Consider the following 57,671-nt stretch of genomic DNA (forward strand, 5'->3'; position numbering starts at 1 on the left):
ACCGCCTGCGCCTGTGCTCGAAAACGCCAGAATGTACTGGCTGTGGGCGATAATTGCAACAGCGATTGTTGTGCTTTGCCGTTTTTATTGCTTTTCATCAATCACCGGGATTCGCCACATAAAAATCAGCAAACAGCCGAGGATCACCAATAACAGAATCCGCACCCACGTCATATGTACGAACCAAAGTGAAATCGCAAAAGTCAGTAAAATAATGAATATCGCCCGAGGCTTTGCACCGCGTGGCATCGCATGATATTTCTGCCAGAAGCGTAGATAGCTGCCAAACCATGAGCGGTACAGCAACCAGGCGTGGAAGCGCGGGGAAGAACGGGCAAAGCACCAGGCCGCCAGCAGGATAAACGGCGTCGTCGGTAATACCGGTAATACCACGCCCAGCGTACCCAGCACTACCGCCAGCCAGCCAATGATGATTAAAATGATTCGTTGCATATTGAGTGTTGTCAGCTTACAGAGTGGCTACTTTAGCATAACAATTATCATTTTCATTGAGGTCTTATCGTGAAAACCGCCCTGCTGCTGGAAAAACTGGAAGGACAGCTCGCCACGCTGCGCCAGCGTTGTGCCCCGGTGGCGCAGTTCGCCACGCTAAGCGCCCGTTTTGACAGGCACCTTTTTCAGACCCGTGCAACAACGTTACAGGCGTACCTGAAAGAAGCGGGAGATAATTTGTCCGCGCTTCGCCATGCGGTTGAGCAACAGCAACTGCCGCAAGTCGCCTGGCTGGCAGAACATCTGGCGGCACAACTGGAAGCCATCGCGCGTGAAGCCGCAGCCTGGTCGCTACGCGAGTGGGATAGCGCACCACCCAAAATAGCCCGCTGGCAGCGTAAACGTATTCAGCATCAGGAGTTTGAACGACGGCTACGTGAAATGGTTGCCGAACGTAAAGCCCGTCTGGTGCGGGCGACCGATCTCGTGGAACAGCAGACGCTACATCGTGAAGTGGAAGCCTATGAAGCGCGCCTGGCGCGTTGCCGTCATGCGTTGGAAAAAATCGAAAACAGGTTAGCGCGTTTAACCCGCTAACAATGGAGAATGTATGTCACTGGAAAATGCCCCTGACGATGTCAAACTGGCCGTCGATTTAATTGTGCTACTGGAAGAAAATCAAATCCCTGCCAGTACCGTGCTGCGCGCGCTGGATATTGTAAAGCGTGATTATGAAAAGAAATTAACGCGCGATGATGAGGCGCAAAGTGATAAATAAATGGGGCCGCTAAATGTCCCCTAAGATTGCGGGCAAACGCAAAACTGCCTGATGCGCTACGCTTATCAGACCTACACCGCTCCTGCAATATATTGAATTTTCGCGGTTTCGTAGGCCGGATAAGGCGGTCACGCCGCATCCGGCATGAACAACGCGCACTTTGTCAGCAATCTCGGGGGCAACTAAATGCCGCCCCTTTCGTTATTATCCTACCGCTGGCGTCGGATCGTCACCTTTGTAGTCACGTTTCACTTCCGTCACTTCATCGCCCTTCTCGTTATGCAAATGCACTTCAAGCTGGTTAAAGGCAATGTTGATGTCGTTTTCACGGCATAACTGATCGATAGTACGGTTCAGTTCATCGACGGTGCGGCTACGGTCGCGCAGTTCACGAACATACAAGCGCAGTTCGTGATCCAGCGTGCTGGCGCCAAATGCAGTAAAGAAGACTTCTGGCATTGGCTCGTGCATCACCCTTGGATGCTCAGTCGCTGCCTGGAGCAGAACTCTGCGGACTTTTTCCAGATCGGAACCATAGGCCACGCCCAGGCGGATCACCAGACGCGTGGTGGTGTCAGTCAATGACCAGTTGATCAGACGCTCGGTAACAAACGCTTTGTTCGGGATGATCACTTCTTTGCGATCGAAATCGGTAATCGTTGTCGCACGAATACGGATCTTACTGACCGTCCCAGAGTAGGTACCAATGGTTACCGTATCGCCAATGCGCACCGGACGTTCGAACAGGATGATCAAACCGGAGACGAAGTTACCGAAGATCTCCTGTAAGCCAAAACCAAGACCTACGGATAATGCTGCTGCCAGCCACTGGAGTTTATCCCACGAGACGCCCAGCGATCCGAACACCGTCATCGCACCAACGGCAATGATGATGTAGTTAAGGATAGTAGTGATGGCATACGATGCCCCCTGGCGCATGTTCAGGCGCGACAGCACCAGCACTTCCAGCAAACCAGGCAGGTTGCGAATCAACGCCCAGGCCACCATTGAGGCGATAATCGCAAACAACAGACTGCCCATGGTGACGTTTTTCACCACCGCTGCGCCAGCTTCATTGCCGTTGTAATGCCAGAGCGTGATGCTGTCGAGATAGCTGAACACGGTGATCAAATCGGACCAAATTGCCCAGAACATGACACCGAACAGCGCAAACATCAGCAACATGGTAATACGCAGCGTCTGCTGGTTAACCTGCTCCAGCGCGATGGTGGGTTCTTCCGGCGGTTCGGCACCTTCAGCGCCCTCTTTCACCAGATTCTGCCGACGCGCCAGCGCACGACGCCAGGCGATACGTCGCGCCGCTACGCTTAAACCGCGCAACACCGTCTGGTAGAGCAAGTTCCAGATGATCACCAGATAAACGGTTTCAATCCAACGCCCGGAGAGGCGCAGCGTGGTGTAGAAATAGCCCGTTGCAGTCAGCACCATCAGCGCAATCGGGATAATCGACAGCACAGTAATGGTGACCAGTCGCATGGTGTGCGACTCTTTATCACGCCAGCTTTCGCGGCACATCGGCCACACCAGGAAGGCAATCAGCAGCAGGTTGAAGAAAATCATCGCCTGCCCCAGCACATCATCCATCAGATGCAGCGGGGAGAGTTCTGCCACCACAGACCAGAAATGGATCGGCAGCAACGCGAGGCTGATGCGGACAATTTGCCGACGCCAGTGGCTGGTCTGCTGTTCCGGCATACCAAAGTGACGCACGGCAACACCGTTTTTCTCCAGCACTTTCCAGCACAGGCCAAACACCAGCCAGAAAATCGCCAGTTTTTTGCTGAACGACCACAATAACTCGCTGATATTGAGCTGCATAGTCAGCAGAATCAGGCCGACAGCGAGAATAATCAGGCACACCGGCAGTGCGCGGATCAGGTCAATAAGAATCGCTTTTGGCGTATTGAGCTGGCTATCGTTACGCAGGGAACCTACCGCCGAAGCCAGTTTTTGTTGATATGCTTTCAGCCAGCCTAAACGCCAGTGAATCAGCCCGGCAATCAACAGCAGCGGCAAACCGGCAAGGAAAGCGATAAATACGGCGGGCCAGGCTTTTTCCCAGTTCACCGTAATTTTCATCGATTTAAACTCATCTTTAAGGGTTTGCGGGAACGCTTTGATCCAGTCCCAGTCCATTGGACGGTTACTGTTCACCCAAAAAATTTGCTGAGTCAGGATGGATTTCAGGTTTTTCGATACGCTCATTAACTGCTGCTGGTTGATTTGCAGGTTAATGGCCATCATCAGCTGGTTACCCAACTGTTTGTTAAGCTGATCCAGCAATTCGCGACGCATATCAACCACTTGCAATAACGCATCGTGAACTTCGCTATTGACTTCGTTGGCGTGACCTTCTTCCAGCTTGCTGACGAACGCATCGCTCTGGAACAGCGCGTCACGTTGCTGGTTGACTTCAAACTGTTCGAGACGCAAGTCCGCGATGCGGTTGGTCATATTTTCCAGTTCATCCGCCGAGGGCAGCGTTTGTTGTTGCTGATAAAGAATGCGTGAAAGCAGCAGACTGCCTTTCAGGACAGAAATCTGCTCTTTGATGTTACGTTCCGATTGCAGCGCCCGCTCCAGCCAATTTTTGACTTTGATGTTTTGCTGCATCAGGACATTACCGTTTTCGGTAGCGGTAATCAGACGCTGGCTTAATTGCTGGTTTATTTCCAGCTCCTGCTTCACCAGCGGATTAGCCTGAATACGCGCAGCTTCATCCGGGGTAACGGCTTCCTGCGCCGTTTTTTCGGTTAATGTCAGGCGCTTGCTGTTCACCGCCTCCTGCAACAGTTGTAGCTGATGTTCAAGTCGCGTACTGTTCGCCGTCACGTAATCACGCTGCTTTTGCAGGGTGTCCTGTAAGACAGTGTTCCCTTCCAGGCTTTTACGCTGTTGGTCAATCTCGGCATTCAGCAAAGCCTGCTGTGCCTGCATTAACACTTTCTGGCTGGGACGTAAGGCGGCTTCGCCGACCTCGGTTCCATCCAGGCGGCTGCGAATTTGTTGCAATTGCTGCGAGGCGGTATACATCGCATTTTGCACGCGTTCAGGCTGCGTCTGTAACGAAACTAACTGGCTGTTATAAGAAGCCAGATCATTTTGTGCATTCTGCAAATCGTCCAACGCCTGGGAGACGCGTAACTCCAACTGACGCAACGATAGCGTACTCAGAATTTTGCGGGTTTCTTCGTCGTTATCCACATCGTTGAGCGCAGTTAACGCTGCGGTCGCCTGGCGCATTTTCTCTGGCGCTTCGGCAACTTTTTGCCGTAATTGCACCGTTTCGTCTTTTACGCGATCGATTTTCTCGAGGGTGGCTAATGTGTCAGTAATATCTTGCTGCACCAGCTTGTCCTGGGCAGAAAGATCTTTTTGTTTATTAAGTGAGTCAAGTTGTGCCTGCAGGTCTGCTTTCGTCGGTAGATCACCATTCGATGACGCCCGCGCAAACGCCGTGTTCTGGCATAACAAGACAAGAACAAAAGCAATAAATGCTGAAAAAACAAAATGCCGTGATCGTTTGTAATACTGGAACATAGTCATGATGAATGAAGGTTTCTGAACCTGAAGAACGACCTGAACTAGTCGGGTGGCTAGAATATCACGGTGTAGAGAACCAGAATAGCAACAGCGAAAATGTCCAGGATAAATCCTGGAGTCTGATTCAGGATTTTTCGTTGGCGGCGGGAGTACGAAGGGTCGGGCAAAGAAGATACATTTCCAACAAGATGGCTACGTAATCGCGGGCTTCTTTTTTTAGATCAAAAGATTGCGGTGCAAACAGCCAGTTTTCCATCAGGCCGGAAATATAACCGCGCATAATTATCGCCGCACGGCGCGTCATTAAATTGGTTGGTAATAATTTCTTTTCAATACAATGTCTTAACGTTTGCTCTATACGTTCATAACTTTCCAGACAGAGATTTCGTTGTGCCTGTTGGACAACCGCCATTTCTCCGACAAACTCGCATTTGTGGAAAATAATCTCCATCAATAATCGACGCCGTTCTTCTGTCACCGTCGATTCAAGCACATGAATTAGTATTTCTCTTAAAACTGAGAGTGGATCGTCAGGGAATTTTGCCTGATACTCAAGCTCTAGTTCACCAATATTGGACTCTGACAGCTCCCAGATCTCACTGAACAAATCCGACTTGTCTTTAAAATGCCAGTAGATTGCACCGCGCGTAACGCCTGCCGCTTTTGCAATCTCTCCCAGTGAGGTGGATGATACCCCCTGCTGTGAGAAAAGACGTAGCGCCACATCGAGGATGTGTTGACGCGTTTCTTGCGCTTCTTGTTTGGTTTTTCGTGCCATATGTTAGTGAATTTACAGGCGTTAGATTTACATACATTTATGAATGTATGTACCATAGCACGACGATAATATAAACGCAGCAATGGGTTTATCGACTTTTGACCATTGACCAATTTGAAATCGGACACTCGAGGTTTACATATGAACAAAAACAGAGGGTTTACGCCTCTGGCGATCGTTCTGATGCTCTCAGGCAGCTTAGCGCTTACAGGATGTGACGACAAACAGGCCCAACAAGGTGGCCAGCAGATGCCCGCCGTTGGGGTAGTAACAGTCAAAACTGAACCTCTGCAGATCACAACCGAGCTTCCGGGCCGCACCAGTGCTTTCCGGATCGCAGAAGTTCGTCCTCAAGTTAGCGGGATTATCCTGAAGCGTAATTTCAAAGAGGGTAGCGACATCGAAGCAGGCGTCTCTCTTTATCAGATTGATCCTGCTACCTACCAGGCGGCGTACGACAGTGCAAAAGGCGATCTGGCGAAAGCGCAGGCAGCAGCCAATATCGCGCAACTGACTGTTAATCGTTACCAGAAACTGCTGGGTACTCAGTACATCAGTAAGCAAGAGTACGATCAGGCGCTGGCTGATGCGCAACAGGCAAATGCTGCTGTCACTGCGGCAAAAGCGGCTGTTGAAACCGCGCGGATCAATCTGGCTTACACCAAAGTCACCTCTCCGATTACTGGCCGTATTGGTAAATCGAACGTGACGGAAGGCGCCCTGGTGCAAAACGGTCAGGCGACTGCGCTGGCAACCGTGCAGCAACTTGATCCTATCTATGTGGATGTTACCCAGTCCAGCAACGACTTCCTGCGTCTGAAACAGGAACTGGCAAATGGCACGCTGAAGCAAGAGAACGGCAAGGCCAAAGTCTCGCTGATCACCAGCGACGGCATTAAGTTCCCGCAGGACGGTACGCTGGAGTTCTCTGACGTGACTGTCGATCAGACCACCGGTTCTATCACTTTACGCGCTATCTTCCCGAACCCGGATCACACTCTGCTGCCGGGCATGTTCGTACGCGCTCGTCTGGAAGAAGGGCTTAATCCTAACGCCATTTTAGTTCCGCAACAGGGTGTAACTCGTACACCACGCGGTGAGGCTACCGTTCTGGTGGTTGGCGCAGATGACAAAGTGGAAACCCGCCCAATCGTCGCAAGCCAGGCTATTGGCGATAAGTGGCTGGTGACAGAAGGTCTGAAAGCAGGCGATCGCGTAGTAATAAGTGGGCTGCAGAAAGTGCGTCCTGGTGTCCAGGTAAAAGCACAAGAAGTTACCGCTGATAATAACCAGCAAGCCGCAAGCGGTGCTCAGCCTGAACAGTCCAAGTCTTAACTTAAACAGGAGCCGTTAAGACATGCCTAATTTCTTTATCGATCGCCCGATTTTTGCGTGGGTGATCGCCATCATTATCATGTTGGCAGGGGGGCTGGCGATCCTCAAACTGCCGGTGGCGCAATATCCTACGATTGCACCGCCGGCGGTCACGATCTCCGCCTCCTACCCCGGCGCTGATGCGAAAACAGTGCAGGACACGGTGACACAGGTTATCGAACAGAATATGAACGGTATCGATAACCTGATGTATATGTCCTCTAACAGTGACTCCACAGGTACTGTGCAGATCACCCTGACCTTTGAGTCTGGTACTGATGCGGATATCGCGCAGGTTCAGGTGCAGAACAAACTGCAGCTGGCGATGCCGTTGCTGCCGCAAGAAGTACAGCAGCAAGGGGTGAGCGTTGAGAAATCTTCCAGTAGCTTCCTGATGGTTGTCGGCGTTATCAACACTGACGGCACCATGACGCAGGAAGATATCTCTGACTACGTAGCGGCAAATATGAAAGATGCCATTAGCCGTACGTCGGGCGTTGGTGACGTTCAGCTGTTCGGTTCACAGTACGCGATGCGTATCTGGATGAACCCGAATGAGTTGAACAAATACCAGCTAACGCCGGTTGATGTCATTACCGCTATCAAAGCACAGAACGCCCAGGTCGCAGCCGGTCAGCTCGGCGGTACACCGCCGGTGAAAGGCCAGCAGCTTAACGCCTCTATTATTGCTCAGACGCGTCTGACCTCTACTGAAGAGTTCGGCAAAATTCTGCTGAAAGTGAATCAGGATGGTTCCCGCGTGCTGCTGCGTGATGTGGCGAAGATTGAGCTGGGTGGTGAGAACTACGACATCATCGCGGAATTTAACGGACAACCGGCTTCTGGTCTGGGTATCAAGCTGGCAACCGGTGCGAACGCGCTGGAAACTGCTGCGGCAATCCGTGCTGAACTGGCGAAGATGGAGCCATTCTTCCCGTCAGGTCTGAAAATCGTTTATCCGTACGACACGACGCCGTTCGTGAAAATCTCTATTCACGAAGTGGTTAAAACGCTGGTCGAAGCGATCATCCTCGTGTTCCTGGTTATGTATCTGTTCCTGCAGAACTTCCGCGCGACGTTGATTCCGACCATTGCCGTACCGGTGGTATTGCTGGGGACCTTTGCCGTCCTTGCCGCCTTTGGCTTCTCGATAAACACGCTAACGATGTTCGGGATGGTGCTCGCCATCGGCCTGTTGGTGGATGACGCCATCGTCGTGGTAGAAAACGTTGAGCGTGTGATGGCGGAAGAAGGTCTGCCGCCGAAAGAAGCCACACGTAAGTCGATGGGGCAGATTCAGGGCGCACTGGTGGGTATCGCGATGGTGCTGTCGGCGGTATTTATCCCGATGGCCTTCTTCGGCGGCTCTACTGGTGCAATCTATCGTCAGTTCTCCATTACCATTGTTTCGGCAATGGCGCTGTCAGTGCTGGTGGCGTTGATCCTGACTCCGGCACTTTGTGCCACTATGCTGAAACCTATCGCTAAAGGCGATCACGGCGAAGGCAAAAAAGGCTTCTTCGGCTGGTTTAACCGCATGTTCGAGAAGAGCACGCACCACTACACCGACAGCGTAGGCGGCATTCTGCGCAGTACGGGGCGTTATCTGGTGCTGTATCTGATCATTGTGGTCGGCATGGCTTATCTGTTTGTACGTCTGCCAAGTTCCTTCTTGCCAGATGAAGACCAGGGTGTATTTATGACCATGGTCCAACTGCCAGCGGGTGCGACGCAGGAACGTACGCAGAAAGTGCTCAATGAGGTGACGGATTACTATCTGACCAAAGAGAAGAACAACGTTGAGTCGGTATTCGCCGTTAACGGCTTCGGCTTTGCGGGACGTGGTCAGAACACTGGTATTGCGTTCGTTTCGTTGAAGGACTGGGCTGACCGTCCGGGTGATGAAAACAAAGTTGAAGCGATTACCATGCGTGCGACGCGCGCCTTCTCGCAAATTAAAGATGCGATGGTCTTCGCCTTTAACCTGCCTGCGATTGTGGAACTGGGTACGGCAACCGGCTTCGACTTTGAGCTGATTGACCAGGCTGGCCTCGGTCACGAAAAACTGACTCAAGCGCGTAACCAGCTGCTGGGCGAAGCGGCGAAACATCCTGATCTGTTGACCAGCGTGCGTCCGAACGGTCTGGAAGATACTCCGCAGTTCAAGATTGATATCGACCAGGAGAAAGCTCAGGCTCTGGGTGTTTCTATTAACGATATTAACACTACCCTGGGCGCTGCATGGGGCGGCAGCTACGTGAACGACTTTATCGACCGCGGTCGTGTGAAGAAAGTTTACGTCATGTCAGAAGCAAAATACCGCATGCTGCCGGAAGATATCGGTAACTGGTATGTGCGTGCTGCTGATGGCCAGATGGTGCCGTTCTCGGCATTCTCCTCTTCGCGTTGGGAGTACGGTTCGCCGCGTCTGGAACGTTACAACGGCCTGCCATCCATGGAGATCTTAGGCCAGGCGGCACCAGGTAAGAGTACCGGTGAAGCAATGGCGCTGATGGAACAACTGGCGAGCAAACTGCCTACCGGTGTTGGCTACGACTGGACGGGGATGTCCTATCAGGAACGTCTCTCCGGCAACCAGGCGCCGTCGCTGTATGCGATTTCGTTGATTGTCGTGTTCCTGTGTCTGGCGGCATTGTACGAGAGCTGGTCGATTCCGTTCTCCGTTATGCTGGTCGTTCCGCTGGGGGTTATCGGTGCGTTGCTGGCAGCCACCTTCCGCGGCCTGACCAACGACGTTTACTTCCAGGTGGGCCTGCTCACAACCATTGGGTTGTCGGCGAAGAACGCGATACTTATCGTCGAATTCGCCAAAGACTTGATGGATAAAGAAGGTAAAGGTCTGATTGAAGCAACTCTGGATGCGGTGCGGATGCGTTTACGCCCAATCCTGATGACTTCACTGGCATTTATCCTCGGTGTTATGCCGCTGGTTATCAGCACCGGTGCTGGTTCCGGCGCGCAGAACGCAGTAGGTACTGGTGTAATGGGCGGGATGGTGACCGCAACGGTACTGGCGATCTTCTTCGTTCCGGTGTTCTTCGTGGTGGTTCGCCGCCGCTTTAGCCGCAAAAATGAAGATATCGAACATAACCATACAGTCGATCATCACTGATTAACGTCGTAATCACTAAGGCCGCGCAAGCGGCCTTTTTTATACGCGTAATCTTAATGTTGAAATGTTTATAGTTAATGATTTCAAATGTAAGTTAGTTTTAACGCCGCATAAAATTCATAAAAAATACTTATTGTTAGTTAATTTATATTAAGTCGTACTGATAGATTTAATAACCCCCAGGCATCTAGAGGCTATTCTTAATTATTTGCGGCAATTCTTTATTTGTTCATGTCAATTACATCATAATCAGAGTAATCCTGGGTATTAGTGTGACAAATCGTCAGACCATTTTATCACTCTCAAACATCCTGATTACATTATGTTATGAATAGCATCAGACAAAGTGCTTTAGCCATTACGTCGTCGGCGCTGGAATGAGGAAGAGGGTCTTTTCCCTCCCCTCCTCCTAATTGTAATTTTTCGTAATAATACGATGAAAACCGCCAAAGAGTAGCTTATAGTTAATCTAACAAGTGAGAGAGCAAGGCCAGGTCTGTAAGTTTTCCATCCCAAAAGGTGTCCGTTAGTTCAACCGCTAAGAAGGGGGACGCGTTATGGATGAATACTCACCAAAAAGACATGATATCGCGCAGCTTAAATTTCTCTGCGAAACCTTGTATCATGACTGTCTTGCAAACCTTGAAGAAAGTAACCATGGTTGGGTTAACGACCCTACCTCGGCCATCAATCTGCAGCTTAATGAACTCATTGAGCATATAGCAACCTTCGCACTTAATTACAAAATTAAGTATAATGAAGACAATAAGCTCATTGAGCAGATAGATGAATATCTGGACGACACCTTTATGTTGTTCAGTAGTTATGGTATTAATATGCAGGATCTCCAGAAATGGCGGAAGTCAGGTAACCGACTGTTCCGTTGTTTTGTGAATGCCACTAAAGAGAATCCTGCGAGTTTATCTTGTTAGAATTATTACAACCATGGGTAGAAGTATGTCCGATAAACCTTTAACGAAAACCGATTATTTGATGCGTCTGCGTCGTTGCCAGACAATTGACACGCTTGAGCGTGTTATCGAGAAAAATAAATACGAATTATCAGATAATGAACTGGCGGTATTTTACTCAGCCGCAGATCACCGCCTCGCAGAATTGACCATGAATAAACTGTACGACAAGATCCCCTCCTCTGTATGGAAATTTATTCGGTAATTAAATAGCAGACATTCGAAAATGTAACCGACTGTTTATTAACGTTATTATATTATTCGCAATGAAAGCATACTGCATGTGACATTCATCACACTCGGGAAACGGGAACGTTCTCTTAACTGACTATTCGCATTACCGTGTTGCCGCATTTTCAGCAACGAGAGGTCAGTAATGAGCACAGAAAAAGAAAAGATGATTGCTGGTGAGTTGTATCGCTCGGCAGATGAGGAGTTATCTCGCGATCGCCTGCGCGCTCGTCAGCTTATTCACCAATACAATCATTCCGCACCGGAAGAACAAACATTACGCCAGAAAATTCTCACCGATTTATTCGGTCAGGTAGCAGATGCTTATATTGAACCCTCTTTTCGCTGCGACTATGGCTATAACATTTTTTTGGGCAAAGGATTTTACGCCAACTTCGATTGCGTGATGCTCGATGTCTGCCCAATTCGTATCGGTGATAATTGCATGTTGGCACCAGGTGTTCACATTTATACCGCAACGCACCCTGTCGACCCGGTAGCCCGTAATAGTGGCGCTGAACTGGGGAAACCTGTGACTATCGGTAATAACGTCTGGATTGGCGGACGTGCTGTCATCAACCCTGGTGTAACCATTGGCGATAACGTCGTGGTGGCCTCTGGCGCCGTCGTCACAAAAGATGTTCCGGCTAACGTTGTCGTGGGTGGTAACCCGGCCACTGTCATTAAAAAACTGTAACCATAGTTGCAACTGTTATGCAAAATTGTGGTTAATCTGTTACTTTCATCATATGATTCCCACGTTAAAATAGGGTGTTCCCTGAAAAGTTGCAGATACCACAAAGGCAAAAGATGACTGAAATACAACGCCTGCTGACCGAAACAATTGATGCACTAAATGCACACGAAAAACGCGATAATAAACCTCGCTTTAGTATCAGTTTTATCCGTAAACATCCGGGGCTGTTTATCGGTATGTATGTCGCTTTTTTTGCCACTCTGGCTGTGATGTTACAGTCTGAAACGCTGGTTGGTTCAGTCTGGCTCCTGGTGGTATTGTTCATCCTGCTTAACGGTTTCTTCTTTTTTGACGTTTATCCGCGTTACCATTACGAAGATATCGACGTTCTGGATTTCCGGGTTTGCTACAACGGCGAATGGTACAATACACGCTTTGTTCCAACTGCATTGGTCGACGCTATTCTGAACTCGCCGCGTGTCGCGAACATCCACAAAGAACAGTTGCAGAAAATGATCGCTCGTAAAGGTGAGTTGTCCTTTTACGATATTTTCACTCTCGCCCGCACCGAAGCGACACCATAAGTTGTATCACCCTCACCAGGCGTAAACCTCCGCGCCTGGTGAATTGACAACAATCGTTGCCACAACGCATTTAACGAAACTCCCCCGCATCACTTATCTTTTGCATGCCGTTATTCGCTATCGGATATACTTTCCCTACACTGCGTAAATAAGGACATGCTGGTGAGAACACGACATCTGGTCAGCCTAATTTCAGGAGTACTGATCCTTTCCGTACTTCTGCCAGTGGGCTTAAGCATCTGGCTGGCTCATCAACAGGTAGAAACGTCATTTGTTGAGGAGTTACATACCTACTCATCCCGCGTCGCTATTCGCGCCAACAAAGTGGCGTCGCAAGGGAAAGATGCACTACAAAAACTGGAAAAATGGCAAGGCGCAGCCTGTAGCGAGGCTCATCTAATGGAAATGCGCCGGGTATCTTATAGTTATCGCTATATTCAGGAAGTGGTCTATGTCGATAACAACGTTCCTCAGTGCTCTTCTCTGGAACATGAAAGTCCGCCAGATACCTTCCCCGAGCCAGGTAAAATATCGAACGATGGTTATCGGGTATGGTTAACCTCGCACAACGATTTAGGTATTACCCGTTACATGGTCGCTATGGGAACTGCACATTACATAGTGATGATTGACCCCGCCTCATTTATAGATGTGATTCCTTATAGCTCGTGGCAAATTGATGCCGCGATTATTGGCAATGCGCATAACATTATCATTACCAGCAGTGACGAAATAGCCCAGGGAATTATTACCCAGCTGCAAAAAACACCGGGTGAACACATCGAAAAGAATGGAATCATTTACGATATCCTGCCTCTCCCCGCGATGAACATTTCCATAATCACCTGGGCTTCGACAAAAACGTTACAAAAAGATTGGTATCGGCAGGTCTTTATCTGGTTGCCTGTCGGATTGTTAATTGGCCTACTGGCGGCAATGTTCGTCTTGCGGATTTTACGCCGTATCCAGTCACCGCATCATCGCCTGCAGGATGCTATCGAAAACCGCGATATTTGCGTGCACTATCAGCCTATTATCTCCTTATCGAATGGAAAGATTGTCGGAGCCGAAGCGCTGGCGCGCTGGCCGCAGACAGACGGTAGCTGGTTGTCACCGGATAGTTTTATCCCGCTGGCGCAACAAACGGGCCTGTCAGAATCTCTGACTCTGCTTATTATCAAAACGGTCTTTGAAGATATGGGCGACTGGCTGCGTCAGCATCCGCAGCAACATATTTCGATCAATCTTGAATCCACCGTGCTCACCTCGGAAAAAATCCCGCAATTACTGCGTGAAATGATCAATCACTACCAGGTAAATCCCAGACAGATCGCTCTTGAACTCACTGAACGCGAGTTTGCCGATCCAAAAATCAGCGCCCCGGTAATCTCCCGATATCGACAGGTTGGTCATGAAATTTATCTTGATGATTTTGGTACCGGTTATTCGAGCTTAAGTTATTTGCAGGATCTGGATGTCGATATTCTGAAGATCGATAAATCCTTCGTTGATGCGCTGGAATATAAAAATGTCACACCGCATATCATCGAAATGGCAAAAACACTGAAACTTAAAATGGTGGCGGAAGGGATCGAAACCAGCAAACAGGAAGAGTGGCTACGCCAGCATGGCGTACATTACGGCCAAGGGTGGTTGTACAGCAAAGCATTACCGAAAGAAGAGTTTTTACGCTGGGCAGAACACCATCTGTGAATTTTGGGGCTGGCGGCACGCCGCACAGCCCGTCACGCTACTCGTCGATGATTGACTCGAACCCACCGTAGATCATTCGTTTACCATCAAACGGCATGGACTCGCCGAACTCTTTCATCCGTGGGTCCGACATCATCTTCTGATTGGCAGCGTCGCGGACCTCTTTTGAAGGGTATTCAATCCAGCTAAAAACCACTTCCTCATTCTCTTCCGCTTTGACCGCCATACGAAAATCGGTCACTTTGCCATTCGGTACATCGCTGGCCCAGCATTCAACAATGCGCAGGGCGCCAAACTCTTTAAACAGCGGCGCGGCCTTTGCGGCCATTTCACGATAGGCATCCTTTTTGTCGGTAGGAACGGCAACCACAAAACCATCAACATACTTCATCAGACATACCTCCGAAGCGTACTGCGCAGCCAGAAAATTCTTGCGGCATCAGTCGTGATTAAAGTTTAGCCATATTGGGATTTTTTGACGAAACGGTGGGGAGGCAGAAATGGGTGGGGGCCCTGCCAGCTACATCCCGGCACACGCGTCATCTGCCTTGGCTGCTTCCTTCCGGACCTGACCTGGTAAACAGAGTAGCGTTGCGGGAGAACCAACAGAGCCCCCATTGAGAGCGTTGAGAACCAACGCGCAGGCGCATTATCACTGCTGCCCCGGCTAATTGCAACCCATTGCGTGCCGGATGCTGGTTTCTTGCGCAATGCGGCTTCACTCGGACGTTTTTCCAGATTATGCTGAAAAATTACCTCAGGAAGAAAAGATGGAAAAAGAAGATTCATTTCCCCAACGCGTGTGGCAAATCGTAGCCGCTATTCCCGAAGGGTATGTCACTACTTACGGCGATGTCGCGAAACTGGCAGGATCGCCCCGTGCCGCGCGCCAGGTGGGCGGTGTGTTAAAGCGCCTGCCCGAAGGCAGCACTTTGCCCTGGCATCGGGTGGTTAACCGCCACGGCACAATCTCATTAACCGGACCAGATTTACAGCGTCAGCGGCAGGCATTACTGGCAGAAGGCGTGATGGTATCGGGAAACGGACAAATCGACTTACAGCGTTATCGCTGGAACTACTAACCCTCTCCGGGCGGAGAGGGTTAACTTCGCTTAATATTGCGTTGGAGCTGGAACTGCCGAAGACGGATTCACCTGGGTTGGTGAAGTCGAAGGTACGGTGGTCGTTGCGCCACCGCTGGCCTGAACCGGCACGGCGGTTTGCTGTACCGGCACCAATGTCAGGTCGGCTTTAGTTCCGCCCTGGTTGATCACCGGCTGAACGGTATCGGTAATAAACACCAATTTGTCATTTACGGTAATCGCCGCACTTAACAGAATACGCGCGTTCGGCTGAACATCTGCCGGGTTAAATGGCAGAACAAAGCTGAATGGCGACTGTTTACCTTCGGTACGCACCGCTTTTTGCGCCAGTACTTTAGACGGCGCATCGGCTAACGACGCGTCAGAAAGTGTCACGGTCAGCACAGCATCGGGAGGCAGTGCGACTTTCTGACGGATCCAGACCGTACCGGAGACATTAGGTTGCTGTATAGCAGGTTGTTGTGTCGCCGCAATAGAGGTATTTGCAGCAGGTGCTGGCGTCTGGATATCCGCGCTTTTCTCAGCGCAAGCCGCCAACGCAATCGCAACCGCTAAACCACTGACCATGTGCACGAGTTTCATTCACTTCTCCTTATTATCAATGCACCAGCGGGCTAACTTTCCTCGCCGGAAGAGTGGTTAACAAAATCGTAACGACAATAAGTGTGGCACAAATCACGTATTTACGCCTGCATTTAGCCCGTAATTCAGACCATTGCACCCATCGGACCAGTGACAAAATTGCGTTATACTCAACTCACTTTGGCTTGCTGCGGCAGCTTTGTTACTGGAGAGTTAATATGAGTCAGGCCTTAAAAAATTTACTGACATTGTTGAATCTGGAAAAAATTGAGGAAGGACTCTTTCGCGGCCAGAGTGAAGATTTAGGTTTACGCCAGGTGTTTGGCGGCCAGGTCGTGGGTCAGGCCCTGTATGCCGCAAAGGAGACAGTACCCGAAGAGCGTCTGGTACATTCATTCCACAGCTACTTTCTTCGCCCTGGTGATAGCAAGAAGCCGATTATTTATGATGTCGAAACACTGCGCGACGGCAACAGTTTCAGTGCTCGCCGTGTGGCAGCGATTCAGAACGGCAAACCCATTTTTTATATGACAGCGTCTTTCCAGGCGCCAGAAGTTGGATTCGAACATCAAAAAGAGATGCCTCCGGCCCCAGCGCCTGATGGTTTGCCCTCGGAAACACAGATCGCCCAGTCGCTGGCGCACCTGCTGCCGCCAGTGCTGAAAGATAAATTCATCTGCGATCGTCCGCTGGAAGTGCGTCCGGTGGAATTTCATAACCCACTGAAAGGTCACGTCGCCGCGCCGCATCGTCAGGTGTGGATCCGCGCAAATGGTAGCGTGCCGGATGATCTGCGCGTTCATCAGTATCTGCTGGGGTACGCTTCTGATCTTAACTTCCTGCCGGTAGCTCTACAGCCGCACGGCATCGGTTTTCTCGAACCGGGGATTCAGATAGCCACCATTGACCATTCCATGTGGTTCCATCGACCATTTAATTTAAACGAATGGCTGCTGTATAGCGTGGAGAGCACGTCAGCGTCCAGCGCACGCGGCTTTGTGCGCGGTGAGTTTTATACCCAGGACGGCGTGCTGGTTGCCTCGACCGTTCAGGAAGGGGTAATGCGTAATCACAATTAAAAAAACAGCCGGAGGTGAAAACCGTCCGGCTGCCAGATAGTTGGTAACGTACTTTTGTTGATGCCGGATGCGGCGTAAACGCCTTATCCGGCCCACCAATTATCGTAAATTCAACAAATTGTGATTTTTATTGTAGGCCTGATAAGCGCAGCGCATCAGGCGAAATTGCATTTGATTGCTTGTTACGCGTTATAGGCATTTTCGCCGTGGCTGTTGACGTCCAGTCCTTCTCGCTCCTGTTCTTCCGGCACACGCAGGCCAACCGTCAGATCCGCCAGTTTGTAGCCGATAAATGCCACCACACCGGACCAGACGATCGTAATGGCGATGCTTTCCAGCTGTACCAGCAACTGATGGCCCATCGTCACACCTTCAGCGAAGCCCACGCCGCCCAGCGAGCTGGCGGCAAAAATCCCGGTCATGATACAGCCGACAATGCCACAAACGCCGTGCACACCGAAGACATCGCAGGGATCATCGACCCGCAACAGGCGTTTGAGCATAGTAACGCCCCACAAGCCCGCCAGACCCGCTACCACGCCGATAATCAACGCGCCGCCAACCCCAATGTAGCCACAGGCTGGCGTCACGCCGACCAGACCGGCAATCGCGCCAGAACACGCCCCCAGCAGTGAAGGCTTACCACGCAGCGCCCATTCACCGAAGATCCAGCCAAGAATCGCCGCCGCCGTTGCCACCACAGTATTCACAAATGCCAGTGCTGCGATTTCATTCGCCGTACCCGCTGACCCGGCGTTAAAGCCAAACCAACCGATATAGAGAATGGCAGTTCCGGTGAAGACCATCGGCAGATTGTGCGGTTTAAACGCCTCTTTGCCAAAGCCCACGCGTTTACCTATCAGATATGCGCCCACCAGACCGGCGATTGCGGCGTTAATGTGCACCACCGTGCCACCCGCGAAATCCAGCGCACCATGAGAAGCCAGCAAACCGCCGCCCCAGACCATATGCGCAATCGGAATGTAAGAGAGCGTCAGCCATACCACCACGAAAATCAACACAGCTGAGAAACGGATTCGTTCCGCCAGCGCCCCGACTATCAAGCCTACGGTAATGCAGGCAAACGATCCCTGAAACGCCACGTGGATATACTGATAAATGCTGCCCATCACCGCCGTCAGTTCGATGTTTTTCAGCATCAACCAGTTAATGTTGCCGAAGAAGTTGTTGCCCTCACCAAACGCCAGCGAGTAACCGTAAACCACCCAGAGAATACAGACCAGTGCAAACGTCACGGTCACCTGCGTTAGCATCGACAGCACGTTTTTGCCGCGAATCAACCCGCCGTAAAACAGGGCAATCCCAGGAATAGTCATAAACAGCACCAGCGCAGTACAAATCATCATAAACGCATTGTCGGCTTTATCGGCTACCGCAGGTGCAGCCATTACCAGTCCCGGCAGCATCGCCAGTGAAGCAAGCCCAGTTTTTATCGTCGCTATCTTCATTTTTCGTTCCTGTTGCTGTGTGCCAGAGATTACAGCGCCGCTTCGTCGGCTTCGCCGGTACGAATACGAATGACGCGTTGCAATTCAGCGACGAAGATTTTGCCATCGCCAATTTTTCCGGTGTAAGCCGCCTTACTGACGATATCGATCACTTCATCGAGTTGATCATCAGCAATCGCCACATCAATTTTTACTTTTGGCAGGAAATTGACGCTGTATTCCGCGCCCCTGTACAGCTCAGCATGGCCCTTCTGACGCCCGAAACCTTTCACTTCGGTGACGGTCAGGCCCTGAATACCAATGGAAGATAACGCTTCACGAACGTCTTCCAGCTTGAATGGTTTGATTATCACGGTCACCAGCTTCATAGATCCCCTCCGGTCAGAATTCGGTAATGGTTCTGCTACACGAAGAAGGTATTGCAAGCGGTGTGCCAGAAATGAAAAACGAGAAAGAGAGCAGGAAGTTAAGAAGATTGAAAATAAAAACGCACTATGACAGTGCACAGTGCGTTACATTTTTGCACCACCGATGAAATTATGCGCTAATCAGGCGCTCAGAGATTCATCTTCACGCACGCTGGCTGCCAGCTCTTCGCCCGCAAGTTGCAGTTGATACATCTGCCAGTAGCGCCCCTGGGCGGCCAGCAGTTGCTGGTGAGTACCCTGTTCCACAGCCTGACCACGATGAAGCACCAGAATGGTGTCGGCATCAACAATAGTTGATAAGCGGTGAGCAATCACCACCAGCGTAGTATGTTCACGCACCGCCGCCAGAGCATGTTGAATCGCCTGTTCAGTACCGGAGTCAATGCTGGCGGTTGCCTCATCAAGGATCAGGATTTGCGGCGTCTCCACCAGCACGCGTGCCAGTGCCAGCAGTTGCTTTTGCCCGACTGAGAGATTATTCCCCTGCTCGCCCAGCGGCGTATTAATACCGTCGCTCATGCTACGCGCGAGTTCCGCCAGTTGTACCGTTTCCAGCGCCTGCCAGACGCGCTCTTCGGAAATATCACGTCCCAGCGTCACATTGGCAAGGAAAGTATCCGCCAGCACCACCGGATCTTGCTGCACCATCGCCACGCCCTGACGCAGCGCGCTATGACTGAGCGAACTTAACGGACGTCCATCAAGGCGAATCTCACCTTCTGTTAGTGGGTAATAGCCCATCAGCAAACTTGCCAGGGTACTTTTTCCGCTACCGGTATGCCCCACCAACGCCACAAAGCTGCGCGAAGGAACGGCAAGATTAATATTTTTCAGCACCAGATTGTCATCGCGATAAGCAAATGACACGTTATCGACTTCGATAGTGCCGCTCTGTAACGGGCGATCATCATTGCCATATTGCTGGCGCGGACCGTCCATCAGCTCAAACACACGTTCGCCAGCAACAACAGCCTGTTGCAGCATCGCCTGTTGCGTGGTCAGTTCGATTAAGGGTTCGTTAAGTCGCCCAAGATAGCTGATAAACGCATACAACACGCCCACTTCAATAGTGCCGCTAGCGGAGAAGCCAAACAGCATCAACAAGCCACAAAGAATGAGCGATGAAAACAGACTCAGCAGGGGACGCAGTAAAAAGCCGTCCAGCCGTAGCGTTTGCATTCGCGCCATATAGTGTGAACGGCTGGCTTCGCCCATACGTTCGCCAAATCGCGCCTGCTGGCGGAACTGCTGGATGACGCTCATGCCGTTAATAACTTCGTTAAAGCCGTCGTTGATATCAGCCAGATAGGCGCGTACACGGCGGACAATCGGCGTACTGTAACGCTGGTATATCACCATCACCACCAGCACAACCGGGAATATCATTATCGCTACCAGCGCCATTCGCCAGTCGAGACTGAACATCGCTACCAGCATCGCCCCTACCAGGGCGGCACTACGCAAAACGGTCGCGACCACGGTAACGTAGAGATCGCGGATAACTTCAGTATCATTGGTAACGCGGGAAATCACCTGCCCGACCGGCTGAGTATCAAACTCACTCAACGGTTGGCGCAGTGCCGCATCCATCACGTCGGTACGCAACTGTTGCACTACGCCTACTGCCGCCCGATTAAACAACAGCGACTGCGCGTAATGTAGCCCGGCGGCAAACAGTTGCAGTACGACATATGCCGCTGCCAGCCCGACAACCATTTTCAGCGGTAGATTATTTTTCGCCACCATATTGTCGATAAAGTAACTGACGAGCAGCGGGCAGCTCACTTCTGCCGCCGCTGCCACCCACATCATCAACACTGCGATACCCAGCGGTTTACGCCATGGTGAACCGTAAGCTAACAGGCGCTTCAGAGTCGGCCAGAGTTGGCTAAAACTACGCATCAACGGCCTCCTCATGATTTTCCGGAGCATCGTTGAGCGCCGCTTCCAGTTGTTGATAGCGATACATATCGCGATACCAGCCGCTTTGCTGCGCCAGCACATCATGATCGCCGCGCTGGGCAATATGCCCATGCTGCATCACAATAATTTCACTCGCTTCGGTCAGGGCAGAAAGGCGATGAGCGCTGATAATTACCGTTCTCCCCTGCCCCCACTGGCGCAGGTTATGGAGAATCTGGTATTCCGTGCGACCATCTACCGCCGATAGAGCATCGTCAAGAATGAGGATTTCCGCATTCACCAGCAATGCCCTGGCAATGGAGATTCGCTGTTTTTGCCCGCCGGAAAGCATCACGCCGCGCTCGCCCACTTCTGTGTCGTAACCTTGCGGCAGACGCAAAATATCGTCATGCACGCTGGCTAACCGCGCTACGTGTTCAATCTCTTGCTGGGTGGCATTCGGGCAACCCAGCGCGATGTTATTAGCAACCGTGTCAGAAAAAAGGAACGGTGTCTGGCTAACTACCGCCAGGCGGCTACGCCAGCTGTCGAGTTGCAACTGCGTCAAAGGAATATCATGAAAACGGATATCACCCTCGGTGACATCAAAATGACGTTGAATTAATGACAGCACAGTACTTTTGCCGGAGCCAGTCGGCCCACAAATTCCCAGCATCTGACCCGGTTTCAGCGCAAAACTGATGTTCTCGAGCGCAGGGTGATGTGTTTGAGGATAGGTAAACTGGCGAATATTCACCTCCAGTTCACCACGACCTTCTGGCACTTTATCTTTACCATCGATAACGACTGGCGCTTCGGCCAGCATGGTACGAATTCGGCTATACGCCGCGCTGCCGCGCTCCACAATGTTAAACATCCACGCCAGCGCCAGCATCGGCCAAATCATCAAACCAAGGTACATCATAAAACTGGTGAGCTGGCCCAACGTTAAGCTGCCCTGCACGACCATCCAACTACCACCGCCAATCGCCAATAAATTCGCCATGCCAATCGCGATATAAATGGTCGGATCGAAACGAGCATCAATGCGCGCTACTCGCATGTTTTTCTTACCGGTATCTTCGGCATCTGCGGCGAACAGTGCAGACTGGCGATCCTCCAGACCAAAGGATTTAATCATGCGAATACTGGTCAGACTCTCCTGGGTACGATCGTTAAGGCTGGAAAAGGCGGCTTGTGCCAGCTTAAAGCGTTCATGCAACGCATCGCCATTACGTTTAATCATGATTGCCATCACTGGCATCGGCAACAGCGCTATTAAAGTTAACTGCCAGCTAATCTGCGTTGACATCATTATCAGCACTGCGCAACCCATCACCAGCGAATCCACCAGCGTTAGCACCCCTTCACCGGCGGCAAATACCACACGATCGACGTCATTTGTCGCACGGGCCATAAGGTCGCCCGTGCGATGACGTAGATAAAACTCTGGATGCTGGCGGCTTAGCTGGCGGTAATAGTCTTCACGCAGTTCAACAGCCAGTTGATAAGACGCGCCGAACAGTAGCACGCGCCAGACGTAGCGCAGGAGATAAACCACGACTGCAATCAACACCATGGTGGCGATCCACATCAGGATCTGCCCGGTAGTAAAGTGTTTTTCTGTCACGCCATCGACAACAATACCAACGACTTTTGGCGGGATCAGTTGCAGAATCGCAATAATGACAAGCAAGGCGACAGCCCCGAGATAGCGGCGCCATTCCCGGCGGAAATACCAGCTTAGTTGAGCAAATAATCGCACGCGTTATGTCCTGACCTGATCCTGGAGAATTATTCGATAGGTAACGAGGTAGTGTACTTAATCTGTTCCATCGCGAAGCTGGAAGTGACGTCCGAAAGCCCTGGCACACTGTTAACCAGACGCTTATAAAACTCATCGTAGCGCTTCATATCAGCAACCTGGACCCGCATCAGATAATCGTATTCACCGGCCATGCGCCAGAAACCGAGAACTTCCGGCATTTCCGTGACGACCGTAACAAAGCGACAATACCATTCACTGCTGTGATGCTGCGTTTTAATCAGCACAAAAGCCGTCAGACCCAGGCCAATTTTTTCCGGATCCAGCAACGCGACTTTGCCGATAAGAATACCGTCATCTTCCAACCGTTTCAGACGCTTCCAGCAAGGCGTAGTTGTCAGATTAACGGCTTCTGCCAGTGCCTGCAAAGAAAGGGTGCAATCCTGCTGTAATAAGGCCAGCAGCTTACGGTCAATTTTATCTAACATAGCCAATCCACAGAGAATTATTTTCTCTTTTTATTCTATTTTAAAGGCCAAATAGCGACAATTTATTCCGTGCGATTTCACAGAGAATGCACAAAATGACAAATTCGGGGCAAAAAAAAACCGGGCAGTTGCCCGGTGCTGGAAGGGATCTCGTTATTCGGGGGAATAAGGTAGATGTGGATTATCCAGCCAGTGCGTCAAAAAGTGAGAGACAGCCTGATTACGGCAGTGTCCAATCACCGGTAAATGAGGGAGTTCCGCGCGCAATTGCGGCATCGCATTACCCATAATGAAGCCCTTACCGACGCTGCCTAACATTTCGCGATCATTCATCGCGTCACCAAAGGCCATACAGTCACGCAGCGAAAAACCTAAATGTTGGGTCAGCACCGTCAACGCAGCGCCTTTATTGCAGCCCACCGGCAGCACTTCCAGGCAATCAGTCGCGGAAAAACACAAATGTGCATGCTTACCTAAAGCTTCGTGTAGTTGGATCTGCAAGCGTGCAAGATCGTCGTGATCGCCACAGAAACAGATCTTGGTGACGCTGCCGAGTGGCATTTTTTTGACATCGATTATCTGATAACGAAAACCGCTATAGACAAATGCCTGCAACAGCGCAGGGATCTCTTTCCCGGTAAACCAACCATCGTCATTGAAGATATGCATGCTGGCTCGGGTATCCCATTGCTGATACAGCACCAGCTCCGCCACATCCGCAGGTAAATCATCACGATGTAAAAGTTCGCCTTCCAGAGAGTGCACACGCGTGCCGTTGCCGGTAATTAAATACGCATCCAGCGATAGCGCCCCGAGAATATGCTGCATCTCCAACGCATGACGCCCCGTAGCAAATGTAAGGGTAATATCGCGTTCACGCAGGCGCGCCAGAGTAGAGAGAGTTTTCTCACCTAAATGATGGTCAGGCATCAATAAAGTGCCGTCCATATCAAATGCTGCCAGACGAGCCATTTCTTTCTCCACTCTGTGACACGGTTAATGGTGATTGAGTATCACTTGATATATACGGAAGTAATAGTGAATAGATAAAAAATATTGTTCCGGGTTTATATGCGACTGCTTAATCGTCTTAACCAGTATCAACGTTTGTGGCAACCTTCCGCCGGAGCACCACAATCCGTTACCGTCAGCGAACTGGCAGAACGTTGCTTTTGCAGCGAACGCCATGTACGCACATTGTTACGTCAGGCGCAGGAGGCGGGATGGCTGGAGTGGCAGGCGCAATCCGGGCGCGGAAAACGCGGGCAACTGCGCTTTCTGGTGACGCCGGAATCCTTGCGCAATACGATGATGGAACAGGCGCTGGAAAGTGGAAAACAACAGGATGTGCTGGAACTCGCGCAGCTGGCGCCTGGCGAACTGCGTACCATGTTACAACCGTTTATGGGCGGGCAATGGCAAAACGATACCCCGACATTGCGTATTCCTTATTATCGCCCGCTCGAACCACTGCAACCGGGTTTTTTAGCCGGACGAGCCGAACAGCATCTCGCCGGGCAAATTTTTTCCGGCCTGAGCCGTTTCGACAATAACTCCCAACGCCCAATTGGCGATTTAGCGCATCACTGGGAAACGTCTGCTGACGGGTTACGCTGGGATTTTTATCTTCGCTCAACCTTACACTGGCATAACGGTGATGCAGTAAAAGCAACACAGCTACATCAACGCTTGCTGATGCTGCTACAGTTGCCTGCCCTGAGGCAGTTATTTATTAGCGTGCAGCGTATTGAAGTCCCCCATCCGCAGTGTCTGACCTTCTTTTTACATCGCCCCGATTACTGGCTTGCGCACCGGCTGGCGAGCTATTGCTGCCATCTGGCGCATCCGCAATTCCCACTGGTAGGAACCGGACCTTTCCGCTTAACACAATTCACACCGGAGCTGGTGCGCCTCGAAAGCCATGATTATTACCATTTACGTCATCCGCTACTAAAAGCGGTTGAGTACTGGATAACCCCGCCGCTTTTTGAAAAAGATTTGGGTACGAGTTGTCGGCATCCCGTCCAAATCACCATCGGCAAACCAGAGGAATTGCCACGGGTCAGTCAGGTCAGTAGCGGCATCAGTTTAGGTTTTTGCTATTTAACGTTGCGCAAAAGCCCCCGACTGACTCTCTGGCAGGCACGAAAAGTGATCACCATTATTCATCAATCCGGTTTACTACAAACGTTAGAAGTCGGAGAAAATCTGATCACCGCCAGTCATGCATTGCTGCCTGGCTGGACTATTCCGCAATGGCAAGTACCGGATGAGGTCAAACTACCTGAAACGCTGACGCTGGTTTATCACCTGCCGGTGGAACTTCATGTGATGGCAGAACAGTTACGAACGACGCTGGCAGCAGAAGGTTGCGAGCTAAAGATTATTTTTCATAACGCGAAAAACTGGGATGGAGCCACGCCACTGGCGCAAGCAGACCTCATGATGGGCGACAGATTAATTGGCGAAGCGCCGGAATATACCCTTGAACAGTGGCTGCGCTGCGATCCGCTGTGGCCACATGTTTTTACTGCCAGTACATACGCACATCTACAATCGACACTGGATGCCGTGCAAATAATGCCTGACGAAGAAAGCCGATTTAATGCCCTGAAAACAGTGTTTAGCCAGTTAATGGCAGATGCGACGCTGACGCCGCTATTCAACTATCACTATCGCATTAGTGCGCCGCCAGGCGTGAACGGTGTGCGACTGACACCGCGCGGCTGGTTTGAATTTACCGAGGCCTGGCTACCCGCACCGTCGCAATGAAGAGCTGGCCCGGGTTAACCGCAGGCGTTACCATAACGTTTTATCGATTTAGCAGGATGATTTATGAAACGTGCTGTCGTTGTATTCAGTGGAGGCCAGGATTCCACCACCTGTCTGGTACAGGCATTACAACAATATGATGAAGTCCATTGCGTGACGTTTGATTACGGTCAGCGCCATCGCGCAGAGATCGACGTCGCGCGCGATCTGGCGCTGAAACTGGGCGCACGCGCGCATAAGGTGCTGGATGTCACCCTGCTTAACGAGCTGGCAGTCAGCAGTCTAACGCGTGACAGCATTCCAGTGCCAGATTATGAACCTGAAGCCGATGGCATCCCGAATACGTTTGTTCCAGGGCGTAATATTTTGTTCCTGACGCTCGCGGCGATTTACGCATATCAGGTGAAAGCCGAAGCGGTGATCACCGGCGTCTGCGAAACAGATTTCTCCGGCTACCCAGATTGCCGCGATGAATTTGTGAAAGCACTAAACCATGCCGTCAGTTTGGGCATGGCGAAAGATATTCGTTTTGAAACGCCGCTGATGTGGATTGATAAAGCGGAAACCTGGGCGCTGGCGGATTATTACGGCAAGCTGGATTTAGTGCGTAACGAAACACTGACCTGCTATAACGGCATCAAAGGCGATGGTTGCGGTCATTGTGCTGCATGTAATCTGCGTAGTAATGGGTTGAATCATTATCTGGCCGATAAACCAGCTGTGATGGCGGCGATGAAGCAGAAAACAGGGTTGAAGTAATTATTCCGGGTGTTGCCGGATGCGGCTTGAGCATCCGGCACAACAAAATGTTTACTTAACCATCTGCTCCAGCTTTTCGCGCAGCTCCCCTTCCAGAGCTAAAGCCTTCTGCGTTTTAAGATCGATACAGACAAACGTGATAAGCGCATCCGCGACCACCTGCCCTTCCGGCTCCAGAGTGATGACCTGGCTTAAGATGCCGCTTTTACCGTTTAATTGCTGTAACTGGCTCGTAATGGTTAACAAGTCACTTAATACCGCCGGGCGGCGATAGTTGATATTGATATTCACCACCACGAAAGCGATGTTATGGGCGGTCATCCATTGAAAACTGTCGCTGTTTTCCAGTCCATCCCAGCGGGCTTCTTCGAGAAATTCAAGGTAGCGGGCGTTGTTTACGTGCTGGTAAACGTCGAGATGATATCCACGAACTTTGATTTGTGTTTGCATAGCGCAATAACCTTACGTTGTTGTTATAAGTACAGAGGCCATAACTGGTATGACCTCTTCAGTCTGGCAAAAAATTGCCACTATGCAAATTAATTACAGGGTTAATATCGCCAGATTACGCTCCACCAGCGAATTACCCATCCCCGGCACCTGCTTCAGATCCTCCACCGTTTTAAATGGGCCATACTCTTCGCGATAACTGACAATCGCCTGCGCTTTCTTCAGGCCAACGCCATTCATCGCGCGGGCTAGCTCTTCCGCGCTGGCATTATTAATGCTGACTCTGGTGCCTTCCTCATCACTGGCTTTCGCCGGTACTGCCGCTTTGCTTTGTGCCGCAGGGGCTTCCGCTTTGGTTTCGACCGCCGCAGGTTTCGCCGCAGGAGCTGCCGCCAGCGCACAGTGAGACATTCCGGCACAGGCCAGGGACAGGGTAATGAGCAGTGCTTTGATTCCGTGTTTCATACTGTTTTCTCCTTGTTTGTTAACAGTGGAATCACCTTAACGGCAGTGAAAACAGTAAACAAATGGCAATGTTCAGAAATGGAAAAGGCCGCGAAAGCGACCTTTTCTTGTTACAGCTGCAAAGCATTTTTTTGCGAGGCGGCTTCAGGATTATTGCTGTTCCAGCGCATCGCCAATTTTGATTTTCGCCTCTTTACGCAGGTTACTCATCAGAGCTTCAAAGACGATTTGTGCGTTGTTTTGGGTAATACCCTGCACCATCGCTTCTTTCTGCTCTTCCGGCATTGAACCTTGTTTCACTTCGTCCAGCGCCAGCAGAACGACATTGCCCTGCATATCGGTCGCCATACCGTAGCTCGGTTTGTCTTTCGCTGGCAGAGGCAGTGCAAATGCCGCCAGGCTAATCGGGTCACGACCAGAACGGCTTAAGGTTTTCGGCTCACCAAATTTCACACCGGCAGCCTGCATAGCTTCCACACCTTTGCCCGCTTTCAGATCAACCAGCAGTTTTTCAGCATCGATTTTCGCTTGCTGTTCAGCTTTGTTGTGCTGAACCATTGCTTTAACCTGTTCCTGAACATCTGCCAGCGGTTTAACCGCTTCCGGTTTATGCTCACTGATACGCAGAACGAATGCACGATCGCCGTCTACGGTGATGATGTCAGAGTTGATGCCCGGTGCGCCGTTTTCACCAATCAGACCGCCGTTAAAGATAGCGTCCGCCACCGGTTTGAAGTTTAACTCTTCCGGCAGCTTATCTTTGCTGAACCAGCCAGTCTGAGTAGCTTTAACGCCCGCTGCCTGCTCTGCACCTGCCAGAGATTCAGTGTCGTTGCTTGCTGCATCGCTTATTTTCTGTTGCAGCGCGTAGTATGCATCCAGCGCTTTTTCGTGTTTCACTTTCGCTGCGATGTCGTCACGCACTTCGTCTAACGACTTCACTTTTGCTGGCTGAATGTCATCCAGACGGACGATCAGGAAACCTACCGAAGATTTGATCACGCCAGAAAGCTGACCTTTTTCTTTCAGACCGGCATTTTTCAGCTCGTCCGGAGTGGTGGCGTCTTCTAACCAACCCATATCACCGCCGTTACGGGCAGAGATAATATCGGCAGATTTTTCTTTTGCTAACGCGGCAAAATCACCGCCTTTGTTCAGCGCATCAAGTACGGCTTTCGCTTCATCTTCAGTTTTGGTCTGGATGATGCTGTAGCGCGTGCGCTGTGGCTGGGTGAATTGATCCTGATGCTGATCGTAGTAGCTCTGGATATCCGCATCGCTAACCGATTGCTGCATCGTGGCGGCATCCAGCTTGATGTAGCTCACGCGGAACTGTTCCGGAGTCATGAAATTGTTTTTGTTTTGCTCGTAGTAGCTGGCGATTTCTGCTTCGGTCACAGCTTGCTTAGCCGCCAGCGCATTAACGTCGATAGTCGCTTCACGCACTACACGTTGTTGAGCGACCAGCGCGGCCAGTTCGTCAGTTTCACCTTTCAGCATAAAGTCGGTGCCGGCAACGCCATTAATCAGCTGTTGGGTGGTGAGCTGGTTACGCAGCGCCTGCGCGTACTGATCGGCACTCATTCCCATTCGGTTGAGGATATCGTTGTAGCGGCTGTTATCGAACTTGCCGTCAACCTGGAAAGCCGGGGTCGCGAAAATCGCCTGCTTGACCTGCTCATCGCTGATACCCAGTTTCAGTTCGCGAGCGTACTGATCCAGTAGAGCCTCGTCGATAAGACGATTCAGCACCTGTTGACGCAGGGTTTTCATATAGCCTTCGTTCGCCGCCAACTCGGAGTATTGATCGCCCAGCTGTTGCTGCATGCGATTACGCTCGCTGTTGAAGGCGTTCTCGAACTGCCCACGGCTGATTTCCTGGTCATTCACTTTTGCGGCGTAGTTATTGCCTCCGCCAATCAGGTAACCACTCACGCCGGTCAATATGAACGACACGATAATGATACCGAAAATAATCTTGAGCACGAGACTGTTTGCAGCCGTGCGTAAGCTGTCCATCATGGTGTAACAACACTCCGCTGTAGATGACTGTATACCTCACGCAACTTATCGCTGCGCGCAAAGGCCTATTGTGACAAGAAACGGGGGCAATTGTCAGCCCACAATGCGCAGAAAGTCACGGAATACAAATAAAAAAGGCACATCAGTAGATGCGCCCTTGAACTTCGTCACATCCCCAATGGGGACAACACTTAGTTTACCGCGTCTTTCAGTGCTTTACCTGCACGGAAGCTCGGTACTTTAGCTGCAGCGATGGTGATCTCTTTACCGGTCTGCGGGTTGCGACCAGTACGGGCAGCACGCTCTTTAACGGCAAAAGTACCAAAACCTACCAGTGCTACATCATCCCCTTCTTTCAGGGATTCAGTTACGGAAGCAATAATAGCATCTAACGCACGGCCAGCCGCAGCTTTAGAGATATCAGCCCCTGCAGCAATCTTGTCAATCAATTGAGATTTATTCACTCTTCTCTTCCTCTTTATAATTTATCTCGCACTTGAATCCTTCAAGGTGCGAACGCGCAGCAGTTATATCAGGCCAGCCATCCCCTTACAACACCCCTTAATAAGGGCAAGCCTAATCCGCCCTCTAACTTAACGAGACAAAAAAAGACTGGCAAGTCCGAATTTACCTGCCAGCCCTTTTTTTATTAGTGCATTTTGCGCGAGGTCACTATTTTGCGGTTACAACCTGCATGCCAGACGACTCATTTTGCAACGCGAGAGTCAGAACTTCCTCAATACGTTTCACCGGATGAATGTCCAGATCGGCAATAACATTGTCTGGAATCTCTTCCAGATCGCGTTTATTTTCGTACGGAATTAACACAGTTTTAATTCCACCACGATGCGCCGCCAGCAGTTTTTCTTTCAAACCGCCGATTGGTAACACTTGGCCACGCAAGGTTATCTCGCCCGTCATCGCCACATCGGCGCGAACCGGGTTACCGGTCAGGCAAGAAACCAGCGCAGTGCACATGGCAATACCAGCGCTCGGACCATCTTTCGGCGTCGCACCTTCCGGTACGTGCACGTGGATGTCGCGTTTTTCGTAAAAATCTGGATTGATCCCCAGTTTTTCCGCACGCGCACGAACCACCGTTAACGCCGCCTGAATGGACTCTTGCATCACTTCGCCCAGCGAACCGGTATAAGTGAGTTTACCTTTGCCTGGTACACATGCAGTTTCGATGGTCAGCAAGTCGCCGCCGACTTCTGTCCACGCCAGACCCGTTACCTGACCGACGCGGTTTTCGTTATCCGCGCGACCATAGTCGAAACGTTGTACGCCGAGGTAGTCATGCAGGTTATCGCCGTTAATTTCGATATGTTTTAATGACTTATCGAGAAGTAACTGCTTAACCGCTTTACGGCACAGTTTGGAGATTTCACGCTCCAGACCACGCACGCCTGCCTCACGGGTGTAGTAACGAATAATGCCGATAATGGCGCTATCGTCGACGGTAAGCTCACCTTTTTTCAGCGCATTACGTTCAATCTGCTTCGGCAGCAAGTGACGTTTGGCGATGTTCAGTTTTTCATCTTCGGTATAACCGGAGAGGCGAATCACTTCCATACGATCCAGCAGCGGTGCCGGAATGTTCATGGAGTTCGACGTCGCGACAAACATCACGTCACTCAGGTCGTAATCCACTTCCAGGTAATGGTCGCTGAACGCCACGTTCTGCTCTGGATCCAACACTTCAAGCAGTGCAGAAGCCGGATCGCCACGCATGTCAGAAGACATTTTGTCGATCTCATCGAGCAGGAACAGCGGGTTTTTCACGCCCACTTTCGCCATTTTCTGGATCAATTTACCCGGCATAGAACCGATGTAAGTACGGCGGTGACCACGGATTTCCGCTTCATCACGCACGCCGCCCAGTGCCATACGGACATATTTACGTCCTGTGGCCTTGGCGATGGACTGCCCCAGGGACGTTTTACCTACCCCCGGCGGCCCTACCAGGCAGAGGATCGGCCCCTTGATTTTGTTTACACGGCTTTGAACCGCGAGGTACTCAAGGATACGATCTTTCACGCGCTCCAGACCATAATGATCGGTATCGAGGATTTCTTGCGCCTGACGCAGGTCTTTTTTGACCTTGCTACGCGCATTCCACGGCACCTGTACCATCCAGTCGATATAACCACGCACCACGGTTGCTTCTGCCGACATCGGAGACATCATTTTCAGCTTCTGCAGTTCTGCTTCCGCTTTTTCTTTTGCCTCTTTCGGCATTTTCGCCGCGTCGATTTTGCGCTTCAGGGCTTCGTTTTCGTCCGGCGCGTCGTCCATTTCGCCGAGTTCTTTCTGAATGGCTTTCATCTGCTCGTTCAGATAGTACTCACGCTGGGATTTCTCCATCTGCTTTTTCACGCGGTTACGAATACGTTTCTCAACCTGCAGCAGATCGATTTCCGATTCCATCATCGCCATCAGATATTCCAGACGCTCGTTAACGTCGGACATCTCAAGAACAGACTGTTTGTCAGCCAGTTTCAGCGGCATATGCGCGGCAATGGTATCTGCCAGACGCGCAGGATCGTCGATGCTGTTAAGCGACGTCAGCACTTCTGGTGGGATTTTCTTATTCAGCTTGATGTAGCCTTCGAACTGGCTGATTGCAGTACGCACCAGCACTTCCTGTTCCCGCTCCTCAATGGTCGGCGATTCCAGATACTCCGCCTTCGCAGAAAAGTGTTCGCCATTGTCAGAGAGCGCAGAAATACGCGCGCGCTGTAACCCCTCGACCAGCACTTTGACGGTGCCGTCAGGCAGCTTCAGCATCTGCAATATAGAGGCCACGGTCCCGACGGTGAAAAGATCGTTTACACCCGGCTCATCCGTTGAAGCTTCTTTCTGCGCGACCAGCATAATTTTTTTATCATGGTCCATCGCCGCTTCCAGACAACGGATAGATTTTTCCCGCCCGACAAATAAGGGGATGACCATGTGCGGATAAACCACCACATCGCGCAGCGGCAATACGGGGATTTCAATGCGTTCAGAACGCTCAGGATTCATAGAGCTCTCTCTTAGTTTAATTTCCGCCAGGTAATCAGATGACACGACTGTGCTTCACGCCATCTATTAACATGTACGTCAGTATATGGGGATGTTTCCCCCACATTCAACGTCGAGAATAGAGGAAAAATGAAAGGGGAGATAAAATCCCCCCTTTTTGGTTAACTGACTGTATGCGAATGGTTAATTATTCACCAGATGCCTGTTGCGCTTCCGGCTTACCATAAATCAGCAGCGGTTTGCTCTGGCCATCAATTACCGATTCGTCGATAACCACTTTTTCGACATCTTCCATGGACGGCAGATCGTACATGGTATCGAGCAGTGCGGCTTCTACGATGGAGCGCAGACCACGTGCACCGGTTTTACGCGCCATCGCTTTCTTAGCGATAGCATCCAGCGCCTCGTCACGGAACTCCAGATCAACGCCCTCAAGATTAAACAACGCCTGATATTGCTTGGTCAGGGCATTTTTCGGCTCTTTAAGGATCTGAATCAGGGCTTCTTCGCTCAGTTCATTCAGCGTTGCTACAACTGGCAGACGACCGATGAACTCAGGGATCAGACCAAATTTGATCAGATCTTCCGGTTCTACCTGTGCCAGCAGTTCGCCTTCACTTGCTTTGTCGGACTTCGCTTTTACCGTCGCGCCAAAACCAATGCCGGAGCCGGTTTCTACACGATGGGAAATAACTTTATCCAGACCAGCAAACGCACCACCACAGATAAACAGGATCTTAGAGGTATCTACCTGCAAGAACTCCTGCTGCGGATGCTTACGCCCGCCCTGCGGTGGAACAGCTGCAACTGTACCTTCGATCAGTTTCAACAGTGCCTGCTGTACGCCTTCACCGGAAACGTCACGGGTAATAGACGGGTTGTCAGACTTACGTGAAATCTTGTCAATTTCATCGATGTAGACAATACCGCGCTGCGCTTTCTGTACGTCGTAGTCGCACTTCTGCAACAGCTTCTGAATGATGTTTTCAACGTCTTCGCCCACATAACCGGCTTCGGTCAGTGTAGTCGCATCGGCCATAGTGAACGGAACATCCAGCAGGCGTGCCAGCGTTTCAGCCAGCAGCGTTTTACCGGAACCGGTCGGACCGATCAGTAGAATGTTACTTTTGCCCAACTCGACGCCATTGCTGGTATCGCCATTGCGCAGACGTTTGTAGTGGTTGTATACCGCGACCGCCAGCACTTTTTTCGCCTGTTCCTGACCGATTACGTAATCGTCCAGATGGTTGCGAATTTCATGCGGCGTCGGTAGCGCACTGCGTTCACGATGCGGTGCAACTTCTTTAATCTCTTCGCGAATGATGTCGTTACATAAATCAACACATTCGTCGCAGATATACACGGATGGTCCGGCAATCAGCTTGCGCACTTCATGCTGGCTTTTGCCGCAAAAAGAGCAGTACAACAGTTTGCCTGAGCCATCTTTGCGTTTATCTGTCATGGGTCAAAACCTCTTCTTTGTTCTTTGTGCCGCACACGACGACGCAAATGCCATTCTCAGGCGCAAGTCGCTTATAGCGTTGTGCCGCCCTGGATAAGTATAGCGGCACAGTTGCGCCTCTGGCATCAATTACGATGGGTCAGAATCGAATCGACCAGACCGTATTCCACCGCTTCAGGGGCGGAAAGGAAGCGATCGCGCTCGGTATCTCGTTCAATCTGTTCTAATGATTGACCCGTATGGAGCGCCATAAGTTCATTCATGCGCCCTTTAACTTTCAGAATCTCACGGGCATGAATTTCGATATCGGTCGCCTGGCCCTGATAGCCGCCCAGCGGCTGGTGAATCATCACGCGCGAGTTCGGCAGGCAGAAACGTTTACCTTTTGCCCCTGCGGTCAGCAGGAATGCGCCCATCGAGGCCGCCTGGCCCATACAGATGGTGCTGACATCAGGCTTGATAAACTGCATGGTGTCATAGATAGACATCCCGGCAGTGATCACTCCGCCTGGGGAGTTAATGTACAGATAGATATCTTTTTCTGGGTTTTCCGCTTCCAGGAACAGCATCTGCGCCACAATCAGGTTAGCCATGTGGTCTTCAACCTGGCCAGTCAGAAAAATGACGCGTTCCTTAAGTAGACGAGAATAGATATCAAAAGAGCGCTCACCGCGTGAGGTCTGTTCAATGACCATCGGCACCAGCGCCATATGGGGTGCAAAGTTATCTCGTTCGCCGCTGTATGACATTTCCGTCTCCTGGATAAAATTGAAAAAACCTGCTGTACCGATTGTAACCTTATGGACGGATTATCAGCTAGTCCCTGTGTTATGGGTACGGCATCACCATATTTCAAGCATAACAATCTTTTGTTGTTACGCTAACACCGAAAGAGCGTTTTCGCACGGTTCCATGCAAAATTCATGACAAAAAAAAGCCCACCACCTGGCGGTGACGGGCCTTTGTGCGAATTTAGCGCGTTATGCTGCGTAAATTACGCCTGCTGGTTCATCAGCTCGTTGAAAGTGGTTTCTTTTTCAGTCACTTTCGCTTTCGCCAGTACAGCTTCTACAGCCTGTTCTTCCAGAGCAACATTGCGCATGTTGTCCATCAGTTCTTTGTTTTTGCTGTAGAACTCGATAACTTCTTTCGGATCTTCGTACGCAGAAGCCATTTCTTCGATCAAGCCTTTCACGCGCTCTTCGTCAGCTTTCAGCTCGTTGGTGCGGATAACTTCGCCCAGCAGCAGGCCAACAACTACGCGGCGTTTAGCCTGCTCTTCGAACAGTTCGCGCGGCAGTTCCAGCGCTTGTTTCTCGTTGCCACCGAAACGCTGTGCAGCCTGACGACGCAGAACGTCGATTTCGCTGTCGATCAGCGCAGCCGGTACGTCGATGTCGTTAGCTTTTACCAGACCTTCGATCGCCTGAGACTTAACGCGGTTACGGATGGCGCTCTTCAGCTCGCGCTCCATGTTTTTACGCACTTCAGCGCGCAGACCTTCTACGGAACCATCTTCAACGCCGAAACGTTTGATGAATTCAGCAGTCAGTTCCGGCAGTTCACGCTCTTCAACTTTCTTCAGGTTGATAGCGAATTTCGCTGCTTTACCCTTCAGGTTTTCTGCGTGGTATTCTTCCGGGAAGGTCACGTCGATGGTGAACTCTTCGCCCGCTTTGTGGCCTTTGATACCGTCTTCAAAGCCCGGGATCATGCGACCCTGACCCATCGCCAGTACGAAATCAGACGCTTTACCGCCTTCGAACTCTTCGCCGTCAACTGAACCGGTGAAGTCGATGGTTACGCGGTCTTCTGCTTCAACAGCGCCGTCTTTTTCTTTCCAGGTCGCCTGCTGTTTACGCAGAGTATCCAGCATGCCGTCAACGTCAGCGTCGGTCACTTCCACGATCGGTTTTTCAACTTCGATCGCTTCCAGACCCTGCAGTTCAACTTCCGGATACACTTCAAACTCTACAGAGTAGGTGAAGTCTTCACCCAGCTTGTATTCGCCCGGAACATAGGTCGGTGCGCCAGCCGGATTGATTTTTTCTTTAATGATGGCGTCAATGAAGTTACGGCTCATCAGGTCGCCCAGAACGTCCTGGCGTACAGACGCGCCATAACGCTGAGCAACGATATTCATTGGCACTTTGCCTTTACGGAAGCCGTCAATACGTACTTTTTTCGCAACGTTGACCAGCTCGCTTTTAACAGCGGTTTCGATGCTGTCAGCAGCGATAGTAATCGTTACACGGCGGCCAAGGCCTTGAGTGGTTTCAACTGAAACTTGCATCTTGTTACCTCAAAAAATCACAGTGCTCGGTCAACTCTTACCCCGCAAGCACAGGTTGTTGGCTTCGCGGTACCGGGATGTTCTTATAATCAATCACATTCCCTGTTACCAGAATCATCCCGAAAGCATTCAAATAGGACGCGGCATTATAGCGGCATCACTTTTATGAGTCGAGAACGGTTATTGCGCGCTACCGCGTATTTTTTCACAATCCCCGGGGAATTTTCGTCTGAATGCTGGGCAAAAAGCACAAAATCCAGACAAAACAAAACGGCCCGCAGGCCGTTTTTCATAAAATCTTTAGCAACATACTGGAAAAGCGCTGACGGTTGCAAATGCGTTTTTACGCGATGCTTCCTGCTCCACGACAGGGAGGAGAGGCAAAAATGGTATCCTGCAACCCTTCCCATTCCTTAATAGTGTAAGTATGCAGAGCCAGCGCATGAACGGTAGTAGAGAGTTCCTCCGCTAAAGTACTGTAAATCATTCGATGACGATTCAGAAAACGTTCACCCGTAAAACGATCGCTGACCAGCACAACTTTAAAATGGCTTTCAGAGCCGGCTGGGACATTGTGACGATAGCTTTCATCCACAACTTCGAGGAATACGGGTTGGAACGACGCCCTTAATTTTTCTTCTATCCGCTCACGTATCATCATGAAATATCTCCTCCGACAACGCTGAGATGTCACCCATCCCTTTAAATACTAGCCGCTTTTACCGTTACCATTACAGCTTAGCAACAAATATTTAGCTTTCGTCCCAGTTTTTCAGTCAACCGTATGAAGTTTACTGATTTAAAGATTAATTCACAGGCTGCGCACGAGTGATTCTTTTACTCACGGTGATTATTTCGTCAACACGATGAATTTACATGCCTTACCCACTTCCCCTCGTCGTTGGCAATGTTATGATGGCGAGAATTTTTTACCAAACACGCTTACCAGTCTCTGAGAGCCAGAACATGTTCAAAAAAATCCTCTTCCCATTAGTTGCTCTGTTTATGCTTGCAGGATGCGCAACACCACCAACGACGATTGACGTTTCCCCAACGATGACGCTGCCGCAGCAGGATCCAAGCCTGATGGGCGTCACCGTTAGCATTAATGGTGCCGATCAACGTACCGATCAGGCGCTGGCGAAAGTGACCCGCGATAATCAGATTGTCACCCTGACCGCCTCTCGCGATTTGCGTTTCCTGCTGCAAGAAGTGCTGGAAAAACAAATGACCGCGCGTGGTTACATGGTCGGCCCAAATGGTCCGGTTAATCTGCAAATCATCGTTAGCCAACTGTATGCTGACGTGTCCCAGGGTAACGTGCGTTACAACATCGCCACTAAAGCAGATATCGCCATCATCGCCACCGCGCAGAATGGCAACAAGATGACCAAAAACTATCGTGCCAGCTACAACGTTGAAGGCGCTTTTCAGGCTTCCAACAAAAATATCGCCGATGCGGTTAACAGTGTGCTGACCGACACCATTGCTGACATGTCTCAGGACACCAGCATTCACGAATTCATCAAGCAGAACGCGCGTTAATTTCTGCCCTCTGGCCCGGTGCAAACCGGGCCTGTAGACGCCCATGTCCAGTCAATATTTACGTATTTTCCAACAGCCGCGTTCAGCCATTTTGCTGATCCTGGGTTTTGCATCCGGGCTACCGCTAGCCCTGACATCCGGCACGTTACAGGCGTGGATGACCGTTGAGAATATCGATCTTAAAACCATCGGTTTCTTCTCTCTGGTAGGCCAGGCTTATGTATTTAAATTTCTCTGGTCCCCGCTAATGGACCGCTACACCCCACCGTTCCTCGGACGTCGGCGCGGTTGGCTGCTCGCTACACAAACTCTATTGTTACTGTCCATTGCGGCGATGGGTTTTCTCGAACCTGGCACCCAATTACGCTGGATGGCAGCTCTGGCGGTGGTGATCGCTTTTTGCTCCGCCTCCCAGGATATCGTCTTTGATGCCTGGAAAACGGATGTGCTTCCAGCGGAAGAACGCGGCGCAGGTGCAGCAATCAGCGTGCTGGGGTATCGCCTGGGGATGCTGGTATCCGGCGGCCTGGCTTTATGGCTGGCGGATAAATGGCTGGGCTGGCAAGGCATGTACTGGTTGATGGCGGCGCTGCTGATCCCCTGTATTATCGCGACACTGCTTGCACCAGAACCAACCGACACCATTCCTGTACCCAAAACGCTGGAACGAGCCGTTGTAGCACCATTGCGTGATTTCTTTGGCCGCAATAACGCATGGCTGATTCTGCTTTTAATCGTACTGTACAAACTGGGCGATGCTTTCGCCATGAGCCTGACAACCACGTTTTTGATTCGCGGCGTCGGATTTGATGCCGGCGAAGTGGGTGTAGTTAACAAAACGCTCGGTCTACTGGCGACTATCGTCGGCGCATTGTTCGGCGGAATTTTAATGCAGCGCCTGTCATTGTTCCGTGCGCTCATGATTTTCGGCCTTTTACAAGGTGCGTCCAACGCCGGTTACTGGCTACTTTCCGTGACTGATAAGCATCTCTACAGCATGGGCGCGGCTGTCTTTTTCGAAAATCTGTGTGGCGGGATGGGAACATCAGCATTTGTGGCGCTATTAATGACCCTGTGTAATAAGTCATTTTCCGCTACCCAGTTCGCCCTGCTCTCGGCGCTTTCTGCTGTAGGACGGGTTTATGTAGGACCAGTAGCAGGTTGGTTTGTTGAAGCTCACGGCTGGCCGACGTTCTATCTATTCTCTGTTGCCGCCGCCGTACCTGGACTTATTTTGCTGCTGGTTTGCCGCCGCACGCTGGAGTACACATGGGTCAATAACGACTTTATCCCTCGTACCGGGTATCCGGCAGGTTATGCCTTTGCCATGTCGACGCTGGCAACGGGCGTCAGTCTGTTAACCGTGTGGTTACTGCTATTGACGATGGACGCGCTGGATTTGACCCACTTCTCTTTCCTGCCTGCTCTGCTGGAAGTCGGCGTTTTAATCGCCCTGGGCGGAGTCGTGCTTGGTGGTTTGCTGGATTATCTGGCGCTACGAAAAACACATCTGACGTAATCTGTGAATATTATTTAGCTGTAGTAATCACCCGGCGTAATTATTACGGCTAAATAAACATCAGCATCGCTTAATAATATTTGTTTTTTTGTGCGGCTTAGATTTCTAAATTTATTGACGCCATTTATAGATTCTATTTTTCTTACACGATTCAGCTAATGACACTTTATTTCCCCTCACCTGAATTGTCACTTCAATGATAATTATTTGTTAAATAATTGTTTTATTTTGAGATTGGTTATACCAATTGCCCTGCCACCCCCCTTCCGCGCGCCCCTTTCGTTATAACGCCCTTTTGCAACAGCTTCTTAAAACCAACTTGATATGTTTTGCAACATATGTGACCTGACAGCCAAATCCAAGTAACAGGAATTTAATCATGTTTACAGTAATGTAACCTTCCCGTAAAATGCCCACACACTTTAAACGCCACCAGATCCCGTGGAATTGAGGTCGTTAAATGAGACTCAGGAAATACAATAAAAGTTTGGGATGGTTGTCATTATTTGCAGGCACTGTATTGCTCAGTGGTTGTAATTCTGCGCTGTTAGATCCCAAAGGACAGATTGGTCTGGAGCAACGTTCACTGATACTGACGGCATTTGGCCTGATGTTGATTGTCGTTATTCCCGCAATCTTGATGGCTGTTGGTTTCGCCTGGAAGTACCGTGCGAGCAATAAAGATGCTAAGTACAGCCCGAACTGGTCACACTCCAATAAAGTGGAAGCTGTGGTCTGGACGGTACCTATCTTAATCATCATCTTCCTTGCGGTACTGACCTGGAAAACTACTCACGCTCTTGAGCCTAGCAAGCCGCTGGCGCATGACGAGAAGCCCATTACCATCGAAGTGGTTTCCATGGACTGGAAATGGTTCTTCATCTACCCGGAACAGGGAATTGCTACCGTGAATGAAATCGCTTTCCCGGCGAACACTCCGGTGTACTTCAAAGTGACCTCCAACTCCGTGATGAACTCCTTCTTCATTCCGCGTCTGGGTAGCCAGATTTATGCCATGGCCGGTATGCAGACTCGCCTGCATCTGATCGCCAACGAACCCGGTACTTATGACGGTATCTCCGCCAGCTACAGCGGTCCGGGCTTCTCAGGCATGAAGTTCAAAGCTATCGCAACGCCGGATCGCGCCGAATTCGACCAGTGGGTCGCAAAAGCGAAACAGTCGCCGAACAGCATGTCTGACATGGCAGCGTTCGAAAAACTGGCCGCGCCTAGCGAATACAACCAGGTGGAATATTTCTCCAACGTGAAACCAGACTTGTTTGCCGATGTGATTAATAAGTTTATGGCTCACGGTAAGAGCATGGACATGACCCAGCCAGAAGGTGAGCACAGCGCACACGAAGGTATGGAAGGCATGGACATGAGCCACGCGGAATCCGCCCATTAAAGGGGTTGAGGAAGAATAAAGATGTTCGGAAAATTATCACTTGATGCAGTCCCGTACCATGAACCTATCGTCATGGTTACGATCGCTGGCATTATTTTGGGAGGTCTGGCGCTCGTTGGCCTGATCACTTACTTCGGTAAGTGGACCTACCTGTGGAAAGAGTGGCTGACCTCCGTCGACCATAAACGCCTCGGTATCATGTATATCATCGTGGCGATTGTGATGTTGCTGCGTGGTTTTGCTGACGCCATTATGATGCGTAGCCAGCAGGCCCTTGCCTCGGCGGGCGAAGCGGGCTTCCTTCCGCCTCACCACTACGATCAGATCTTCACCGCGCACGGCGTGATTATGATCTTCTTCGTGGCGATGCCTTTCGTTATCGGTCTGATGAACCTGGTGGTTCCGCTGCAGATCGGCGCGCGTGACGTTGCGTTCCCGTTCCTCAACAACTTAAGCTTCTGGTTTACCGTTGTTGGTGTGATTCTGGTTAACGTTTCTCTCGGCGTGGGCGAATTTGCGCAGACCGGCTGGCTGGCCTATCCACCACTATCGGGAATAGAGTACAGTCCGGGAGTCGGTGTCGATTACTGGATATGGAGTCTCCAGCTATCCGGTATAGGTACGACGCTAACCGGTATCAACTTCTTCGTTACCATTCTGAAGATGCGTGCACCGGGCATGACCATGTTTAAGATGCCGGTATTTACCTGGGCATCACTGTGCGCAAACATTCTGATTATTGCTTCCTTCCCAATTCTGACGGTTACCGTCGCGTTGTTGACCCTGGATCGCTATCTGGGCACCCATTTCTTTACCAACGATATGGGTGGCAACATGATGATGTACATCAACCTGATTTGGGCCTGGGGCCACCCGGAAGTTTACATCCTGATCCTGCCTGTTTTCGGTGTGTTCTCCGAAATTGCGGCAACCTTCTCGCGTAAACGCCTGTTTGGTTATACCTCGCTGGTATGGGCAACCGTCTGTATCACCGTGCTGTCGTTCATCGTCTGGCTGCACCACTTCTTTACGATGGGTGCGGGCGCGAACGTAAACGCCTTCTTTGGTATCACCACCATGATTATCGCCATCCCGACCGGGGTGAAGATCTTCAACTGGCTGTTCACCATGTATCAGGGCCGCATCGTGTTCCATTCTGCGATGCTGTGGACCATCGGCTTTATCGTCACCTTCTCGGTGGGCGGTATGACTGGTGTGCTGCTGGCAGTACCGGGCGCGGACTTCGTTCTGCATAACAGCCTGTTCCTGATTGCGCACTTCCATAACGTTATCATCGGCGGCGTGGTCTTCGGCTGCTTCGCAGGGATGACCTACTGGTGGCCTAAAGCGTTCGGTTTCAAACTGAACGAAACCTGGGGTAAACGCGCGTTCTGGTTCTGGATCATCGGCTTCTTCGTTGCCTTTATGCCGCTGTATGCGCTGGGCTTCATGGGTATGACTCGTCGCTTGAGCCAGCAGATTGACCCGCAGTTCCACACCATGCTGATGATTGCAGCCAGCGGTGCGGTACTGATTGCGCTGGGTATCCTCTGCCTCGTTATTCAGATGTACGTTTCCATTCGCGACCGCGACCAGAACCGTGACCTGACTGGCGACCCGTGGGGTGGCCGTACGCTGGAGTGGGCAACCTCTTCCCCGCCTCCGTTCTATAACTTTGCCATTGTGCCGCACGTTCACGAGCGTGATGCATTCTGGGAAATGAAAGAGAAAGGCGAAGCGTACAAAAAGCCTGACCACTATGAAGAAATTCATATGCCGAAAAATAGCGGCGCCGGTATCGTCATTGCAGCTTTCTCCACCATCTTCGGTTTCGCCATGATCTGGCATATCTGGTGGCTGGCGATTGTTGGCTTCGCAGGCATGATCATCACCTGGATCGTGAAAAGCTTCGACGAGGACGTGGATTACTACGTGCCGGTGGCAGAAATCGAAAAACTGGAAAACCAGCATTTCGATGAGATTACTAAGGCAGGGCTGAAAAATGGCAACTGATACTTTGACGCACGCGACTGCCCACGCGCACGAACACGGGCACCACGATGCAGGCGGAACCAAAATCTTCGGATTCTGGATCTACCTGATGAGCGACTGCATTCTGTTCTCCATCTTGTTTGCTACCTATGCCGTTCTGGTGAACGGCACCGCAGGCGGCCCGACAGGTAAGGACATTTTCGAACTGCCGTTCGTTCTGGTTGAAACTTTCTTGCTGTTGTTCAGCTCCATCACCTACGGCATGGCGGCTATCGCCATGTACAAAAACAACAAAAGCCAGGTTATCTCCTGGCTGGCGTTGACCTGGTTGTTTGGTGCCGGATTTATCGGGATGGAAATCTATGAATTCCATCACCTGATTGTTAACGGCATGGGTCCGGATCGCAGCGGCTTCCTGTCAGCGTTCTTTGCGCTGGTCGGCACGCACGGTCTGCACGTCACTTCCGGTCTTATCTGGATGGCGGTGCTGATGGTGCAAATCGCCCGTCGCGGCCTGACCAGCACTAACCGTACCCGCATCATGTGCCTGAGCCTGTTCTGGCACTTCCTGGATGTGGTTTGGATCTGTGTGTTCACTGTTGTTTATCTGATGGGGGCGATGTAATGAGTCATTCTAACGAACATAGCGGCGCATCCCATGGCAGCGTAAAAACCTACATGACAGGCTTTATCCTGTCGGTAATCCTGACGGTGATCCCGTTCTGGATGGTAATGACAGGTTCTGCCTCTCCGGCCGTAATTCTGGGAACAATCCTGGCAATGGCAGTGGTACAGGTTCTGGTGCATCTGGTGTGCTTCCTGCACATGAATACCAAATCAGATGAAGGCTGGAACATGACGGCGTTTGTCTTCACCGTGCTAATCATCGCTATCCTGGTTGTAGGCTCCATCTGGATTATGTGGAACCTCAACTACAACATGATGATGCACTAAGAGCGGCGGTTATGATGTTTAAGCAATACCTGCAAGTAACGAAACCAGGCATCATCTTTGGCAACCTGATCTCGGTGATTGGGGGATTCCTGCTGGCCTCAAAGGGCAGCATTGATTATCCCCTGTTTATCTACACGCTGGTTGGGGTGTCACTGGTTGTGGCGTCGGGTTGTGTGTTTAACAACTACATCGACAGGGATATCGACAGAAAGATGGAAAGGACGAAGAATCGGGTGCTGGTTAAAGGCCTGATCTCTCCTGCTGTCTCGCTGGTGTACGCCACCTTGCTGGGTATTGCTGGCTTTATGCTGCTGTGGTTTGGCGCGAATCCGCTGGCCTGCTGGCTGGGGGTGATGGGCTTTGTGGTTTATGTCGGCGTTTATAGCCTGTACATGAAACGCCACTCGGTCTACGGCACATTGATTGGTTCTCTCTCCGGCGCAGCGCCGCCGGTGATCGGCTACTGTGCAGTAACCGGCGAGTTCGATAGCGGCGCAGCGATCCTGCTGGCTATCTTCAGCCTGTGGCAGATGCCTCACTCCTATGCCATCGCCATTTTCCGCTTTAAGGATTATCAGGCGGCGAACATTCCGGTACTGCCAGTGGTAAAAGGCATTTCGGTGGCGAAGAATCACATCACGCTGTATATCATCGCCTTTGCCGTTGCCACACTGATGCTCTCTCTTGGCGGTTACGCTGGATATAAATATCTGGTGGTCGCCGCAGCGGTGAGCGTCTGGTGGTTAGGTATGGCCCTGCGCGGTTATAAAGTTGCTGATGACAGAATCTGGGCGCGCAAGCTGTTCGGCTTCTCTATCATCGCCATCACTGCCCTCTCGGTAATGATGTCCATTGATTTTATGGTGCCGGACTCGCATACGCTGCTGGCGTCTGTTTGGTAAATCTTATCGTCATCAAAAAACCCGCTTACTCTGGCGGGTTTTTTATTGCCCCCACTTTTAGCAGATCCACTTCTTTACCCTTTATCGTTGCCGTTGCGGCAATAATGCGAGTCTTCACCTGTGAACACATTTTCGACTCAAAATCGGATCTATAAAGAAGGAGCAATGAATTGCTGCTAAACGAACCGATTATGTAATCAGTAAAGTTAATATTCAGCCGGTTTAAGCCGAAAGGCTCGAAACCAACCGTTTGGATAATTTCTTTACCAGCCGGACTCTTGATGTTGTACGTAACACGAAGATTGGCCACTTCGCCTAATTTATTGGTTTCGGCAAAGAGGCTGTCCTTACAGGAAAAGCTCTCATCTAAAAAATTATCCCGCATTCCAGAACGGGTAATCGTGATCACAGGTAACGTATCGTCAACGGTTTTTCTGTCAATCATGTCTTTTCGACAGGCGGCCATAAAGTCTTCCGGACCACCATAAATGTGGACACCCTTATCAAGATATTCCTTCGCTTTCTTACAATCTACCTCGACATACTGACCATTGGCGTACATCATGCCCAACCTGGACCAGGCTAAATTCACACCGCGTTGCGTAGCCTGATTAAATAACGCATACGCTTTGGCATAATCCACCCGTATAAGTGTACCGGAATAGTAAATATCTCCCAGTGCCAGCAAAGCATCTCCATGACCTTGCCTGGCGGCTAACTCGAACCATTTAATCGCTTCCTGCACGTTGGGTTTCGTATCATAGCGGGGCTGATAATATTCCCAGCCTAACAGGCTCTGCGCGTCGACATCCCCCGATTCAGCCATTTTATGCAGTGTACTTATAACATCGGGCGCAGGTTTACCATCGTATATGCTGTCATACAATTCATGCGCTTTCTCACTTGCCACCACGCCTGGTCAAACTATCAGCATTAAAGAAAATAATATTCTTTTAGGCAACATAAAATATCCCTTATTTATCTTGTACCTGAATATGCGCTTCTTTTAATAAATCACGTTGTTTTCCATTCAGTATCGCCGTCGCAGCTTTAACAGAATAAGTCAAATCATGAAAATCGCATAAATTACGATTATACATTGGGATGTCTATATAGCTTTTTCTTATATGACTGGAATTATTATACATATCCACACCGAGCGTATTCAAACTAAAAGGAGGGACAGAAAGGGTATATTCTTTACTCATTCCCTCACTCCCCTTTAGCTCAAGCGTCAACTGCAAATTAGTTATACCACTAATTTTATCTGCATTAATTTCAATACTGATATCGCATATTTTTGGTTTTTCATTTGCGTTAAAGCCATAGGTCCCGTAATGTTTTAACGTGAGATAAGGTAAAATATCACCCTGTGTTTCTCGGGTTTTCTGATCTTGATTACAACGGGTTAAATATTCATCCTTATTAAATTTCATTGAATATTTCCCCGCACCTTTTTCGTAATAATCCCATGCCTTATTACAATCAAGCGTTTCACCTAATCCGTTGTAATACATCCAACTTAACCACAATGCGGCTTTTTTTGCCCCTTGCTGTTCAGCCTTGTCAAAAAGCACGCTCGCTTTATAATAATCAACCTCACCGGTCAACCCAGAATAGTAAATATTCCCCAGGGCCACTAATGCTTTTTCGTCATTCTTATTTGCAGCTAATTCGTACCATTTTTTGGCTTCGACAGCATCAATTTTTAAACCAGCACTGCCATTTTCGTAGGCATCGCCCATGGTATACTGCGCCATCGGATAACCTTTTTCTGCCGCAGTGCGAAACCATTGCAGTGCTTTCTTTATGGTGTCTAAAGAACGTCTATCATCAGAAGGTGAAAAATCATCGAGATAAAGATTTCCGACAATATAATCCATTTCGGGGTCGTCTTCCTGCGCCCATAGAGTCGCCAGACGCAAAATTTCCGGTTTACTGAAACCAATTCGCCCCCAAAAAAGCAAATCATTCTCGGGTGCCTGACCGACATAACGACTGACAAATTCAATTAAACTCGCCCGTTTCGTTTTGTCTGTCTCGGCCCCAGATTTCAATTCATAGGCCTGATTGATTATTTTATTCATCAAATCAGGCGGAATATTAAGATCGTCAGTTTTCGACTTACTGGCATACATCTGTGCTCGTGTCACATCCAGGGTTATGCCTTTACCATATTGAAAGAAATAAAGTGCATTATAACAACCGTATTCGCCCCCCTGGTTACAGGCTTTCTCATACCACTGAATCGCCTTTGGGATGTCAACAGATACTGTCACTCCGTGTTCATAAACAAATCCCAGTAGCACTAGCGCCTGCGTGTTATTGGTATCAGCTAATTTTTGCAGTTCTTTTAACGCCGTCTGATCTTTATTGACAATACGTTCATACAGTTGATCAATATCTGTTGAAGCATGACAAAAAGAAGCCAGAGATAAACCCAATGATAATAAAATAACTTTACCAGACCACATACATTCCTCCTTGATATATTCAACCACCAAACATCCACCTCATGAATAAATACGCTGCCATAACGGCCCAGGTAATAAGTAAACATTTAAGCTGAAACAGCATAACCAGTGCCTCCAACGCTTCTATTTATTGCGATAAAATAACACCATCCTTTGATAAAAAATTACACGCCCATCAATAAATCCGAAAATAATGTCATTAGTTGCAGGATAAAATCATTTGAACTTTTCATTTGTTATATTTAACGCATGATATATTAATAGCAAGAATATGAGAGAAGCTCATACCTGACGTAAAAATCACTCTCTTATGTAATATTTACTCATTAACACTCTGTTTACCTAACATGCGCTCCGCACTACACTATGTGGGCAATTTTTTAAGAGGTGGTAATGAACGATTATAAAATGACGCCAGGTGAGCGGCGCGCGACCTGGGGTTTAGGGACCGTATTTTCACTGCGCATGCTGGGCATGTTTATGGTACTGCCGGTTCTGACTACGTACGGTATGGCACTGCAAGGCGCCAGCGAAGCATTAATCGGTATTGCCATTGGTATTTATGGTCTGACCCAGGCCGTTTTTCAGATTCCGTTTGGCCTGCTTTCCGACCGTATTGGTCGCAAACCATTAATTGTCGGCGGACTGGCGGTATTTGCTGCCGGTAGCGTTATTGCTGCACTTTCCGACTCCATCTGGGGAATTATTCTGGGCCGGGCGCTACAAGGCTCCGGCGCCATAGCAGCAGCCGTTATGGCGCTGCTTTCCGATCTTACGCGCGAACAAAACCGCACCAAAGCGATGGCGTTTATCGGCGTGAGCTTTGGCATTACCTTCGCCATTGCGATGGTGCTTGGCCCGATCATTACTCACAAACTTGGGCTGCACGCGCTGTTCTGGATGATCGCTATTCTGGCAACGATCGGCATTGCGTTGACCATTTGGGTTGTACCCAACAGCAGCACGCACGTACTTAATCGTGAGTCCGGGATGGTGAAAGGCAGTTTCAGTAAAGTGCTGGCGGAACCACGGCTGCTGAAACTCAACTTCGGCATTATGTGTCTGCACATGCTGCTGATGTCGACGTTTGTTGCCCTGCCAGGGCAACTGGCTGATGCGGGTTTCCCGGCGGCTGAACACTGGAAGGTCTATCTGGCAACGATGTTAATCGCCTTTGGCTCTGTCGTACCTTTCATTATCTACGCTGAAGTTAAGCGTAAAATGAAACAAGTCTTTGTCTTCTGCGTCGGGCTGATCGTGGTTGCGGAAATCGTGTTGTGGAACGCACAAACGCAGTTCTGGCAACTGGTGGTCGGCGTGCAGCTTTTCTTTGTGGCGTTTAATTTGATGGAAGCCCTTCTGCCTTCGCTTATCAGTAAAGAGTCTCCTGCTGGTTACAAAGGTACGGCGATGGGCGTTTACTCCACCAGCCAGTTTCTTGGCGTGGCGATTGGTGGTTCGCTGGGCGGCTGGATTGACGGCATGTTTGACGGTCAGGGCGTATTTCTCGCTGGCGCAATGCTGGCAGCATTGTGGCTGGCAGTCGCCAGTACCATGAAAGAACCACCGTATGTCAGCAGCTTGCGCATTGAAATCCCGGCGGACATTGCCGCAAACGAGGAGTTAAAAGTGCGTTTGCTGGAAACTGAAGGCGTCAAAGAAGTGTTGATTGCAGAAGAAGAACATTCAGCTTACGTGAAAATCGATAGCAAAGTGACGAATCGCTTTGAGGTTGAACAGGCAATTCGTCAGGCATAAAAAACGAGGCGAATTGCCTGCTGCGCTACGCTTACCAGGCCTACAAAGTTCCTGAGTTACAAGCCTTTGTAGGCCGAATTAGGCGTTCATGCCGCATTCGGCATGAACAAAACGCACATTGTCGCGATTAATCGCGGAAGTTTTTGAACTGGAACGGCTGACCGAGATCGCCACCGCGCACCATCGCCATGACAGCCTGCAAATCATCACGAGATTTGCCAGTCACGCGGATCTCATCGCCCTGAATTTGCGCCTGCACTTTCAGTTTGCTGTCTTTGATCATCTTGACGATTTTCTTCTGGGTCGCGCTTTCAATGCCCTGTTTCAGTTTCGCTTCCACAAACCAGGTTTTACCGCTATGAACGATATTTTCCGGTACATCCAGCGAACTGCCTTCAATGCCGCGCTTCAGCAGCTTGGCACGCAGAATATCCAGCAACTGATTGACCTGGAAATCGGACTCGCTCAACACTTTAATGGTTTTGCTGGCGTCGTTCAGCTCAAATGAGGCTTCAACGTTACGGAAGTCAAAACGGGACTCCACTTCGCGGCTCGCGTTATCAACCGCGTTACGTGCTTCCTGAAGATCAACTTCAGAGACAATATCGAAAGATGGCATCTTTTCCTCTCCCTTCATTTTTGATGCGAAGCATAATACCTGCAAAGTTAAATAACCAACAGTCCTGCACCAGGACGTATCCCTTAATTGTGCATAGACGCAACAGCATGCACAATTAAGGGATAGCCTTATTGAACACCCGGAGTGGTTGCGGGTGAGGAGGAACAATGAAAATTACCGTATTGGGATGCGGTGCCTTAGGGCAATTATGGCTTACAGCACTTTGCAAACAGGGTCACGAAGTTCAGGGCTGGCTGCGCGTACCGCAACCTTATTGTAGCGTGAATCTGGTTGAGACTGACGGTTCGATATTTAACGAATCGCTGACCGCTAACGATCCCGATTTTCTGGCCACCAGCGATCTGTTACTGGTGACGCTGAAAGCATGGCAGGTTTCCGATGCCGTCAAAAGCCTCGCGTCCACACTGCCTGTAACCACGCCAATACTGTTAATTCACAACGGCATGGGTACCATCGAAGAGTTGCAAAACATTCAGCAGCCGTTACTGATGGGCACCACCACCCATGCCGCCCGCCGCGACGGCAATGTCATTATTCATGTGGCAAACGGTATCACGCATATTGGTCCGGCACGGCAACAGGATGGCGATTACAGTTATCTGGCGGATATTTTACAAACCGTGTTACCTGACGTTGCCTGGCATAACAATATTCGCGCCGAGCTGTGGCGCAAGCTGGCAGTCAACTGTGTGATTAATCCACTGACCGCCATCTGGAATTGCCCGAATGGTGAATTACGTCATCATCCGCAAGAAATTATGCAGATATGCGAAGAAGTCGCGGCAGTGATCGAACGCGAAGGGCATCATACTTCAGCAGAAGATTTGCGTGATTACGTGATGCAGGTGATTGATGCAACAGCGGAAAATATCTCGTCGATGTTGCAGGATATCCGCGCGCTGCGCCACACCGAAATCGACTATATCAATGGTTTTCTCTTACGCCGCGCCCGCGCGCATGGGATTGCCGTACCGGAAAACACCCGCCTGTTTGAAATGGTAAAAAGAAAGGAGAGTGAATATGAGCGCATCGGCACTGGTTTGCCTCGCCCCTGGTAGTGAAGAGACTGAAGCCGTCACCACTATCGATCTGCTGGTTCGCGGCGGAATCAAAGTCACCACTGCCAGCGTCGCCAGCGATGGTAACCTGGCGATTACCTGCTCGCGCGGCGTGAAGCTGCTGGCGGATGCGCCGCTGGTCGAAGTGGCTGATGGCGAATATGACGTGATCGTGCTGCCTGGTGGCATTAAAGGCGCGGAATGTTTTCGCGATAGCACCCTGCTGGTTGAAACCGTTAAACAGTTCCACCGTTCCGGGCGTATCGTCGCGGCGATTTGCGCCGCGCCAGCCACCGTGCTGGTGCCGCACGATATCTTCCCTATTGGCAATATGACCGGCTTCCCGACGCTGAAAGACAAAATTCCCGCCGAACAATGGCAGGACAAGCGCGTCGTCTGGGATGCACGGGTAAAATTGCTGACCAGCCAGGGGCCGGGTACAGCTATCGACTTTGGTCTGAAAATTATCGACCTGCTGGTTGGGCGCGAGAAAGCCCATGAAGTGGCATCACAACTGGTGATGGCGGCAGGGATTTATAATTATTACGAGTAGTGTCGGATGCGGCAAACGTCGCATCTGACCAGATGCGACGTAAAAACCACAAATTATGGGCGATACACCTTCACATTGTTAAAGCCCTGCTCGCGCAGATAGAGCGCCTGCAGACGGCTCATCACCCCGCGCTCACACCACAGTAGCCAGGTTCTGTTCTGGTCGAGATCGCCAAATTTGGTGCTCAGTTTATAGAACGGCAGAGAAACCACATCAATCCCTTCAACTTTCAGTGGCTTATCTTCCTGTTCATCGATAGAACGGATATCGAGGATCACGTCGTTCGGACCGAAGCCATTGACGGTTTCCACTTCCACCACTTCCTGCTCGGTCTGCTGGGCGATTTCGCGGATATCAACGTTATTCGCTTCCTCAACCACTTTATCGAGAATGCTGAAGTCGAACTTCTCTTCTTCCGCTTCAATCTTCGATTTAACCGCTTTCACCGTCGGGCTTTTGGAGATCACACCGCAATATTCCGGCATCGTGCGGGCAAAGTCTTCGGTGCCAATCTGGCGAGCCAGGTTGATGATGTGCTCTTTGTCGTAAGAGATCAGCGGACGCAGGATCAGCGTATCGGAGACGTTATCAATCAGGCGCAGGTTGGTCAGCGTCTGGCTGGACACCTGGCCCAGTGCTTCGCCGGTGACCAGCGCCTGTACGCCGTAACGTTCAGCCACTTTAGATGCGGCACGCACCATCATACGTTTGAGGATAACGCCCATCTGACCGTCGTCGATTTTCTCGAGAATTTCCCCGACGACCGGTTCGAAATTAATAGCGACAAATCGCACACGGTGGGAGCTGCCAAAGCGGTTCCACAGATAATGTGCCACCTGACGCACGCCAATTTCATGCGCCGCGCCGCCGAGGTTAAAGAAGCAGTAATGCACGCGGCAGCCGCGACGCATCAACATATAGCTGGATACACCGGAGTCGAAACCGCCGGAAATGAGCGACAGTACATCTTCCTGGGTGCCGATCGGGAAACCACCAATACCTTCGTAGCGACCTTTGATCAGCAGCAGACGATCGTCTTCCACTTCCAGATGGACAGTCACTTCCGGATTGGTCAGCTTCACGCGCGCGGATTCAATATGCTGATTTAAACCGCCGCCGACGTAACGTTCCACATCAATCGAGCTAAAATCATGCTTACCGCGGCGCTTCACGCGCACGCAGAAGGTTTTGCCTTCCAACTGATCGCGATACTGAACCAACGCTTTCTCAAAAATATCGTGCATGTCAGTAAACGGCACGTCTTCAACTTCGAGAATATGGTGGATACCCGGAATACGGGTCAGGGCGTCGCGAATGGCCAGACGCTGGTTTTCATCTTTCGCGCGAACTTCGATGTTATCCCAGTGGCGGACGACAGCGAGCGTCTCATCATAGTGCTTTAAAACGTTACGAATGTTCCCGGTAAGGATTTTTATAAAGCGCAAGCGCACAGATTGGCTTTTGATGGTGATTTCCGGGAACAATTTAATGATAAACTTCATGGCGGCAATGGTTCGTTGGCAAGTCTTAAGCGACTTGTATAGGGAAAAATACAGCAGCCCACACCTGCGGCTGCATCCAGGCGCGGAAGTATACCACTAACATCGCTTTGCTGCGCACATCACCTTACCATTGCGCGTTATTTGCTATTTGCCCTGAGTCCGTTACCATGACGGGGCGAAAAATATTGAGAGTCAGACATTCATTATGCCGAAGAAAAATGAGGCGCCCGCCAGCTTTGAAAAGGCGCTGAGCGAGCTGGAACAGATTGTAACCCGTCTGGAAAGTGGCGACCTGCCGCTGGAAGAGGCGCTGAACGAGTTCGAACGCGGCGTGCAGCTGGCACGTCAGGGGCAGGCCAAATTACAACAAGCCGAACAGCGCGTACAAATTCTGCTGTCTGACAACGAAGACGCCTCTCTAACCCCTTTTACACCGGACAATGAGTAATGGACTTTCCGCAGCAACTCGAAGCCTACGTTAAGCAGGCCAACCAGGCGCTGAGCCGTTTTATCGCCCCACTGCCCTTTCAGAACACTCCCGTGGTAGAAACCATGCAGTATGGCGCATTATTAGGTGGTAAGCGCCTGCGACCCTTCCTGGTTTATGCCACCGGTCAAATGCTCGGCGTAAGTCTGAATACTCTGGACGCACCCGCCGCCGCCGTAGAGTGTATCCACGCTTACTCATTAATTCATGATGATTTACCGGCAATGGATGATGACGATCTGCGTCGCGGCTTGCCGACCTGTCACGTGAAGTTTGGCGAAGCAAACGCGATTCTCGCTGGCGACGCTTTACAAACGCTGGCGTTCTCGATTTTAAGCGATGCCGATATGCCGGAAGTGTCGGACCGCGACAGAATTTCGATGATTTCAGAACTGGCAAGCGCCAGCGGTATTGCCGGAATGTGCGGTGGTCAGGCATTAGATTTAGATGCGGAAGGCAAACACGTACCTCTGGACGCACTCGAGCGTATTCATCGTCATAAAACCGGCGCATTGATTCGCGCCGCCGTTCGCCTTGGTGCATTAAGCGCCGGAGATAAAGGGCGTCGTGCTCTGCCAGTACTCGACAAGTACGCAGAGAGCATCGGCCTTGCCTTCCAGGTTCAGGATGACATCCTGGATGTGGTGGGAGATACTGCAACGTTGGGAAAACGCCAGGGTGCCGACCAGCAACTTGGTAAAAGTACCTACCCTGCACTTCTGGGTCTTGAGCAAGCCCGGAAGAAAGCCCGGGATCTAATCGACGATGCCCGTCAGTCGCTGAAACAACTGGCTGAACAGTCACTCGATACCTCGGCACTGGAAGCGCTAGCGGACTACATCATCCAGCGTAATAAATAAACAATAAGTATTAATAGGCCCCTGATGAGTTTTGATATTGCCAAATACCCGACCCTGGCACTGGTCGACTCCACCCAGGAGTTACGACTGTTGCCAAAAGAGAGTTTACCGAAACTCTGCGACGAACTGCGCCGCTATTTACTCGACAGCGTGAGCCGTTCCAGCGGGCACTTCGCCTCCGGGCTGGGCACGGTCGAACTGACCGTGGCGCTGCACTATGTCTACAACACCCCGTTTGACCAATTGATTTGGGATGTGGGGCATCAGGCTTATCCGCATAAAATTTTGACCGGACGCCGCGACAAAATCGGCACCATCCGTCAGAAAGGTGGCCTGCACCCGTTCCCGTGGCGCGGCGAAAGCGAATATGACGTATTAAGCGTCGGGCATTCATCAACCTCCATCAGTGCCGGAATTGGTATTGCGGTTGCTGCCGAGAAAGAAGGCAAAAATCGCCGCACCGTCTGTGTGATTGGCGACGGCGCGATTACCGCTGGCATGGCGTTTGAAGCGATGAACCACGCGGGCGATATCCGTCCCGATATGCTGGTGGTTCTCAACGACAATGAAATGTCGATTTCCGAAAATGTTGGCGCGCTCAACAACCATCTGGCGCAGCTGCTTTCCGGTAAGCTTTACTCTTCACTGCGCGAAGGCGGGAAAAAAGTTTTCTCTGGCGTGCCGCCCATTAAAGAGCTGCTCAAACGCACCGAAGAACATATTAAAGGCATGGTAGTGCCTGGCACATTGTTTGAAGAGCTGGGCTTTAACTACATCGGCCCGGTTGACGGTCACGATGTGCTGGGGCTTATCACCACGCTTAAGAACATGCGCGACCTGAAAGGCCCGCAGTTCCTGCATATCATGACTAAAAAAGGTCGGGGTTATGAACCGGCAGAAAAAGACCCAATCACTTTCCACGCCGTGCCTAAATTTGATCCCTCCAGCGGTTGTTTGCCGAAAAGTAGCGGCGGTTTGCCGAGCTATTCAAAAATCTTTGGCGACTGGTTGTGCGAAACGGCAGCGAAAGATAACAAGCTGATGGCGATTACTCCGGCGATGCGTGAAGGCTCCGGCATGGTCGAGTTTTCACGTAAATTCCCGGATCGCTACTTCGACGTGGCTATTGCCGAGCAACACGCAGTGACCTTTGCTGCGGGTCTGGCGATTGGTGGATACAAACCCATTGTCGCGATTTACTCCACTTTCCTGCAACGCGCCTATGATCAGGTGCTGCATGACGTGGCAATTCAAAAGCTCCCGGTCCTGTTCGCCATCGACCGCGCGGGCATTGTTGGTGCTGACGGTCAAACCCATCAGGGCGCTTTTGATCTCTCTTACCTGCGCTGCATACCGGAAATGGTCATTATGACCCCGAGTGATGAAAACGAATGTCGCCAGATGCTCTATACCGGCTATCACTATAACGATGGCCCGTCCGCGGTGCGCTACCCGCGCGGCAACGCGGTTGGCGTGGAACTGACGCCGCTGGAAAAACTGCCTATTGGCAAAGGCATTGTGAAGCGTCGTGGCGAGAAGCTGGCGATCCTCAACTTTGGTACGCTGATGCCAGAAGCGGCGAAAGTCGCTGAATCGCTGAGCGCTACGCTGGTCGATATGCGTTTTGTGAAACCGCTTGATGAAGCGTTAATTCTGGAAATGGCCGCCAGCCATGAAGCGCTGGTCACCGTAGAAGAAAACGCCATTATGGGCGGCGCAGGCAGCGGAGTGAACGAAGTGCTGATGGCCCATCGTAAACCAGTACCCGTGCTGAACATTGGTCTGCCGGACTTCTTTATTCCGCAAGGAACGCAGGAAGAAATGCGCGCCGAACTCGGCCTCGATGCCGCCGGTATGGAAGCCAAAATCAAGGCCTGGCTGGCATAATCCCTACTCCACTCCTGCTATGCTTAAGAAATTATTCATGGCAGGAGTGGCAGCATGCAATACAACACCTTAGGAAAAACCGACCTTCGCGTTTCCCGACTTTGCCTCGGCTGTATGACCTTTGGCGAGCCAGATCGCGGTAATCACGCATGGACACTGCCGGAAGAGAGCAGCCGTCCCATCATCAAACGCGCGCTGGAAGGCGGCATAAATTTCTTTGATACCGCCAATAGCTATTCCGATGGCAGCAGCGAAGAGATTGTCGGTCGCGCACTGCGGGATTTCGCCCGTCGTGAAGACGTTGTCGTTGCGACCAAAGTGTTCCATCGCGTTGGTGATTTACCGGAAGGATTATCCCGTGCGCAAATATTGCGCTCTATCGACGACAGCCTGCGACGTCTCGGCATGGATTATGTCGATATCCTGCAAATTCATCGCTGGGATTACAACACGCCTATCGAAGAGACGCTGGAAGCCCTGAACGACGTGGTAAAAGCCGGGAAAGCGCGTTATATCGGCGCGTCATCCATGCACGCTTCGCAGTTTGCTCAGGCACTGGAGCTACAAAAACAGCACGGCTGGGCGCAGTTTGTCAGTATGCAGGATCACTACAATCTGATTTATCGTGAAGAAGAGCGCGAGATGCTGCCACTGTGTTATCAGGAGGGGGTGGCGGTCATTCCGTGGAGCCCACTGGCGCGGGGCCGTCTGACACGTCCGTGGGGAGAAACCACTGCACGCCTGGTGTCTGATGAGGTTGGGAAAAATCTCTATAAAGAAAGCGATGAAAATGACGCGCAGATCGCAGAGCGGTTAACGGGCGTCAGTGAAGAACTTGGTGCGACACGAGCACAAGTTGCGTTGGCCTGGTTGTTGAGTAAGCCGGGCATTGCCGCGCCGATTATCGGAACTTCGCGGGAAGAACAGCTTGATGAACTACTGAACGCGGTAGATATCACGTTGAAACCGGAACAGATTGCCGAACTGGAGACACCCTATAAACCGCATCCGATAGTGGGATTTAAATAGGTATGCAGGCCTGATAAGACGCAACAAGCGTCACATCAGGCTCTGGTGCAAAACTATGACAGAAGACCCAACGGCCAGTGATGACCGATAAAGTACAGGATGCCTGCGGAAATCACCCCGGCGACAATATCGTCGATCATGATCCCCATGCCGCCATGTACATTGCGATCAAACCAGCGGATCGGCCACGGTTTCCACATATCCAGAATACGGAAAATCACAAACCCGGCGGCGACCCACTGCCAGTCATTGGTCGGCAGCGCCATCAGAGTGATCCACATGCCGATAAATTCGTCCCAGACAATGCTGCCATGATCGTGCACGCCCATATCTTTCGCGGTCTGATGACAAAGATAAACGCCAATACAGATCCCCAGCATGACTACCAGCGAATAAAGCTGCCAGGGTAAAAAGGTCATCAGATACCAGAACGGAATCGCCGCCAGCGATCCCATCGTGCCAGGAACAATCGGGCTTAATCCACTTCCGAATCCGACAGCAAGCAAATGCCACGGATTACTCATCTTCAGGCGACTTTTCGCGACATCTTTATGGCGTGGCAAAATGGTCATATCCTTTCCAGTCTAACGTGACAGGTTCGCCGTCACGAACAAAACAGAGTCCTTCTATATCGGCGGTCATTTGCCCGATACAGGTAAATGGTACGCCCAGATGTCCCAAAGCGACATCCAGCGCGCCACGGTTCAGTTCCGGCACAGTGAAACACAACTCGTAATCTTCGCCACCAGAGAGCGCCCAGC

Annotated in this window: 53 protein-coding genes, 1 other RNA gene and 1 pseudogene (1 of these 55 cut by a window edge); 27 read left to right on the forward strand and 28 right to left on the reverse strand. The window is 50.7% G+C overall.

Annotated elements, in window-relative coordinates:
* Window positions 1–84: 84 nt before the first annotated feature.
* On the reverse strand, window positions 85–453 hold the full coding sequence (locus D9597_RS15110) for a DUF454 family protein (protein WP_064529099.1): 369 nt from the start codon (window positions 451–453) through the stop codon (window positions 85–87).
* Window positions 454–522: 69 nt separating this feature from the next.
* On the opposite strand from D9597_RS15110, the gene priC reads away from it, so the two are divergent.
* Window positions 523–1,050, forward strand: a complete 528-nt coding sequence (gene priC, locus D9597_RS15115) for a primosomal replication protein N'' (protein ID WP_130223195.1) — start codon at window positions 523–525, stop codon at window positions 1,048–1,050.
* A gap of 13 nt (window positions 1,051–1,063) precedes the next feature.
* Window positions 1,064–1,231: a pleiotropic regulatory protein RsmS gene (gene rsmS / locus D9597_RS15120; RefSeq protein ID WP_130206299.1), complete on the forward strand. Its 168-nt coding sequence runs from the start codon at window positions 1,064–1,066 to the stop codon at window positions 1,229–1,231.
* Between the two features lie 45 nt (window positions 1,232–1,276).
* Here rsmS and D9597_RS23530 read toward each other — a convergent pair.
* The 3 genes and pseudogenes from D9597_RS23530 to acrR all read right to left on the reverse strand — a co-directional run.
* Window positions 1,277–1,375: pseudogene (locus tag D9597_RS23530) on the reverse strand (hypothetical protein); the annotation flags it as partial.
* A 60-nt stretch (window positions 1,376–1,435) separates the two neighbouring features.
* Window positions 1,436–4,798 carry a mechanosensitive channel MscK gene (gene mscK, locus D9597_RS15125; protein WP_130223197.1) on the reverse strand — a complete coding sequence of 1,121 codons (3,363 nt, stop codon included), beginning with the start codon at window positions 4,796–4,798 and terminating at the stop codon, window positions 1,436–1,438.
* Between the two features lie 121 nt (window positions 4,799–4,919).
* Entirely contained in the window at window positions 4,920–5,573 is a 654-nt protein-coding gene (acrR, locus tag D9597_RS15130; RefSeq protein WP_130206295.1) for a multidrug efflux transporter transcriptional repressor AcrR, read from the reverse strand.
* 141 nt (window positions 5,574–5,714) lie between these two features.
* On the opposite strand from acrR, the gene acrA reads away from it, so the two are divergent.
* From acrA to D9597_RS15165, 7 genes are all read left to right on the forward strand, one after another.
* A complete protein-coding gene (gene acrA / locus D9597_RS15135; protein ID WP_130206293.1) occupies window positions 5,715–6,908 on the forward strand; it encodes a multidrug efflux RND transporter periplasmic adaptor subunit AcrA in 1,194 nt (397 codons plus the stop codon).
* Between the two features lie 22 nt (window positions 6,909–6,930).
* On the forward strand, window positions 6,931–10,080 hold the full coding sequence (gene acrB, locus D9597_RS15140; protein ID WP_130223199.1) for an efflux RND transporter permease AcrB: 3,150 nt from the start codon (window positions 6,931–6,933) through the stop codon (window positions 10,078–10,080).
* 557 nt (window positions 10,081–10,637) lie between these two features.
* A complete protein-coding gene (gene tomB, locus D9597_RS15145; RefSeq protein ID WP_000344800.1) occupies window positions 10,638–11,012 on the forward strand; it encodes an Hha toxicity modulator TomB in 375 nt (124 codons plus the stop codon).
* 25 nt (window positions 11,013–11,037) lie between these two features.
* On the forward strand, window positions 11,038–11,256 hold the full coding sequence (locus D9597_RS15150) for an HHA domain-containing protein (protein ID WP_001280991.1): 219 nt from the start codon (window positions 11,038–11,040) through the stop codon (window positions 11,254–11,256).
* 171 nt (window positions 11,257–11,427) lie between these two features.
* Window positions 11,428–11,979 (forward strand): maltose O-acetyltransferase, encoded by a 552-nt coding sequence (gene maa / locus D9597_RS15155; protein ID WP_130206289.1) that lies wholly within the window; start codon window positions 11,428–11,430, stop codon window positions 11,977–11,979.
* Between the two features lie 113 nt (window positions 11,980–12,092).
* The gene (locus D9597_RS15160; RefSeq protein ID WP_130206287.1) at window positions 12,093–12,563 is read left to right on the forward strand and encodes a YlaC family protein; all 471 of its coding nucleotides are present in this window, start codon (window positions 12,093–12,095) and stop codon (window positions 12,561–12,563) included.
* Between the two features lie 162 nt (window positions 12,564–12,725).
* Window positions 12,726–14,276 carry an EAL domain-containing protein gene (locus D9597_RS15165; RefSeq protein WP_130223201.1) on the forward strand — a complete coding sequence of 517 codons (1,551 nt, stop codon included), beginning with the start codon at window positions 12,726–12,728 and terminating at the stop codon, window positions 14,274–14,276.
* Between the two features lie 37 nt (window positions 14,277–14,313).
* Here D9597_RS15165 and D9597_RS15170 read toward each other — a convergent pair whose 3' ends face one another.
* Together D9597_RS15170 and ffs are read right to left on the reverse strand one after the other, a co-directional pair.
* Complete coding sequence (locus D9597_RS15170) at window positions 14,314–14,667, reverse strand: DUF1428 domain-containing protein (RefSeq protein ID WP_130223203.1); 354 nt, start codon at window positions 14,665–14,667, stop codon at window positions 14,314–14,316.
* A 120-nt stretch (window positions 14,668–14,787) separates the two neighbouring features.
* Window positions 14,788–14,884, reverse strand: an RNA gene (ffs, locus tag D9597_RS15175) — signal recognition particle sRNA small type.
* Between the two features lie 162 nt (window positions 14,885–15,046).
* Here ffs and D9597_RS15180 point away from each other — a divergent pair.
* Window positions 15,047–15,358: an MGMT family protein gene (locus tag D9597_RS15180; protein WP_130215477.1), complete on the forward strand. Its 312-nt coding sequence runs from the start codon at window positions 15,047–15,049 to the stop codon at window positions 15,356–15,358.
* Between the two features lie 30 nt (window positions 15,359–15,388).
* On the opposite strand, the gene D9597_RS15185 is transcribed toward D9597_RS15180, so the two are convergent.
* Window positions 15,389–15,961: a YbaY family lipoprotein gene (locus tag D9597_RS15185; RefSeq protein ID WP_130223205.1), complete on the reverse strand. Its 573-nt coding sequence runs from the start codon at window positions 15,959–15,961 to the stop codon at window positions 15,389–15,391.
* 218 nt (window positions 15,962–16,179) lie between these two features.
* Here D9597_RS15185 and tesB point away from each other — a divergent pair, with 218 nt between their 5' ends.
* Window positions 16,180–17,040 carry an acyl-CoA thioesterase II gene (gene tesB / locus D9597_RS15190; protein WP_130223207.1) on the forward strand — a complete coding sequence of 287 codons (861 nt, stop codon included), beginning with the start codon at window positions 16,180–16,182 and terminating at the stop codon, window positions 17,038–17,040.
* Window positions 17,041–17,222: 182 nt separating this feature from the next.
* Here the strand turns inward: tesB and amtB are convergent, their stop codons facing one another.
* The 6 genes from amtB to cof all read right to left on the reverse strand — a co-directional run bounded on the left by amtB (window position 17,223) and on the right by cof (window position 24,064).
* Window positions 17,223–18,509: an ammonium transporter AmtB gene (gene amtB, locus D9597_RS15195; protein WP_000685029.1), complete on the reverse strand. Its 1,287-nt coding sequence runs from the start codon at window positions 18,507–18,509 to the stop codon at window positions 17,223–17,225.
* Between the two features lie 29 nt (window positions 18,510–18,538).
* The gene (gene glnK / locus D9597_RS15200) at window positions 18,539–18,877 is read right to left on the reverse strand and encodes a P-II family nitrogen regulator (protein WP_000780338.1); all 339 of its coding nucleotides are present in this window, start codon (window positions 18,875–18,877) and stop codon (window positions 18,539–18,541) included.
* Between the two features lie 180 nt (window positions 18,878–19,057).
* Window positions 19,058–20,839, reverse strand: a complete 1,782-nt coding sequence (locus D9597_RS15205; RefSeq protein WP_130223209.1) for a SmdB family multidrug efflux ABC transporter permease/ATP-binding protein — start codon at window positions 20,837–20,839, stop codon at window positions 19,058–19,060.
* Complete coding sequence (locus D9597_RS15210; RefSeq protein ID WP_130223211.1) at window positions 20,832–22,604, reverse strand: SmdA family multidrug ABC transporter permease/ATP-binding protein; 1,773 nt, start codon at window positions 22,602–22,604, stop codon at window positions 20,832–20,834. Before D9597_RS15210 ends, D9597_RS15205 begins: the two co-directional genes overlap by 8 nt.
* Before the next feature lie 29 nt (window positions 22,605–22,633).
* Window positions 22,634–23,092: a DNA-binding transcriptional regulator DecR gene (gene decR / locus D9597_RS15215; RefSeq protein ID WP_000884589.1), complete on the reverse strand. Its 459-nt coding sequence runs from the start codon at window positions 23,090–23,092 to the stop codon at window positions 22,634–22,636.
* Between the two features lie 153 nt (window positions 23,093–23,245).
* A complete protein-coding gene (cof, locus tag D9597_RS15220) occupies window positions 23,246–24,064 on the reverse strand; it encodes an HMP-PP phosphatase (RefSeq protein ID WP_130223213.1) in 819 nt (272 codons plus the stop codon).
* 99 nt (window positions 24,065–24,163) lie between these two features.
* On the opposite strand from cof, the gene D9597_RS15225 reads away from it, so the two are divergent.
* Both D9597_RS15225 and queC read left to right on the forward strand, forming a co-directional pair.
* Window positions 24,164–25,864: an SgrR family transcriptional regulator gene (locus tag D9597_RS15225; RefSeq protein WP_130223215.1), complete on the forward strand. Its 1,701-nt coding sequence runs from the start codon at window positions 24,164–24,166 to the stop codon at window positions 25,862–25,864.
* Between the two features lie 63 nt (window positions 25,865–25,927).
* A complete protein-coding gene (queC, locus tag D9597_RS15230; protein WP_130223217.1) occupies window positions 25,928–26,623 on the forward strand; it encodes a 7-cyano-7-deazaguanine synthase QueC in 696 nt (231 codons plus the stop codon).
* 51 nt (window positions 26,624–26,674) lie between these two features.
* Here the strand turns inward: queC and fadM are convergent, their stop codons facing one another.
* The 9 genes from fadM to bolA all read right to left on the reverse strand — a co-directional run bounded on the left by fadM (window position 26,675) and on the right by bolA (window position 37,003).
* The gene (gene fadM, locus D9597_RS15235) at window positions 26,675–27,073 is read right to left on the reverse strand and encodes a long-chain acyl-CoA thioesterase FadM (RefSeq protein ID WP_001194534.1); all 399 of its coding nucleotides are present in this window, start codon (window positions 27,071–27,073) and stop codon (window positions 26,675–26,677) included.
* A gap of 93 nt (window positions 27,074–27,166) precedes the next feature.
* Complete coding sequence (locus D9597_RS15240; protein WP_130223219.1) at window positions 27,167–27,538, reverse strand: helix-hairpin-helix domain-containing protein; 372 nt, start codon at window positions 27,536–27,538, stop codon at window positions 27,167–27,169.
* A gap of 150 nt (window positions 27,539–27,688) precedes the next feature.
* Window positions 27,689–29,560, reverse strand: coding sequence for a peptidylprolyl isomerase (ppiD, locus tag D9597_RS15245; RefSeq protein WP_130223221.1), 1,872 nt, complete (start codon window positions 29,558–29,560; stop codon window positions 27,689–27,691).
* A gap of 191 nt (window positions 29,561–29,751) precedes the next feature.
* Window positions 29,752–30,042 carry a nucleoid-associated protein HU-beta gene (gene hupB / locus D9597_RS15250; protein WP_254892905.1) on the reverse strand — a complete coding sequence of 97 codons (291 nt, stop codon included), beginning with the start codon at window positions 30,040–30,042 and terminating at the stop codon, window positions 29,752–29,754.
* Between the two features lie 190 nt (window positions 30,043–30,232).
* Window positions 30,233–32,587, reverse strand: coding sequence for an endopeptidase La (gene lon / locus D9597_RS15255; RefSeq protein ID WP_130223223.1), 2,355 nt, complete (start codon window positions 32,585–32,587; stop codon window positions 30,233–30,235).
* A 187-nt stretch (window positions 32,588–32,774) separates the two neighbouring features.
* Window positions 32,775–34,049 (reverse strand): ATP-dependent protease ATP-binding subunit ClpX, encoded by a 1,275-nt coding sequence (gene clpX, locus D9597_RS15260; protein WP_000130305.1) that lies wholly within the window; start codon window positions 34,047–34,049, stop codon window positions 32,775–32,777.
* Between the two features lie 125 nt (window positions 34,050–34,174).
* The gene (gene clpP / locus D9597_RS15265) at window positions 34,175–34,798 is read right to left on the reverse strand and encodes an ATP-dependent Clp endopeptidase proteolytic subunit ClpP (RefSeq protein ID WP_000122253.1); all 624 of its coding nucleotides are present in this window, start codon (window positions 34,796–34,798) and stop codon (window positions 34,175–34,177) included.
* A gap of 245 nt (window positions 34,799–35,043) precedes the next feature.
* Window positions 35,044–36,342, reverse strand: a complete 1,299-nt coding sequence (gene tig / locus D9597_RS15270) for a trigger factor (RefSeq protein WP_001198386.1) — start codon at window positions 36,340–36,342, stop codon at window positions 35,044–35,046.
* 343 nt (window positions 36,343–36,685) lie between these two features.
* Window positions 36,686–37,003 (reverse strand): transcriptional regulator BolA, encoded by a 318-nt coding sequence (bolA, locus tag D9597_RS15275; RefSeq protein WP_130215453.1) that lies wholly within the window; start codon window positions 37,001–37,003, stop codon window positions 36,686–36,688.
* Between the two features lie 305 nt (window positions 37,004–37,308).
* On the opposite strand from bolA, the gene D9597_RS15280 reads away from it, so the two are divergent.
* The 7 genes from D9597_RS15280 to cyoE all read left to right on the forward strand — a co-directional run bounded on the left by D9597_RS15280 (window position 37,309) and on the right by cyoE (window position 44,662).
* Window positions 37,309–37,887 carry a lipoprotein gene (locus D9597_RS15280; RefSeq protein ID WP_130206262.1) on the forward strand — a complete coding sequence of 193 codons (579 nt, stop codon included), beginning with the start codon at window positions 37,309–37,311 and terminating at the stop codon, window positions 37,885–37,887.
* 43 nt (window positions 37,888–37,930) lie between these two features.
* Window positions 37,931–39,406, forward strand: a complete 1,476-nt coding sequence (gene ampG / locus D9597_RS15285) for a muropeptide MFS transporter AmpG (protein ID WP_130223225.1) — start codon at window positions 37,931–37,933, stop codon at window positions 39,404–39,406.
* Between the two features lie 460 nt (window positions 39,407–39,866).
* On the forward strand, window positions 39,867–40,814 hold the full coding sequence (cyoA, locus tag D9597_RS15290) for a cytochrome o ubiquinol oxidase subunit II (protein WP_001239440.1): 948 nt from the start codon (window positions 39,867–39,869) through the stop codon (window positions 40,812–40,814).
* Window positions 40,815–40,835: 21 nt separating this feature from the next.
* The gene (cyoB, locus tag D9597_RS15295) at window positions 40,836–42,827 is read left to right on the forward strand and encodes a cytochrome o ubiquinol oxidase subunit I (protein ID WP_130215449.1); all 1,992 of its coding nucleotides are present in this window, start codon (window positions 40,836–40,838) and stop codon (window positions 42,825–42,827) included.
* Window positions 42,817–43,431 (forward strand): cytochrome o ubiquinol oxidase subunit III, encoded by a 615-nt coding sequence (locus D9597_RS15300; RefSeq protein ID WP_000179819.1) that lies wholly within the window; start codon window positions 42,817–42,819, stop codon window positions 43,429–43,431. The genes cyoB and D9597_RS15300 overlap by 11 nt, the downstream gene beginning before the upstream one ends.
* Entirely contained in the window at window positions 43,431–43,760 is a 330-nt protein-coding gene (locus tag D9597_RS15305; protein ID WP_130215447.1) for a cytochrome o ubiquinol oxidase subunit IV, read from the forward strand. Before D9597_RS15300 ends, D9597_RS15305 begins: the two co-directional genes overlap by 1 nt.
* An 11-nt stretch (window positions 43,761–43,771) precedes the next feature.
* Window positions 43,772–44,662, forward strand: a complete 891-nt coding sequence (gene cyoE, locus D9597_RS15310; RefSeq protein WP_130223227.1) for a heme o synthase — start codon at window positions 43,772–43,774, stop codon at window positions 44,660–44,662.
* A 25-nt stretch (window positions 44,663–44,687) separates the two neighbouring features.
* On the opposite strand, the gene D9597_RS15315 is transcribed toward cyoE, so the two are convergent.
* Together D9597_RS15315 and D9597_RS15320 are read right to left on the reverse strand one after the other, a co-directional pair.
* Window positions 44,688–45,575, reverse strand: coding sequence for a sel1 repeat family protein (locus D9597_RS15315; RefSeq protein WP_240780431.1), 888 nt, complete (start codon window positions 45,573–45,575; stop codon window positions 44,688–44,690).
* Window positions 45,576–45,636: 61 nt separating this feature from the next.
* Entirely contained in the window at window positions 45,637–47,136 is a 1,500-nt protein-coding gene (locus tag D9597_RS15320; protein ID WP_130223231.1) for an SEL1-like repeat protein, read from the reverse strand.
* 393 nt (window positions 47,137–47,529) lie between these two features.
* Between D9597_RS15320 and D9597_RS15325 the strand changes: the two genes are divergently transcribed.
* Window positions 47,530–48,894 carry an MFS transporter gene (locus D9597_RS15325; protein ID WP_130223233.1) on the forward strand — a complete coding sequence of 455 codons (1,365 nt, stop codon included), beginning with the start codon at window positions 47,530–47,532 and terminating at the stop codon, window positions 48,892–48,894.
* 127 nt (window positions 48,895–49,021) lie between these two features.
* Here the strand turns inward: D9597_RS15325 and yajQ are convergent, their stop codons facing one another.
* The gene (yajQ, locus tag D9597_RS15330; RefSeq protein WP_001138904.1) at window positions 49,022–49,513 is read right to left on the reverse strand and encodes a nucleotide binding protein YajQ; all 492 of its coding nucleotides are present in this window, start codon (window positions 49,511–49,513) and stop codon (window positions 49,022–49,024) included.
* 167 nt (window positions 49,514–49,680) lie between these two features.
* Between yajQ and panE the strand changes: the two genes are divergently transcribed.
* Together panE and yajL are read left to right on the forward strand one after the other, a co-directional pair.
* A complete protein-coding gene (gene panE / locus D9597_RS15335; RefSeq protein WP_000705865.1) occupies window positions 49,681–50,592 on the forward strand; it encodes a 2-dehydropantoate 2-reductase in 912 nt (303 codons plus the stop codon).
* On the forward strand, window positions 50,555–51,145 hold the full coding sequence (gene yajL, locus D9597_RS15340) for a protein deglycase YajL (RefSeq protein ID WP_001276309.1): 591 nt from the start codon (window positions 50,555–50,557) through the stop codon (window positions 51,143–51,145). The genes panE and yajL overlap by 38 nt, the downstream gene beginning before the upstream one ends.
* Before the next feature lie 53 nt (window positions 51,146–51,198).
* Here yajL and thiI read toward each other — a convergent pair whose 3' ends face one another.
* Complete coding sequence (gene thiI / locus D9597_RS15345) at window positions 51,199–52,647, reverse strand: tRNA uracil 4-sulfurtransferase ThiI (protein WP_000668685.1); 1,449 nt, start codon at window positions 52,645–52,647, stop codon at window positions 51,199–51,201.
* 205 nt (window positions 52,648–52,852) lie between these two features.
* Between thiI and xseB the strand changes: the two genes are divergently transcribed.
* The 4 genes from xseB to yajO are packed head-to-tail and all read left to right on the forward strand — an operon-like array spanning window position 52,853 to window position 56,910.
* Window positions 52,853–53,095 (forward strand): exodeoxyribonuclease VII small subunit, encoded by a 243-nt coding sequence (xseB, locus tag D9597_RS15350; protein ID WP_001124935.1) that lies wholly within the window; start codon window positions 52,853–52,855, stop codon window positions 53,093–53,095.
* A complete protein-coding gene (gene ispA, locus D9597_RS15355) occupies window positions 53,095–53,994 on the forward strand; it encodes a (2E,6E)-farnesyl diphosphate synthase (RefSeq protein ID WP_130215435.1) in 900 nt (299 codons plus the stop codon). Before xseB ends, ispA begins: the two co-directional genes overlap by 1 nt.
* A 24-nt stretch (window positions 53,995–54,018) precedes the next feature.
* Entirely contained in the window at window positions 54,019–55,881 is a 1,863-nt protein-coding gene (gene dxs / locus D9597_RS15360; protein WP_130223235.1) for a 1-deoxy-D-xylulose-5-phosphate synthase, read from the forward strand.
* Window positions 55,882–55,935: 54 nt separating this feature from the next.
* Window positions 55,936–56,910, forward strand: a complete 975-nt coding sequence (gene yajO, locus D9597_RS15365; protein ID WP_130223237.1) for a 1-deoxyxylulose-5-phosphate synthase YajO — start codon at window positions 55,936–55,938, stop codon at window positions 56,908–56,910.
* 53 nt (window positions 56,911–56,963) lie between these two features.
* Here yajO and pgpA read toward each other — a convergent pair whose 3' ends face one another.
* Window positions 56,964–57,482 (reverse strand): phosphatidylglycerophosphatase A, encoded by a 519-nt coding sequence (gene pgpA, locus D9597_RS15370; RefSeq protein ID WP_130223239.1) that lies wholly within the window; start codon window positions 57,480–57,482, stop codon window positions 56,964–56,966.
* Window positions 57,460–57,671, reverse strand: the final stretch of a protein-coding gene (gene thiL / locus D9597_RS15375) for a thiamine-phosphate kinase (RefSeq protein WP_130223241.1). Its footprint extends 766 nt past the window's final position; 212 of the gene's 978 nt are visible here — the last part of the coding sequence; the start codon falls outside the window, past its right edge — the gene reads right to left on this strand; it ends in the stop codon at window positions 57,460–57,462. The genes pgpA and thiL overlap by 23 nt, the downstream gene beginning before the upstream one ends.

It is taken from the genome of Escherichia sp. E13S3, from assembly GCF_004212325.1.
Taxonomy (GTDB): Bacteria; Pseudomonadota; Gammaproteobacteria; order Enterobacterales; family Enterobacteriaceae; genus Escherichia.

Bases quoted from the DNA above. Each gene is read 5' to 3' on its own strand.
- D9597_RS15160 (WP_130206287.1), top strand. From the start codon at position 12,093: ATGACTGAAATACAACGCCTGCTGACCGAAACAATTGATGCACTAAAT.
- ppiD (WP_130223221.1), bottom strand. From the start codon at position 29,560: ATGATGGACAGCTTACGCACGGCTGCAAACAGTCTCGTGCTCAAGATT.
- D9597_RS15110 (WP_064529099.1), bottom strand. From the start codon at position 453: ATGCAACGAATCATTTTAATCATCATTGGCTGGCTGGCGGTAGTGCTG.
- amtB (WP_000685029.1), bottom strand. From the start codon at position 18,509: ATGAAGATAGCGACGATAAAAACTGGGCTTGCTTCACTGGCGATGCTG.
- fadM (WP_001194534.1), bottom strand. From the start codon at position 27,073: ATGCAAACACAAATCAAAGTTCGTGGATATCATCTCGACGTTTACCAG.
- cyoB (WP_130215449.1), top strand. From the start codon at position 40,836: ATGTTCGGAAAATTATCACTTGATGCAGTCCCGTACCATGAACCTATC.
- thiI (WP_000668685.1), bottom strand. From the start codon at position 52,647: ATGAAGTTTATCATTAAATTGTTCCCGGAAATCACCATCAAAAGCCAA.
- maa (WP_130206289.1), top strand. From the start codon at position 11,428: ATGAGCACAGAAAAAGAAAAGATGATTGCTGGTGAGTTGTATCGCTCG.
- yajQ (WP_001138904.1), bottom strand. From the start codon at position 49,513: ATGCCATCTTTCGATATTGTCTCTGAAGTTGATCTTCAGGAAGCACGT.
- D9597_RS15240 (WP_130223219.1), bottom strand. From the start codon at position 27,538: ATGAAACACGGAATCAAAGCACTGCTCATTACCCTGTCCCTGGCCTGT.
- acrA (WP_130206293.1), top strand. From the start codon at position 5,715: ATGAACAAAAACAGAGGGTTTACGCCTCTGGCGATCGTTCTGATGCTC.
- tomB (WP_000344800.1), top strand. From the start codon at position 10,638: ATGGATGAATACTCACCAAAAAGACATGATATCGCGCAGCTTAAATTT.
- D9597_RS15225 (WP_130223215.1), top strand. From the start codon at position 24,164: ATGCGACTGCTTAATCGTCTTAACCAGTATCAACGTTTGTGGCAACCT.
- glnK (WP_000780338.1), bottom strand. From the start codon at position 18,877: ATGAAGCTGGTGACCGTGATAATCAAACCATTCAAGCTGGAAGACGTT.
- D9597_RS15320 (WP_130223231.1), bottom strand. From the start codon at position 47,136: ATGTGGTCTGGTAAAGTTATTTTATTATCATTGGGTTTATCTCTGGCT.
- rsmS (WP_130206299.1), top strand. From the start codon at position 1,064: ATGTCACTGGAAAATGCCCCTGACGATGTCAAACTGGCCGTCGATTTA.
- tig (WP_001198386.1), bottom strand. From the start codon at position 36,342: ATGCAAGTTTCAGTTGAAACCACTCAAGGCCTTGGCCGCCGTGTAACG.
- acrB (WP_130223199.1), top strand. From the start codon at position 6,931: ATGCCTAATTTCTTTATCGATCGCCCGATTTTTGCGTGGGTGATCGCC.
- D9597_RS15280 (WP_130206262.1), top strand. From the start codon at position 37,309: ATGTTCAAAAAAATCCTCTTCCCATTAGTTGCTCTGTTTATGCTTGCA.
- yajL (WP_001276309.1), top strand. From the start codon at position 50,555: ATGAGCGCATCGGCACTGGTTTGCCTCGCCCCTGGTAGTGAAGAGACT.
- panE (WP_000705865.1), top strand. From the start codon at position 49,681: ATGAAAATTACCGTATTGGGATGCGGTGCCTTAGGGCAATTATGGCTT.
- D9597_RS15170 (WP_130223203.1), bottom strand. From the start codon at position 14,667: ATGAAGTATGTTGATGGTTTTGTGGTTGCCGTTCCTACCGACAAAAAG.
- mscK (WP_130223197.1), bottom strand. From the start codon at position 4,798: ATGACTATGTTCCAGTATTACAAACGATCACGGCATTTTGTTTTTTCA.
- D9597_RS15300 (WP_000179819.1), top strand. From the start codon at position 42,817: ATGGCAACTGATACTTTGACGCACGCGACTGCCCACGCGCACGAACAC.
- ampG (WP_130223225.1), top strand. From the start codon at position 37,931: ATGTCCAGTCAATATTTACGTATTTTCCAACAGCCGCGTTCAGCCATT.
- queC (WP_130223217.1), top strand. From the start codon at position 25,928: ATGAAACGTGCTGTCGTTGTATTCAGTGGAGGCCAGGATTCCACCACC.
- cof (WP_130223213.1), bottom strand. From the start codon at position 24,064: ATGGCTCGTCTGGCAGCATTTGATATGGACGGCACTTTATTGATGCCT.
- D9597_RS15180 (WP_130215477.1), top strand. From the start codon at position 15,047: ATGGAAAAAGAAGATTCATTTCCCCAACGCGTGTGGCAAATCGTAGCC.
- clpX (WP_000130305.1), bottom strand. From the start codon at position 34,049: ATGACAGATAAACGCAAAGATGGCTCAGGCAAACTGTTGTACTGCTCT.
- clpP (WP_000122253.1), bottom strand. From the start codon at position 34,798: ATGTCATACAGCGGCGAACGAGATAACTTTGCACCCCATATGGCGCTG.
- D9597_RS15185 (WP_130223205.1), bottom strand. From the start codon at position 15,961: ATGAAACTCGTGCACATGGTCAGTGGTTTAGCGGTTGCGATTGCGTTG.
- dxs (WP_130223235.1), top strand. From the start codon at position 54,019: ATGAGTTTTGATATTGCCAAATACCCGACCCTGGCACTGGTCGACTCC.
- D9597_RS15205 (WP_130223209.1), bottom strand. From the start codon at position 20,839: ATGCGTAGTTTTAGCCAACTCTGGCCGACTCTGAAGCGCCTGTTAGCT.
- lon (WP_130223223.1), bottom strand. From the start codon at position 32,587: ATGAATCCTGAGCGTTCTGAACGCATTGAAATCCCCGTATTGCCGCTG.
- yajO (WP_130223237.1), top strand. From the start codon at position 55,936: ATGCAATACAACACCTTAGGAAAAACCGACCTTCGCGTTTCCCGACTT.
- cyoA (WP_001239440.1), top strand. From the start codon at position 39,867: ATGAGACTCAGGAAATACAATAAAAGTTTGGGATGGTTGTCATTATTT.
- decR (WP_000884589.1), bottom strand. From the start codon at position 23,092: ATGTTAGATAAAATTGACCGTAAGCTGCTGGCCTTATTACAGCAGGAT.
- acrR (WP_130206295.1), bottom strand. From the start codon at position 5,573: ATGGCACGAAAAACCAAACAAGAAGCGCAAGAAACGCGTCAACACATC.
- D9597_RS15150 (WP_001280991.1), top strand. From the start codon at position 11,038: ATGTCCGATAAACCTTTAACGAAAACCGATTATTTGATGCGTCTGCGT.
- D9597_RS15325 (WP_130223233.1), top strand. From the start codon at position 47,530: ATGAACGATTATAAAATGACGCCAGGTGAGCGGCGCGCGACCTGGGGT.
- D9597_RS15305 (WP_130215447.1), top strand. From the start codon at position 43,431: ATGAGTCATTCTAACGAACATAGCGGCGCATCCCATGGCAGCGTAAAA.
- xseB (WP_001124935.1), top strand. From the start codon at position 52,853: ATGCCGAAGAAAAATGAGGCGCCCGCCAGCTTTGAAAAGGCGCTGAGC.
- ispA (WP_130215435.1), top strand. From the start codon at position 53,095: ATGGACTTTCCGCAGCAACTCGAAGCCTACGTTAAGCAGGCCAACCAG.
- bolA (WP_130215453.1), bottom strand. From the start codon at position 37,003: ATGATGATACGTGAGCGGATAGAAGAAAAATTAAGGGCGTCGTTCCAA.
- tesB (WP_130223207.1), top strand. From the start codon at position 16,180: ATGAGTCAGGCCTTAAAAAATTTACTGACATTGTTGAATCTGGAAAAA.
- cyoE (WP_130223227.1), top strand. From the start codon at position 43,772: ATGATGTTTAAGCAATACCTGCAAGTAACGAAACCAGGCATCATCTTT.
- pgpA (WP_130223239.1), bottom strand. From the start codon at position 57,482: ATGACCATTTTGCCACGCCATAAAGATGTCGCGAAAAGTCGCCTGAAG.